Origin of the sequence: Limosilactobacillus gastricus DSM 16045 (genome assembly GCF_001434365.1) — a bacterium.
Lineage (GTDB): Bacteria > Bacillota > Bacilli > Lactobacillales > Lactobacillaceae > Limosilactobacillus > Limosilactobacillus gastricus.
This window is the reverse complement of record NZ_AZFN01000010.1, coordinates 1-57671: the sequence shown is the minus strand read 5'-3', so window position 1 is coordinate 57671 and position 57671 is coordinate 1. Positions and strand designations below refer to the sequence as shown.

Genomic DNA, 57671 nt, shown 5'->3' with positions numbered 1-57671 from the left:
AATGGCATCAATCAGGACCATGTTTGCTTCCCATTGTGGTTTTGGGCAAATGAATTGCAAACGTTTCGGCACTAATCTTGACGCTTCCATGGTGGATAAAATTTCGGTTAAACGATCCGGTCGGTGCACCATATAAGCATGACCATTCATTTTTAAAAGACCACTCATTCGATCTACGACGATCGCTAAATTAGTTCTTATTTCATGCCGCGCGATAGCTAAATACTGATTAGGATTTTTTTGACTGTGTTGATCATCCTTAAAGTACGGCGGATTACAGGTAACGATATCAACACTGTCTTTTGGTAGATAATCATAAACATTGGCTAAATCATCATTAATGACGTGGTAGCGGTCACCTAAATCATTAAGAGAGATACTCCGTTGGGCCATATCAGCTAAGCGGGCTTGCAGTTCAACTTCCCAGATCTGACCACCAAGATGTTGATTTAAAAATAAGCCAACTGCCCCATTTCCAGCACAAAGATCAACCGTTTTTAAATGTTGACGATGATTTTCAGGCACAAAATGGGCTAATAATACCGCATCGAGAGAAAAGGCAAAGACTTGGCTGCTCTGAATAATTTGAACTCCTTGACTACTTAATTGATCAATTCGTTCGTCAGCTTGTAATGGAACCTGCATTGATCTTCTCCTTTTGACTTGCAACTTTTTAGGTAATTGTTCATACTGATCATGATAACATTTTAAGTGAGGAAACAATATGCTTTATCGGCTGGTCTATTATATTTTTGCCCCTTTGCTTGCCTTAATCAACTTACGTCAAAAGGTTTATAACAAGGAAAACTTACCCCAAGGAAATTATGTATTAGTAGCCCCTCATCGAACCTGGATGGATCCACCTTTACTGGCTTTGGCGGCTTACCCTAAACAGTTTGGCTTCATGGCAAAACAAGAACTCTTTAAAAATCCTGTTGGATCTTGGATTATTCGCTCCTTACATGCCTATCCAGTCGATCGTAAAAATCCTGGAATGTCAGCCATTAAAGGTCCGGTTAAAATGTTAAAGGACACCGAATTATCGACAATTATTTTTCCAACCGGCTCCCGTTATTCCAAAAAGATGAAGGGGGGCGCCCTTCTAATCGCTAAGATGGCTAATGTCCCCGTCGTTCCGGCTGTGTATCAGGGACCAACAAATCTAAAAGAATTATTTTCATGGCGGAATCGTCGCCAGGTTGCTTTTGGTCAACCAATTTATATTGATCGTAAAACCAAGCTTACTGACGAGGTCCAGGCCGATCTTGAAGCCCAAATTCAAGCTCAATTTGATCAATTGGATCACCAGATTAATCCGAATTATCATTACCAAATCCCAAAAAAATAGAGTGACGTCAATCGCGTCACTCTATTTTTGGCTATTTACCGGATTTTTTAGCTTGTGCCTTCATCGTTTGCATCATTTGATGTAATTTTCGATCAGATGGCTTTTGACCCATTTGCATCATCATTGTTCGTAACATATCTTCTGAGATTGGCGGGTTGTTACGTAAGTAGTTTTCCATGTACTTACGTGCACCGTAAAAACCAGCGATGGCTCCAACCAACAACGCAATGATTGCTACTGTAATTGTAATTCCCACGGTTATTTCCTCCCTTCTCAATATACGTTGATCTATTATACACGATTTAGCCTAATTTTTGAATAAATTCTTAATCATCACGCAAACCACGTTTCCGTTGAATTTCTTTAATCTTTTCTGGGGTGACTTCTTTACCATTGTCATCATAAATTTGCATTAATTCAATATTACTCCGAAAAGCCTCCCGGAAATTTTTTAAGTATTGGTCACGTAACTTTTTTCGTTCGGCTTTTTCGGCCGGCGTTAAACCTTCCGCCTTATTTTTATGAGCAAGCTCATTAATTCGTTTTAAAAGTTCTGTTTGTTCCTTTGATTCTGGCATTTTTAATGTCCCCTATCTCTTTTGTTCTGCCATAAGTTTACTCAACCCCATCCGTGATTTCAAGTAATGTCACGTTTTTGCGAACGTACGTTTACAAACGTTTGTTCCTATGATAAACTAAATTTATTCTAACTAGAGGAGACAATGATCATGCCACGACAATCCATCGATAAACAAATGGCCGTCTTAAGTTATATCAACAAACAAGTTGACGCGCACGGATATCCGCCAACGGTTCGTGAAATTTGTGCGGCGGTTGGTTTATCTTCGACTTCAACTGTTCACGGTCACATTAATCGCCTCATTGAAAAAGGATATTTACATAAAGATCCTGCTAAGCCACGGGCCTTAGAAATTACCCAACAAGGTTTAAATGCTCTAGGAATTACTCCTGAAAAAACTGAAATTCCCCTTTTGGGCGAAGTTGCAGCTGGGGAACCTATTTTAGCGGAACAAGATGCGACAGATTTCTTTCCAATTCCCCCTTCAATTCAAGACCATAATGATCTCTTTATGCTAACTATCAAAGGAACCAGTATGATCAAGATGGGGATTTTGAACGGCGATAAGGTCATCGTTCGTCGGCAATCAACTGCTAACAATGGTGATGTCGTTATTGCCATGACTGCTGAAAATGAAGCCACTTGTAAACGATTCTATAAGGAAGACGGCTACTATCGACTACAACCAGAAAATGATGATTTGGAACCAATTATTCTTGATCAAGTAGTAATTCTTGGTAAAGTTGTTGGTCTTTTCCGCGATAATATTTTCTAAAGAACAACTAAGACCCTTGCGCCATTTTGGCGTCAAGGGTCCTTTTTTGCATCTAATTAATTGTCTTTCTTCTCCAAATCAGCGTAAAGATCGCTGAGATAATTAACCAAAGTAAACCAATTAAGCTCACATAAATTCCTACTTTAAGGCCTGGTACATGATACCGTAAAACAATATGATGGTGGCCTGTCCTTAACCGTAGACCGATAAAGGCATTATTAGTACGGACCAAGCGCACCGTTTTACCATTATCCGTGGCTGTCCACCCACTAGAATATGGAATTGATGAAGTTAAGATTCCCACCTGACTAGTAGTAAGATTCCCACTAATCTGATTCTGGGAGATCTTTAAATTCTTCAACCCGTGGGCTTGGATTTGACGAACTTCTTGACGATACTTAGTCCCCAGTTGTTCCGCCACTAACTGATAAGAAATCCGATATTTTCCTAATTTATTCGTAGTTAAGGTCACTTGAGATGGTAAATGTTTGCCGTAGGCGCCTAGATTTAAAACACCACTGGTGACCACCTTAAAGAAGGAAGTTTTACTTTGCGCTGGTTGCTCTAAAGTTTCATCACCGTATTTATTGCTTGCTGTTAAAAGATAGCTCATATCAGGATAACCTTTTAAAAACAGAGAACGCCAATTTTGATAATTAGTAAAGACTTGATTAATCATTGCCCCTGGTTCAAGGGTTGTTTCCCTTAGATGATCCGCCATTAACTGCAAGGTTTTCTTCATCGAAAATGGTTGGTAGTGTATTGATTTAATATCCAAATGCAATTCGTTCTGCTGCGCACTTGTTTGTTTTTGGAGTCGTAGGTAATACTTGGCATCGGGATCGGTAACCGTCACCGACTGACCATTCATTTTTTGTAACCGATTATTCCACAACTGGGTGGCAATTACTTGAACGTTTCCCGACAGGTTGGCTTTTTTCATGCCAGTGGTCCATTTTTTCGCTGCTGAACTATTAACGACCACCCCACTTGCCAAAGCCCGTTCTTTAGCAGTCGCCGACAAATGACGATACGTAGCTGGACTAATATAAGTATTTTGCCAGTACAAAAGCGGAAAGGCATTCTTGGTCGTATACCGAACTGTTTGGGTCGTTTTTAAATCCGATGTCTTAGTAGCGTCAGACGATTGGCCTTGATCATAATTAATCGTTGGCTCCGTGGTTTGATCTACAAAGTAACCACTTGGTACCTTCGTATCATCATCCGTGGTGGTCTGCGCAAAAATATACTTAACCCCTAAGAAATTGTTCAGTACCGTCCGATCATCAACTTGTTGTAATGGAATATTCGTTTCATATTGTGAATTTCCTAAGCGCTGGCTAAAAAGACCTAGATACTGATTCTGTAATGAAAAATAAGAACTAATCGAAGCTAAGCCGGAAGTAAGATCATTATAGGTCTTTTCCTGCCCTGTCGTTTGATTGTTGCTAATCGTACTAATTCGGTAAGTTAAGGACCGACTAAGGGATTTGTCGAGGCCCCCATAACGCTGCTTAGCGATTTGCTGGTATTCACCCTTGGTCAGCATTTGGTTTGCAAAACTCCCATTAAATGGTAAGGCTGCATAAATCGCATTAAAACCCACGTTTAATAAGATTAAACCAATCATCCAATTGAGGGGATGCGCTACCGCTTGATAATAGGCCGCCCCCGCAATTAACAAAGACAATAATAAAAAGATCACCGGGACAAAAAGATCATCATCATTTTTAAACATATAAGTGGCTACGACGGCCACTAAATATACAAGGCTGATGCCAATCATCCATTTAAGCGTCGCACGATCAATCTTCGTAAGATGCTCTAACAAGATCATAATACTAGTTGCTAAGGGCAAATAGATCAAAAGCGTCCATCGATTGGATGGTGACATTCCACCATTAAACAGAGCTCCAACCGCCGGGATTAACATCATCAATAAACTGGCGCCCAGACTAATGGTAATCAAAGGATACCGTTTCGCATGACGATAAACATACACAAGAGCAACTACAATCACACTAGCCATTCCAAGCGCTGACCAATACATAAAGTCCCAGTCATCACCATTTATTAATTGTTTGGCTAACAGGACATAATAATATTGAGGATAAGTGGTCAAACCATTCGCAAAGGCAGAGCCAATTCGCGTTGAAGAACGTACGGCAATAATTTCTGGAATTAGCATGACCGCTGATACAAGCAAGCTAGTAACGGTCGCGAAGGCCAGTTTCCAAAGTGTCCGCCCATAATCAAGCTGATGCCGATAAAAAGTGATCACCCGTAAGAAAAGATAAATAATCGCCCCAACGCCTAAGATGAAAGCTAAATAATAGTTATTAATCAGCATCCAGATAAAAACTAAGGTTAATGGCCAGGCTGAGCGCCCTTGTAAAACCCGTTCAATTTGAATGATAATTAAGGGAAAAATAATAAAAGTCGTCGTAAAAAAAGGTTGGGCAACGTTGGCATATAGCAAGTAGGAATTTACTAAATAAGTCGCCGCCCCACCCCAGATAACCAGTTTTCGAAAAGGTAAGTGTTGGGCAAAATAAACAAAAGCTAAGCCGACACAATACATCCGTAGAACGATCGTAAGTTGATAAGCTAGGGTAATTTTAGCCGCTGGAAACAGTAGGGCAATATATGCAAAGACGTCACCAATCGTGTAGTAAGAAAAAACCTGAAAAGTATCGGTTCCCAAGCCCCAACTAAAGGACCAAAAATTGGGTGAACTAAAAGGATGCAAAAGCCAGTGCCAAACCAATTGCCGATACTGAGCTAATAAGGGTAGATGCTGATTGAAGGCATCCGTATCCCAGATTAAAGTCTTTCCTGCAATTAGATATGGACAATATAAACAGGCCGCAATAAATACAAATAAAATCGTATAACCTAAATATAATTGTCGTTTATCAGTCCGTGGTGCAAACGAAAATTTCATTTTACTATTCTCCACCAATATTCTGCGTCCAAACCTTAAGGATCGTTTGCCAAAAAGCATTAATATATTCAAGCTCTTCTTGAGACTGACCGCTTAACTGAAAATCTGCTAAACGCTGCAGCATCAACTGCACCACTTTACCCGAGCTAATAAAAGCATTATCTTCATTCCTTTGAACCCAGGTTTCAACCGCTCGCATCGCTTGATTAATTAACCCCTGCGTATCATCAATCGCTTTATGCATTTGAGCCTGATCTTCAAAAGGAGTTAATTGACTAACCTTAGCCGGTGCTTTCTTAACTGACTGCCACCATTGTCCAGTCGCCTGCCAATACAAATTAGCCGCCTCAGAGCCGACAACCAATTGGCTACTAGTCATTTCTGTCCACTGATCAGCAAGATTTAATAAAAAATTTTCATCCAAAGTAAGATAAGCAAGACCCGACTGTTGAATAAGTTGCTCTAATTGAGCTTGCATTTTATTTGGTTGAATTGTCATCTAATCCCCCATGACTATAAAAGCGAACGGCTTGGATGGCTCGCTGCCACCCTTGATAGCGTTGGTTAGCATCGGTTGCCGACATTTTCGATTGGTATTGTTGCCCAGCATGACTCAAACTTACCAACTCTGCTTGATCTTCCCAAAAGTCAACCGCTAATCCAGCTAAAAAGGCCGCCCCGAGGGCCGTCGTTTCTTCAATTTGGGCGCGAACAATAGTCGTTTGTAAAAGATCGGCTTGGAATTGTAATAAGAAGTTGTTTCGGGATGCTCCACCATCCACTGCTAGACGTGATAAAGGTAATTGGGTTTCCTTAACCATCGTATCAACCACATCGCGAGTTTGAAAGGCAATGGCCTCCAAAGTCGCCCGAATGATCTGAGCGCGACTTGTTCCCCGGGTTAAGCCAAACATGGCGCCGCGGACTTCTTGATCCCAATATGGTGCCCCTAGTCCCGTAAATGACGGAACTACATACACTCCACCGGTGGATTCCGCCTTGGTAGCTAATTTCTCTGAATCACTGGCATGTTCAAAAAACGCTAGACCATCTCGTAGCCATTGAATGGCCGATCCCGCCACAAAGATACTACCTTCTAAGGCATAATTAATCTGTCCATTTAAACCGTAAGCGATTGTCGTTAAGAGCCCACTTTGGGAAAGCGTTGGCTTTATCCCCGTATTCATAACGGTAAAAGCTCCTGTTCCGTAGGTGTTCTTGACATCACCTTGTTGAAAAGCAGTTTGACCAAATAAGGCTGCTTGTTGATCCCCCGCAATTCCCGCAATCGGAATTTGAACGCCATAAAAATGGTAATCACCGGTATAACCAAAGATCGCCGATGATTCTTTCACGGTCGGCAACATGGCTCGCGGAATATCTAAGAGATCCAAAATATCTTGATCCCAGTCTAAATTATGGATATTAAAGAGCATTGTACGACTAGCATTCGTGACATCCGTAGCATGAACTTGCCCCCCTGTAAAGTTCCATAATAACCAAGAGTCAATCGTGCCAAATAACAATTCACCCCGTTGGGCCCGCTCCCGAGCGCCTTCAACATGATCAAGTAACCATTTAATTTTGGTGGCGGAGAAGTAGGAATCAATGACTAAGCCAGTTTTTTGATGAATTAATTCAGTATAGCCATCCGCGATCAATTTTTCGGCCAAGTCACTGGTTTGCTTCGATTGCCAAACAATGGCATGGGCAATTGGCTGCCCAGTTGCTTTATCCCAGATAACGGTAGTTTCCCGTTGGTTCGTGATCCCAATGGCTGCAATTCTATATGGTTTAATCTGGCTCTTGATCATCACTTCCGAAACTACTGATTGAACACTGTCCCAGATTTCAAGGGCATCATGTTCGACCCACCCTGGTTTGGGAAAGTATTGTGGGAATTCTTGTTGGGCAATGGCTACTTCTTGTCCTTGATGATCAAAAATAATAGCCCGCGAGCTAGTAGTCCCCTGGTCAATCGCTAGAATATATTGTTCGTTGTTCACTGGTCTGCTCCAAGTCATAAAAGAAAGGCTAGGAATAAATTCCCAGCCCCTACAACACTAAAATATTAATCATTACTTGCCGTCGGCCATTTTGCCAGCAACACTGTAACGATCTTTCCGCATTTCATTTAAAACAATATGAACCCGATCAGCAGGAACATTAGCGTTCTTTGAAATGGCTTCTGTAACATCCTTAACAAGGTTGCGTAATTGTTCGTCACTCCGACCTTCAATCAAATCAATATGTACTAATGGCATAGTTTGCGCCTCCTGGAATTTACTATCAATATACCATAAATCAGTTATCTATCGCAATTTGATTTCTTAATTTGGTTGGCTCAAAGCTTGACGAATTGCAACTACATCGCGATGATGTTTAGCCGTAAAGATCAGACGATCACCATATTCAATCACCGTCGTCCCATGAGGAGTAATCCATTCTTTGCCGCGGCGAATTCGACTAATCGTCATCTTATCAATGAATGGCAAGGTCATTAACTGTTGTCCAGAATACCGATGATCCCGAATCTCGACTTCAAAGATTCCGGCTTCATTGTCTTGCAACATTTGAATTAGAGATGGTGACTCAATCCATTCCCGCAAGAAAGTTGATTGAACTTGATAGAGATTAAAGACTTCAATTCCCGCTGCAGCTAATTTATCAAACACCTGATCAAGATATTCACGATTTTGGAAGCTGGTAATAACGCGGGCATTACTGTGCTCCTTTGTCGCTAATGACAACTTCGCATTCAGCTTATCATCACGAAAACCGTATACGATCACGTCAGCATCTAAAAATCCTTGATCCAATAGTTTATCAGCTGAAATCTCTTCAATTAAAGTTAGATTATCAAATTCACTATCATAAACCTGATAGTTTTCTAACTTGTTGGTGACCATCCGAACATCATACCAATTACTGGATAATTGCTGGGCAATTGGAACGGTCAAAATGTTGGTCCCAATAAAAACGACCCTCTGTTTGATCTTGTCGGCTTTCTCTAGCTTAAAAGTACTATTAAAGATAATGGGCGAAATAATACATACCACAATCGCAGCTAAAGTCACCGCATCAGATTGGGTGGCACTAATCATCTTGAGATTTCTTGCGACCTGAAGTGATGGTAAAACCAAGGTAATCGTTGTGACAGTTAAAAAGGCTGCCGCAAAAGAATTACGGTTAGAAAATTGGCGACGTAAAACCAAGAAACTAAATATCTTAGCCAGAATGAAACTCGCCACCATCACCGGAATCAAGGCGAGCGCATTGGGATTTGCAAATAAAGAACGTAAATCCAACTTCACCCCGGTCATGATAAAGAAAATTGGAATAAAGAAACCATAGCCAATTGATGTTAACTTATCCATCGTAGCTTCCGATGGTTCCAATAATTTCATGACCATCCCCGCTAGGAAGGCCCCGAGAATATTCTCTGCCCCAACCCGTTCTGCGACAATCACCAAAGTAAAAATCAAGAAGAAAGCGAGCCGAATATCCAATTGGGTGGTGGCTTTGGTCATTTTAGCAAACCATAGATAAGGTTGCTTAAACCGATTTAACAGAATAATTGCCACAATTAGTGGTAAGACAATCAACCAGATGCCACGGGCATTGCCGCCATTAACCGATCCATAAACCGTCAGCATAAACATGGGGAAAATTTCACCAAACACAGCTGTTAACAGAATCGTTTGCCCAACTGGACGACTTAAAATTTCTTTTTCTTTTAGGGTCGCAATGACCACACCTAATGCCACTGTGGTAAAGATAATCAGTGACAAGAATAAGTCATTAAAGAGTCCCGTGAACTTTAAAATAGTGGCAATGATTAAAGCCATAACCACATTCATCAAAAAAGCACCGGTCGCCAATTTAACCGGATTGGCCCCTGACTTTGGTTTTTCCGCTCGTTTAAATAAGGAAAAATCGATTTCCATCCCTGAGAGAAACATTAAAATAATCACACCGAGGGACGATAAAAGAGTTAAGCTACTGTTAGTCTGGACCCACCCAAATCCACTCTGCCCTATTAACATCCCAATTACAATTTCTGCAATGGCAGTGGGTACGGCGGTAACCTTAAACCGAGCCATTAAAATTGGGACCGCTAAAGCTACTGCCATGACTATGAAAATAGATAATTGCATCTTTTTGCTACCTTCTCTAAAATTAATATCAAATCTTATTATAACGTATATATCTGAGGAAACCTAAATGAATGAATTATCTGCTTGTACTAGTATTTTAATTGGGAAAAACGCCACGATTGACCATTCAATCATTATCGGGCGAAACGAAGATTCAAAAGCCTCCTGGCCAAAACACTTTATTGTTCACCCTCATGGTGATTTACCTGCCGAATTTATCTCAAAGGATACCGGAGTAAAGATCCCACTGCCACAACCATCTTATCGATATTCAGCCACTCCAGAGTGGACTGATCAAGCAGGACTGTTTGAAGAAGATGGCATTAACGAGTTTGATGTTGCTATGAGTGCCACCGAATCGGCCTATTCTAACGACTTAGTCTTGAGTGCCGATCCCTATGTTGAAAATGGCGTTAACGAAGAAGCCATGGTTACCCTAGTCCTCCCCTTTGTGAAATCAGCGCGAGAAGGAGTCCAGCGTTTGGGAGATTTAATCGCTCAATATGGGACGGGCGAAACGAATGGTATTTTGTTTGCAGACAACGCTGAAGCCTGGTATATGGAAATCGGGTCTGGTCATTACTGGGTCGCACAACGAATCCCTGACGATGCCTATGCCGTCGCAGGTAATCAATTAGCCATTCAAGAAATTGATTTTAATGACTCGACTAATTTCATGTACCATCCTGAGATTGTTCAGTTCGTTAACCAACATCAACTCAATCCCCACCCTGATTCTTTCAATTTTCGCCAAATTTTTGGAACGGCCACGCCTGCCGATGCTATTTATAGCACGCCACGAGTTTGGTATGGTCACCACTTATTTAGTCCTCAAGCAGCCACAGTTGAACATCCAGAAGATCAGAACCTGCCCTTCATCATGCGACCAGAAAAACGCTTATCTATCTTGGATGCACAAGAATATCTTAATTCTCATTTCCAAGGAACCATTTATGATCCACTCAATAGTGCGGATCAAGTCGCCAGTCGTCGCTATCGACCAATTAGTTTAGCCAAAACGCAAGAGTCTCATCTCTTACAAATGAATCGGCCGAGCGCAAATCTGCATTGGCTATCGATGGGCGTGGGGGCGCAAAGTAACTTTATTCCCTTTTATAATGGATTAACGCAAACCCTCCCTGCATATCAAAAAGGAAGCCTACCAGCTTCCTTGGATTCTGCTTATTGGGTCTATAAACATGTCGGGGTGCTCGTTGACCACAACCTCAAAATCGGCTGGCCCTTACTGAATGAAGTACAACAAACCGTAACTACACAAGCATTGACTTTTATTCATGAAATGGATCAATTGCTTAATACAACCCCAATGGAAGAACATTCATCATTGATCAACGAACGGAATAATCAATTTGCCGCTTGGGCCTTGGAACAATATCAAAAGCTAGCGATGCGCTTATTAACCGACTTAACTGATGACAGTCCTTTAAATTTCAATACCGATGCTAATCTTTAATTATCATCGTAACCAACTAATTTTTGGTAAATTGGTAAGTCGATAACATGATTAACCGTGCCACCACTAGTTAAGGTCCCGTTATTCGATTGAACAATCACTGCATTTTGCCCGTCAGCCGAAATTTCAACAGCAGTATCAACCCCAGATTGGCGCCCATGCATATGATAGGTGGCCTGATTTTTGATTAATTGTTGACCAACATGATAAAAGCCGGCCGTATAAGTAGTTCCTGACAAATATTTACTGGAGTACAAGTCTTGGGCATTGCTAGTACCAATTAATTTTCCAGATAACATGGCGGCTAACACTTTATATAAATCTTGACCGGACATTGCGATCGTTCCAGCACCAAAGGACATATACTGGCTGGGTTTTCCTGGCTTGCCGGCGGCTTGATAGCGACTTAAACCGCGGTTGTAATATCCCTGGGCAACCTTGGAACTGAACTTTGTGACAAAACTATAATTCTTAAGTCCTAACGGCTTAGCGATCACTTGTTCAAAATATTGCTGATAGCTTTTTCCAGAAACCTGTTCGACAATCCCCGCCAGTAAATTATAGTTAAAGGACGAATACTGCCACTGGCCAATCTTGTTTGTCTGAATGGTTGCATGAGAACCTAGATAGTTTAAATAGGCCTGTTGGCTCTTAAAAGAATGCAGTGAAATAGTTGATGAAACTTTCAAACCTGAAACCATGTTCAGTAACTGGCGCAGGGTGACTTGGTCTGCATTCTTTATCTTGGGATAGTATTTACTTAATTTGTCATTTAAGGATAACTTCTTTTGACTGGCGAGCTTGGCGATCATTTCGGCGGTCATCGACTTTTGAATTGAAGCAATTTGATACTGATTTTGACTGCGGTTAGGTTGCTTCTTTACATAATTGGCATAACCCCGACTAGTTTGAATAATTACTCGGCCATTTTTAACCACCGTAATCGTCCCCGAAAAGCCTTTTTGCTTAACCAATTGGTTAATAGTCTGTTTGATTGTCTTGGTTGAGGCAGCTTGCGCCTGTCCCCAGCATCCGAACCCGACCACTAAGAGTGTTAAAATAAATAAACCAATTTTCTTTTTCATATATCATATTCCTCTGCCCCCATCATAATGAAATCTGCATCGCAATTCATGAAGTCGATAAGTTTTTTTATTGAAGTTCATGAATCTTAATTTACAGCTTTAAAAGCAGCCGGAAGGTCATAACCCTCAGGCTGCTTTTTTTCGGTCATTTAACGGCTATTATTCGTGCCCCGATTAGTATCCATCAGATATTGTTCAATCATCTGGATGATCTGACGATTTTGTGGCAAACTTGAATGTTGCGCATTATCGCCGGAAACCGTCAAGGTCGTATATGACTTAGCCTGATTCTGGTAAACATACTTTCCGGCTTGAGCACTCGCTTCCGGCACTAAACCATCCGAGGTAAAGCTCTGCGTCCCGATAATGGCAAAGACATTTAAATCAGTGGGAATTTTACGCCGATTTTTGATGAAATCACTTAACATTTGCGTTGGCCGTGACGTAGATGTTTCATCAAAGTTATAAGGGGTCCCAACAGTCATCAAGGTCTTTAGCTCAATCTGATCGCTATAATCTGCATAATAGGTTTCAATCCACCGAGTCCAAATTAAGCCCCCATTGGAATGGCCAAAGGCCTTGAAGTTATTAAAATGATAACGCGTGGATAAGCTCTTAAAAGCCTGGTTCAACATGGTGGCCTGCTTTTTAATATTAGAATAGCCATCATGATTATTTTCGAACCCCACCACAATGATGGGCTCCCGATCATTTTTATTAATTTTCCCCGTATACTCCAGTTTCCCGTTATTTTCAACCTCAACCTTTAAAAGACTATGTTTCCGATTAGTGTCCTGATTTAGTAAGGAAACTAAGGAATTAAAACGGTTAATAGAGGCCGAACTTCCCGGAACCATGATAATCGGGGACATTCGAGAATTATAACGGTCATACATCACCTTATGATTCGTTTTCGTCCAAAAATAAGTCGGAATAAAGAGCATGATTAAAACTAAACTAACCATGGTGATTATTAACCGATTCTTTTTTCGACTAATATTTTGATCTGAAAAGAGTTGTCGCCATTTCATTGCTGGTCCTCCTTTAGATCAAGTTTGATAATCTCATTTTGCATTTCAATGTAGGTTCGGACGACTGGTAAGTACATAATGATATCTAAGCAGAATAATAGGATTGCAAAAATCACCGAAGCCCAATTCCCGTTAGTTCCAATAAAAGACACCAAAAAAGTCGGCGTTCCATTAGGATAATCAAACACTGGGGTTGGAATTAAATGAATCATAACAGCCCCCGCCGCAATCAGCATGTTGATGGTTGTAATGATAATCATCGCCAGCAAGAAGATGGGGTTTAAAATTACGGGCAAGCCAATGAAAAAGGCGCCGCTATTATTAAACAAGACGGGAATCATATTCCAACGGGCAACCCGTAAATTCTCTAATCGCCGACTCACCAATACAAAAGCAATCAATAAAGCTAAGGTACAACCGACCCCGCCAAAAACTGCGTATGAAGAATATAATTCAACACCAGATAAAGGATAAGGAACATGATACATGGAATGATGGGATAATACATAACTTAAATTAGCGTTCCATTCTGCTGAATCACCGGTTGTGAACCACGTACTAGTTGGGTCATAAAGTCCCAACCATTGTAAAAGACTGATCAGCATCATAACCAATAATTTTATAATGAAGTGCGAATCACCAGCTCCCCAATCACTCAAGGCTGTAATAACACTATCGCTAATGGCAAAATAATTAGCAAGATTCATCCCAACTCCTAATACGATCCCAATAATTAACGAAACGATAATCGGTTTTAGATTCCACTGGGCCCGACTTTGAATTTCAAGGGTATGCGGATTATGCGTTGCTGAAGTTGCTGGACTCAACCAGCGAAAGACTTGACCAATCAAATAGCCAATGGCTAGGGACAACAAGAGATTCTGTAAAGACAACATTCGCCAATTTAAAGAACTATAAAAATTCCCGGTCCGATTACTAGCTTGAAAACTGGCCATCAGCATCACAACAATCCCCGTAACTCCAGCAAGCTGTTTTGCACGCTGATATAGTTGAGCGGTATAATAAGCCGCCAAATAGACGACATAAATGCCAATAAAGCCTAAGAGAATATTTTGAATAAAAGTTGCCACGAGCCGAAGTGGTCGTAACCAAGTCGTACTCGTCCAGTTTGCCAGGTAAAGAACATTATATAAAAACCCATCTGGTTGTAATAAGTTCGTATTAATGATTTGAATCCAAATGCCAATCAAAACAAAGGGAAACAAGGTTGCAAAGGTCCGATAAGCAACGCGAATAAACGATTTACGTCGATAGGCAATTGCTAGATCTAAAATTCGTTTTTTCATTTATCCAAGTCCATATAATTAATGAAGCGATTTTTGAAATGCTTGATATTGTTCTCGATACCGATATTGCTGATTCATTTGATCAAGTAGTGGTTGATTATGGGTATCCACTCGACCGGTATCAATCATACGTCGGTATAACTCTATATATGGAAGTTTAGCCGCAACCGCCCGCTGATATTCAACTTCACGATCATAATAAACGTGGCGGTAATTCAGACTAGCTAACCCGTAATCATCGATTTCCATAATTAAGTAGTATGCTCGCAGATCCCTTTGTAATTTCTCATGATGATTAAATGGTTCCCCGACTGAGCCCGGATTTAAAATGATTCGTTCATCGCTTCCATAGCGCAAAAGTTGATGGTGAACATGGGCATAAATTGCAATATCAACCTGTGAATCAGTTAATAATTGATCAAAATTAGTCACGTCGTTTGTCGGAAATAAGGCCTGACCTAAATTTTTCTCCGGCAAATTATGACTTAAGGCAAAATTAAGTGGGCCAACCGTAATTGTTTGATGGAGGGGCCATTTTTCCATGATCTTAACCGCACTCGCGCCACCTTGTTCGGCTACATATTGGCCTAGTCGGGCAAAGAAAATTCGCGACGGCTTGGTTAAGTCCCCTTCACCGCGACTTGTATGAATAGCTAAATCATCCCAATTTCCACGCACACAAAGACTTGGTTGCATTTCTTGCAGTAACTGCCAAACTTCCATCACGCCAGGGCCTGGCATTAATAAATCACCTAAAAACCAATATTGATCCACGCCCTGTTTTTGGCTATCTTCGTACATCGCTTGGAGCGCAGTTAAATTTCCGTGAACATCCGCCAAAACGGCAATTTTTTGCTTCATCTAATCACCTCATTCTATCCTAATTTTATCAGTTTTCATCTAGTTTTCAATTTAAGAAAATTGCTCTTTTCTTCTAAATATATTCGGTGTAAAATTTGTGGTGATTGTGACTAAGGAGATTAGCATCATGGAAAATACACTAAACGAACAAACCCCTGAAGGTTGGCATCAAACTTTCATTACCCTTTGGATCGGCTGTTTTATCACCGGAATGGGCTATTCGATGACCATGCCCTTTCTTTCCTTATTTATTGCTGAATTAGGTAATTTTTCCCGTTTTCAACTCAATATCTATTCAGGGCTAGCCTTTGCGATCACTTTTCTATCCCAGGCGGTCATTTCACCCTATTGGGGATCATTAGCCGATCAAAAAGGACGGAAATTAATGTGTTTACGGGCCTCTTTTGTCATGTCGATTACCATCTTTCTAGTTGGTTTTGCGACTAACGTCTGGGTCATAATCTTACTCCGCTTTTTACAAGGCCTTTTTTCTGGATATATTTCAAATGCCACGGCACTGATGGCTAGCGAGACCCCCCACAGCCGCTCCGGTTGGGTCATGACCTCCATGATGACTTCTGGGGTGACGGGAAATCTAGTGGGCCCCCTGCTCGGTGGGACCCTTTCGGGCTGGTTTGGTTACCGAATTCCTTTCTTTATTACTGGGATCTTAATGTTTTTAACTTTTCTAATTACTTTCTTCTTAGTTCACGAACATTTTTCACCAATTAAAAAAGAAGAATTAAAACCGCTGAAGGGCATCATTGCTGAACTACCGAACGTCAAAATTATCGTAATCATGTTTTTTACCACCATGTTTGTTCAAGCATCCGTCATGTCCATTGATCCGATCGTCAGCTTATATGTAAAAGAATTAATGCATGGGCAAGGAAATATTTCTTTTGTCGCGGGAGTCGTGGCAGCTACGCCAGGACTCGGAACGCTCATTGCTTCTTCTAAAATTGGCCATACCATGGACCATATTGGACCGCAAAAAATCTTAATTATCGGTTTAGCAGTGGCTGCTGCACTATTTGTCCCGATGACTTTTGTTTCTTCTCCTTGGGCGTTAGCCTTTTGGCGTTTTATCCTCGGCCTTGCTAATGCCGCCCTGTTACCGGCGGTGCAGACTATTTTAACCCTAGATTCTCCTGCAGATGCTTTTGGTCGGATTTTCTCCTACAACCAATCTTTTCAAGCCGCTGGATCAGTTATGGGATCGCTTGCTGGTTCAACCATTTCAGGAGCCTTTTCATACCAAGCAGTTTTCATCGTTACGGGGATCATGTTGTTGTTCAATTTTATTCTCGTAATTTTCAATCGTACAAAATCATTATCATGATCTAATTAGGAAGCCTGGTCGTCAGGCTTTTTTTTGCGCATTAGTCTGCTATAATATAAATATCTTTAATTTTAAATATGAAAGGATGAACTTCATTTAAATGAACGTTGATATCACTAGTCCGATTGTCCTTGTGATAATTATTTTTATTTTAGCCATCGCTGCCTTATTCACCTTAACGGAGTATTCTCTAGTTAAGGTTCGTCCAACCGAATTAAAAGAACTACCCCAAACTCGGAAGGTCAAAAATGCCCTTAAAATGATGGATCATTTGACGGAATATCTCTCAACTGCCCAAGTTGGGATTACGATCACCTCCTTGGTTTTAGGGTGGATCGGTGAAGGTTACATCACCGCATGGTTAGAGAAATTAAACATTTTCCCTAAAAATGTCAGTGAAGGAGTTTCTTCGGTGATTGGGATTCTGATTTTCACCTTCTTACACGCTGTCTTTACTGATTTGGTACCAAAGAATATTGCCATTGACCAACCGGTTAAAGTGCTTTTATTCATCGTTAACATGACGCGCTTCTTCCACGTGATTTTCTACCCATTAATTTGGATTTTTGATCGGGTTGCCATCATGGTGACTAAATTACTCGGCTTTAATGCCCACCCTGATGAAGATATCTATTCTGAAAACGAAATCATTTCGCTTTCTAAGGAATCTGAAAAGGCGGGAGAATTAGATCGTGAAGATGTTGTTTTTATGCAACGTGCCTTTAAAATGAATGATAAGGTCGCCAGTGATATTATGGTTGACCGTACCCAGTTAACGGTCATTGATATTACCGATACGATTGCCGATGCAGCACAAATCTATTTTGAAAAGAAATTTACGCGGATGCCCGTAGTAGCAAATCATGATAAAGATCATATCTTAGGTTATATTTTCTCTTATGACATCATGCGGCAAAATCAAATCAATCCGCAACAAACGATTCGAGTGATTCTTCGACGGATGCCAATTGCTTATGAAAGTCAACCAATTACCGATGTTCTACAATTAATGATGCAACGTCAAGTGCCAATTGTCGTAGTTCAAGATGAATATGGTGGGACTTCAGGGATTATCACTGATAAAGACATTTATGAAGAACTTTTCGGGACAGTTGGTGAAGAAATTGATCATATTTCAGACAGTATGATTGAACAATCGGAAACCGACTCACAAGGAAATCCAACCTATTTAGTTTCGGGTAAGATGCCATTAGATGATTTTATGCGGTATTTTGAAGTCCAAATTCCTCAATTTGAAACCGTTCAAGTAACCACGCTAACTGGGTTCTTCCTGGAACAACAATATGACATGAAAGTTGGTCAACCTGTACGGGTTGAGGACTTCTCCTTTACCCCTACGGACATTGAGAACCAATATGTCAACGAGTTTAAGGTTACCCATATCAAACCTAAGAAACAAGAATCCGAAAATGATGGTGATGAGCATTCATCAGATAATGATGATGAAGTTAATGAATAGTCAAACCGGGAGTAGTGAAAACAATTTCACTACTCCCGGTTTTTCCTGTACTTTTTACTGAAACGCTGATTCTAATTGCAACCAAATTGCTTGACCCATTAATTGGCCTCCATATGGCGATAAATGTAAGTTATCCCCAAAGTCAACTTCTGGTTTACGATTACCTTCATCATCAGTTATAGAATCACAAGTATCAATGACCCAAGGATTAGATCGTAACCACGCATTTAACGATCGTCTTACCTGATCAATTTGTATATCATTCGTAGTCCACGGTCCCGTCTTCCGAGGAAGTCGAATCGGTGGCAATGTTAAGATCTTAACTTCACTCTGCCGACTTTCAATAATTGACTCCAAGGCACGGTAGCCGATTTTTAAACGATCTAGTGACGGTATTTGCTCCTGACCAAGCGGATTATCAAATGGTACTAGTAAATCATTAGCCCCAATTGAAACCAAAGTAAAGGAAGGTTCATATGGTCGGTGACCGAGTTGTCCATAGCGATGTAGCAAACTTAACCCATAGGTTCTTTCTGGATATTTATTCTGGGGAGCATCTGTTAATAAACGATTGCCTGAGATGCCAGTCACCAACCAAGTTATTTGTTCTGGCTTTTCAACAATTGTTTTTTTGAATAATTCAGCCGCAACCATTCCAGTTTCAACAAGTGAATCACCGGTAAACTCAATTACTTGTGGTTGCGCTTGAGTCCAAACTTCCATCATAGAAAGTGAGACCCAGCCATGACCATGTAGCCATCGATCATTCAATGGTGGTTGATGATTAGCATGACGACCCATACTAGCATTCACCCAAGTAGGATCATAGGTAACCGCAAAGTCACAATAGATTTGCGCTTGGTTTGCAATAACCTTAATATAGACTGATTGACCGGCTTGTACTGTAAATGTAACCGGATCCGTCACCTTCGCTTGACCCGCAGGAATCATCAATTCAGACTGATGATTTATAGTTACCTGGACCGCATGATCAAAATTGTCATTATCGGCAATTAGAATCTGATCAAACTTGAGGGTTTGCGAGCCATAAAAATTCGTAAAAGTTAAACGGAGCTTACTTCCTGATAAGAATGAGGTAAATTTTATAACCTGATTTAATTCGGGATATTGAAAAGCCATGGCCCTTAAATCATGTGTTAATTGATAATATCCGCTTTGCCACTGCATTAAAGTTCCCTCCTAACCTTCCCTAAAAACAAAACGGCTCCTGAACATCTTCCGATCTTCGAGGAGCCATTTTTAGATAGTAGATCCACTACTACACTATTCTTGAATTGTTAGTAACTGAATAACTTCATCAGTATCACTACCAGCAAAGTACTTTTGTAAGTCAAGCTGGTTGAGTACTTTAGTCATTGCTTCCGGACTATATTCAACTCCAGTCAAAGCTTCTTCGACTTCGTGAACATCTCCTGTTCCAAAGAAATCACCATAAATTTTCAGATTGGCAATTTTTCCATGCTCAATCAAGAACCGTGCATCAATGGTTCCACTAGTGAAGTGACGACGCTTCTTAACCGTAAACTCTGGTGACCGACCGTAAACCCAGTCCCAATTTTTGTACCACTTATTTTCAATTTCATCAATTGCAGATTCATCTGCAGCCGTTAATTGATATTCATTGACTTGGGCATCTTCAATTGAGTCAACTTTCCAAATTCGCTTGATTAATTCATCACGGAATTCTTCTGTCGTTAGATTTTGGAATTCTGGCCGTAAGTATGGTCGAATATTCGTAACCCGAGACCGAACGGATTTGATTCCTTTAGATTCAATCTTATCCTTCGGTACTTGCAGTGCATCCGCTACGGTATCGGTATTAACATTGTACATCAGGGTTCCGTGAGAGAAGGTTTTCCCGTGACGGCTGTACATTGCATTTCCCGAAAACTTTTTACCGTCGATCGTGATATCGTTACGACCATTAACTTCAGCACCAGTCGCTCCCATATCGTGAAGAGCATCAACTACTGGTTTAACCAGTTCGCCAAAATCACCAAATTTGACTTGATCAGCTGGTACTACGAAACTAAAGCACATGTTCCCCATGTCTTGATACATGGCACCACCACCAGACAAACGTCGGGTAATCGTAACATGATGTTCTTCGCAATACTTTTGATTGATTTCTTCCAAAGTATTTTGATTACGTCCCACAATAATACATGAGTCTTCAATGTAGAATAACATGAACGGTGGCTTAATCTGATCACTATTCATCAAATATTGTTCAGTTGCCAAATTCCGTCGAATATCATGAGACTTCATTGCTACGTATTGCATAAAATCACTTCACTTTTTTTATTAAATATTAGTTGGGTAACCTAACGCTACGTCAGCGGCATCCATAACTGCTTCAGAAAGAGTTGGGTGCGGGTGAATTGTCAAAGCAATATCTTCAACGGTGTTACCAGATTCAATTGCTAAGGTTAATTCAGAAATCATATCCGAAGCGTTGTTTCCGATAATTTGAGCACCAACAACTTGTTCGTTATCCTTAGTGAATACTAAGCGAACAAATCCTTCATCAGAATGCATTGAGACTGCCCGACCGTTAGCACTGAATGGGAACTTAGCAGTTTTAACATCCAATCCTTCAGACTTGGCTTGGTCAGCAGACAATCCCGTCGTTGCGATCTCAGGATCAACATAACATACAGCTGGCATTGCTCGGTAATCAACTACTGAGCTTTGTCCGGCAATCGCTTCAGCAGCAACCTTACCTTCATAAGAAGCCTTGTGAGCCAAAGCGGCACCCGCAACAATATCTCCGATGGCATAAATGTGTTCAACATTCGTCCGTCCTTGTGCGTCAACCTTAACAAGACCACGATCAGTAGTTTCTACCCCAGCAATATTTAATCCAAGATCATCAGTGTTTGGTTTCCGACCAACAGCTACAGCAACATAATCTGCCGTAACGGTCTTAACTTCACCATTTAATTCGTATGATACCTCAACACTATCACCATTATCCTTAGCTTCCTTAGCCATTGCACCAGTGATAATGTCAATGTCCTTCGCCTTAAAGCGCTTTTCAATGATCTTAACCATATCTTTTTCGTAAGCGCCCAAGATGGTATCAGTTCCTTCAAGAATTGTTACATGGCTACCGAAGTTAGCATAAGCAGCTGCCAATTCAGAGCCGATGTAACCACCACCGATAACAACTAATTCTTTTGGTAAAGCTGGGAGGGCTAATAAACCAGTAGAATCAATAACCCGACCACCAAACTTAAAACCTGGAATTTCAATTGGATGACTACCAGTAGCTAAAATTAAGTTTTTGAAAGTGTAAGTTTGGGCACTGTCGTCATTAATTACCCGTAAACTATGGTCAGACTTCATGAAAGCAGTCCCGTGAATCACATCAATCTTGTTCTTCTTGAACAAGTAGGCAACCCCGTTACTCATCCGATTAACGACTTGTTTCCGGTATTCTTGCACCTTGTCAAAGTCTAACTTAACATCGCCAGTTTCAATTCCCCGGTCAGCACCATCTTTTGCTGTTAAGTATTCATGTGATACTTGGATCATCGCCTTAGATGGAATACATCCAACGTTAAGACATACTCCACCAAGAGCATCATAACGTTCAACCACGGCAACCTTTTGACCGAGTTCAGCAGCATGAACAGCTGCAACGTATCCACCAGGACCTGAACCAACTACGATTGTATCTAAATCAATTGCGTAATCACCAACAACCATTTAAATCACCCTTCCATTAACAACAATTCTGGATCTGCCAACAATTCTTTCATCCGGTTCATGGCCCGTTGTGCCGTAGCACCATCGATAATCCGGTGGTCAACAGTTAATGATAACTTCAAGACCCGTGCCACTTCAACATGATCTTCAACCACAACTGGCTCAGATGAAATTTTACCCATTCCGATAATCGCTACTTCTGGCCAGTTAACAATTGGGGTAAAGTGACCACCACCGATTGAACCGATGTTAGTAATCGTCATCCCAGTGTTACTCATGTCAGCTGATCCTAATTTACCATCCTTAGCCTTTTCAGTGTTAGCTGAAATAGCCTTGGCAATGTCAAAGAGGCTTAAGCGATCAGCATGCTTAACGTTTGGAACATACAAACCATTATCGGTATCGGTAGCAATTCCAACATTGACGTAGTCACGATAGTTGATTTGCTTGTTTTCCATGTCAACCTTAGCATTGAATTCTGGGAATTCACGCATAATAACCGCTAAGGCCTTCGTCATATAAGCCATGAAAGTCAAGTGAACACCACGTTCGGAAGCCAATTCCTTGTACTTCTTCCGGTGATCCCAAAGCTTGTCAACAACCACTTCGTCAAAGACCGTAATCATAGGAATTTCATGACTAGCAGTGGTCATTGCCTTAGCAGTAGCCTTCCGAACTGGAGACATCTTTTCAGCGTGTTCTGGCCAACCTTCTGGTGCTGTAGGAACCGCCATTGGAGCTGGTTCAGCGGCTGGAGTTGGAGCACTCACTTCAGCTGCTGGAGCTGCAACCGGAGCACCGCCAGCTAAGAAGGCTTCGACATCACTCTTTAGAACTTGGCCATGACGACCAGTTCCAGCAACTTGGTTTACATCAACTCCGTTGTCACGAGCGAATTTCCGAACTGCAGGCATTGCTAAGACTGGTAAGCTATGATCAGCAGCCGCTGGTGCAGGAGCAGCAGGACTTGCTGCTGGAGCAGGTGCAGGAGCACTTGTTTCAGCGGTAGCTGGGGCAGCTTCTTCAACCGGAGCAGCTTCTTCTGCTGATTCATCAACGTTCCCTTCACCATCAGCAACTTCTAGTTCGATTAATGGGTCACCAACATTAGCTAATTCACCTTCAGGAACAATAATCTTGGTAACAGTCCCAGCAACTGGTGATGGTAATTCTTCTACCGACTTATCGTTTTCGATTTGGACAAAGTCTTGATCTTTTTCAACTTGATCACCAACGGCCACATGCCATTCGCCGACCGTTCCTTCGGCCATCCCTTCACCAACGTCTGGTAACTTAAATTGATATTTACTACTCATTACTCGTTCACCTCACTAGAAATTAACTGTCTTTTTAACTTCATCAATGATGTCTTGCTTGTTAGGTAACCAAACACCTTCGGCATCACTAACTGGGTATGGAGTATCTGGTGCAGCCACCCGACCAATTGGTGCGTCTAATGAGAGAACTCCTTGTTGGGCAATTAAGGCCGCCACTTGACCACTAACCCCACCTTGGAGTGGTGCTTCTTGAACTAATACTACGTGCCCCGTCTTCTTAACGGTTTCTAAGATGGCATCTTCATCTAATGGTGAAATTGTCCGTAAGTCCAGCACTTCCACATCAATGCCTTCTTTAGCAAGATCTTCAGCTGCAGCTAAACTTTCCCGAACCATGTATCCATAAGTAATGATTGAAACATCCTTACCTTCACGTTTAACCGCTGCCTTGTCCAATGGAACAGTGTAAGCTTCATCAGGTACTTCTTGACGGAAGGAACGGTAAAGCTTCAAGTGTTCAAGGAAGAAGACTGGATCATCTGAACGAATTGATGAGATCAGCAATCCCTTTGCATCATATGGATCAGATGGAACAACTACCCGTAAACCAGGAATTTGAGCTAACAAACCAGAGAAGTCATCCGAGTGCAATTCAATTGCGTTAACCCCACCACCATAAGGTGAACGAATGGTAACTGGGTATGTCCGTGACCCAGAGTGACGGAAGCGTTGCCGTGCCATTTGACCAGCAATTTCATCAAAGGCTTCGAAAATAAATCCACTAAATTGAATTTCAGGAACAGGACGAAGACCTTGTGTTGCTAAACCATTAGCTAAAGCAATGATTCCTGATTCAGCTAAAGGCGTGTCGTATACTCGATCTTCACCAAATTTTGCTTGGAGACCATCAGTGGCCCGGAAGACACCACCGTTTTTACCAACGTCTTCACCAAAGACTTCGACATTTTCATCGCGGGCTAATTCTTCATCTAGAGCATCAGTAACCGCTTTAACCATTGTAATTTTAGCCATGATTACTTGGCCTCCTTTTCTTCATACTTCTTGATTTGCTTTTGGATGGTAGCTGGAGCATCAACGAATTCAAACTTCAACATTTCTGATACAGTTTGAGCTGGTTGTGATTCAAGTTCCTTAACAGCTGCATCTACTTCAGCATTCACTTCATCAACGTATGCATTTTCTTGTTCTTCAGTCCAAAGGCCTTTCTTGGTTAAGAAGTTACGCATCCGTTCAATTGGATCTTTTGCATGCCATTCAGCTTCTTCATCGCTTGAACGGTAACGTGAAGGATCATCACCAGAAAGGGTGTGAGCTCCATAACGGTAAGTTAAGGTTTCAATTAAGACTGGACCATTGCCTTCAGCAGCGTAATCACGAGCTTGCTTTACAGTTGCATAAACAGCTAAGGCATCCATCCCATCTACTTGGAAGCAAGGTAATCCAGCGGCAACCCCTTTTTGAGCCAAGGTAGGAGCAGCGGTTTGCTTTGCCCGTGGAACTGAAATACCGTATCCGTTATTTTGAACAATGAAAACTGCTGGAGCATGGAAGGCACCTGCGAAGTTAATCCCTTCATAGAAGTCACCTTGAGAAGTACCACCATCACCAGTGTATGAATAAGCTACGTTCTTAGTCCCCTTCTTCTTCAACCCCAGGGCAATCCCAGCGGTTTGAGCATATTGAGCACCAATAATAATTTGTGGTGGAAGAGCCTTTAATTCTTCTGGGAACTTAGTCCCGTTGTAGTGACCTTTTGACCACATAAAGGCTTGTGCTAATGGAAGCCCATGTTTAACTAATTGTGGAATATCACGATAAGCACCAGCTAAGAAGTCATCCTTTTCCATGGCATAATTTGATGCCATTTCACTAGCTTCTTGGCCTTGAGTAGGGGCAATAAAACCTAACCGACCTTGACGATTCAACTTGGTTGACCGGTCACCAACAACCCGTGACCAAATCATTTCTTTAAACAAATCAACCAATTGTTCATCAGTCAAATCTGGCATTAAGTCCTTATCTACTACTTCACCATCTTGACTTAAAACTTGAAATGGTTTTTCGTCGCCAGTGTAGTACTTAAGACTTTCAAAGTCTAACTTTTTCATTATCATAACCTCCTATAAATCCCTGTATTACAATAATGTTATCGCTTACAAGGATATTGTAGCACATCAAATCTATTTGTAAATTTTGAGAATAATTTCACATAAAATTGGATGGTATCTAGTGGCCGTAAGTGTTACTCACATTTTTTAGTAAGCCCTTACAAAAAATTTACTAAAATTTTTGAAAAAATTGCAAAATAAAACGAGAGTAAGTCCCCTAAACATACTCTCGTTACTAATTTAAATTTTTACTTAAAGACAAAGTTAATCAGCACAATATAAGCTACAGTCCCTAAAATCAATGAGGTAAACAAACTGCGCCATATTAAATGAACGATCACCGTTACGATCCCAGCAATTAGATCCGGTAAACCATGACTGGCCCCTAACCAATTAACACTGCGATAACAATAAACTACCAACATTGCCATAATGGCGGGCGGTAAAAACTTTCCTAAGCCATCAATATATGGTGACACATGCCCATTTTGATCCCGAAAAATTTTAAAGGGAACAATTCGGGTCGTCATATTGGCAACGGCCGCAATTAAAATTGTTGCAAGTTGCTGAATTAAAGTCATTTGTTACCCCCTGCTCGTCTTTGTAAACGTCGATAGAGCCAAGTATATTCGATCACCATTAACAACAAGGCTAGTAATAGAAAATAGGTTTGTCCAATTGCTAAAAGACAAATCGCCGTAATAATAAACCCACTGATGGAACTAATGTGATTACTTTCTTTTAAGATCTGTTCGAGGGCCAAAACAATAAATAAAGCGGTCATAATGAAATCCAACCCATTAATTTGAATAGCCAATTGTTGACCTAACACACCGCCGAGTCCGGCCCCAAATACCCAGGCCAAATAATCGTAAATACTAATATATGAATAGACTAATTGCTGGTCTAAATGTTCCGGCACTTCCACTTCAAGGTTAACGGCAAAGGTCTCATCCGATAAACCTAAAATTTGGACCCATTTTTGCCAACCTTGGCCATGATAGCGATCTAACATGGCAATCCCATAAAAAAATTGTCGAAAACCAACGACCAAGGTAATTAGCAAGACGGTGACCGGGGCAAACTTCAACAAAAGCATATTAGCAATCAAGAATTCGACCGATCCCCCATATATCGTCGCGGCCATCAATAAAGGAAACCACCAATCAAAATGTAAGTTATGCATATACAATCCATAACTAACCGCCAAAATGACATAACCAATCATGACTGGAAATGATTTCTTAAAAGCATATTTCCATTCCAATTCAATTCCCTCTCTCATCATATCTTTACCGAATGTTAATGTTTAAGATTGTAACATATCCCGATAATCGTTGATATAGCAAAATGGTAGTTTCTTACAAATAAAAAGGTTTAGCAAAATCGATCAAAATTTGCTAAACCAGATTTATTATTGATTTTCACGAATGTTCTCGTAGACATAGGAAATTTCATTGGGCCGGTAAACCCCGTGGAGGGTCCCCACCCGATGGAAACCATACTTTTCAATTAAATGTTGCATTGGTGCATTATCTTCATGCGTATCAATGCGGATTGATAAAATTTCGGGGCGTTGCTCTTTAATATAATCAATTAAAGCTACAAACAAACCAGAAGCATAACCATGACCTGCATGCTCTGAATGGATAGCTACTCGATGAATGACCACATATTGATCCGTTTCAATTTTCCATTGACCATCTAAGGCATCATAGGTTTGGTCTGGAGCTGGAACCATCGCAAAGGCCCCAACTGTTTCATGATCATCTGAATGAACTAAATAAGCATAGCCATTTTCGATATCTTCCTTAATATGATCTCGATTAGGGTAATCACCTTGCCATTGGTCGATCCCCCGTTCAGCCAGTTGGTTCCGTCCATCTTTTAAAATTTCAATTACTCGTTCTAGATCATTTAATTGTGCTTGTTCTAAATGCATCATTTTTCTCCTCTCTCATTAGACAGTTTTTCCAATTTAGCACACTGAATTACAAATGAGCAAGTTTTAATGATGATTAAAGATTGCTTACAAATTAGCCTAAGGAACAAGAAATGATTTAGCATGATGAAAAATCACTTTTCACCATTATGAATAAACTTAAAAACAGTTGAAGATGAAAGGCCCGCATCAAATTGATATCCCGCTACTGAAAAATCCTTCACCGCTTCGATTGTAGTCACATCACGTTCTACTAAATCACGCACAAAAAAGCCTCGCGCCTGTTTAACGGCGGTTGATGGTTGGGTTAACTTACCTTGTTTATTCGTTAATAACTCAATCGTAATTAACTGATCGTCGGTTTGTAAGTATGGACTTATCGCCCGACTATATTCTTTAGAGGCTAGATTGAGCACGACATCATGCTCTTCAAAGAGTTTTTTATATAGTCGTTGTCCCCAAAAATGATACAGATCTGGTTGCGCTGCAACTGCTAAACTGGCCTTCATTTCTAAACGATAGGGTTGAATTTCGGTAAAAGGGGCGACTAGTCCATACAATCCCGACACGATCCTTAATCGGTCCGCTAATCGCTTTAATTGCTCCTCAGTCATTAAATCAGGTGCCATCGCTTGATATTGTATTCCTTGGTAGGTTAAAATTGCGGGGCTCCCTGGTGCATCTAGGGATAATTTGTGGACCCACTCATTTGCATCATGAGCTACTCGATCGCTACAGGCCCATAAATCCTGACGTTGCTGATCGGTCAATGCTTGTAAGCTATTGATAACTTCACTAGTAGCCTTTGGAAATAATAATTCTTGTTGTAAACTCGTGAAATTTTCCCCTGGTTTCATTTTCATGGAAGGCGAAATAAAATATTTCATCATAGATTCCTCTAATTATAAAAAGGTAGGACTACTTCCTACCCTTCTGATCTTTCTTTGGTTTTGATAAATTAATCTCGACTGATCCTGATGGTGGTACAGGCGGTCTTAAATCTTCAGTATAGGTTCTCAGCCATCCCGTCAATAACGGCAAGCCAATCACGACCAAAATGGCAATGATCAAAGCTGGACCCGTCATCCGTGTTAAATAGATCATCCATAGACTAGTCCGATAACCAGCTAGATACCAACTCATCCCACCGGCCAGTAGGATCGACCAAATAAATTGTAAACTACCACTAAAGAGACCTAGTGAAATCAATTGGTTACGGTTTAAATGAACATTTAGTGGAATGTGACGTCCCATGATTAACCACATCACTAAGGCTACTAGAATCATCACTAATCCCATTAACCAGCTCCCGGGATTGATGATCAAACTAATAACCAGGCCGATAAAGGCCACTATACTCCCAGCCTGCTCACCAAGTGCAAAAAAAGCTGATAAACCAATTAAACCTATTAGCTGAAAATTGATGACTAGACCGTTAGCAAAAGCAAAATGCCATTGGAATTGGCTTAAAATTATCATTAACAGTACTAAGGTAATTGCAATTAAAGTGTGTTTTTGAAGTATTTTTAACATTATTGTAGTGCTTGTTTATCGGTATCTTGCATCCAAACAATGGCTAAGGCTCCTGATCCTAAGTGGGTACCAATTACTGGGCCAAAATAAGTTAAATCCCAGCGAATATCAGGATACTTACCCTTTAAGTCAGCTAACCATTCCTCACCAGCGGCTTGCGCATTGGCATGAACCACCATTGCACGAACTGGATAATCTAATTGCTTCAAATCAGCCGCGAAAATCTCTTCACACCGTAACTTGGCTTTTTTCATGGAACGGACTTTTTCAAAGGCTTCAATGGCATAATTTTCCGTATGTATCGTCAATAGCGGTTTTATCTTTAAAAGCGAACCTACAAAGGCGCTCGCATTTGATAAACGGCCTCCCCGAACCAAGTTTTGTAAATCATCCACGACAAAGACATTGTTGAAGGTATCGCGATATTCGGATAATTTTTTGATAATATCGTCTAAATCATCATGTTGCTCGGCTAATCGAGCCCCCTCGATCGCTAATTCCCCCATCATCCGAATCGTCAAATGTGAATCAAAAGGAATGATTTTGATAGTATCAGCAAGTTGCTCAGCTAACTGGGTAACGGTTGCCATTAACCCAGAAATTGCACTGGTTAGGTGAATGCTGATAACGGCATCGTAACCAGCTTGCGCTAAACGCTCATAAGTTTCCATGAGAACCCCAATTGATGGCTGGGAAGTACTAGGAAAAACATCCCCCGTTTTTAATTTAGCATAGAATTCATCATTGGTGAGGTTAACGCCTTCTTCATAAACTTGATCACCAAAAATAACCGGAATTGGAACGACCGTAATCTGATATTTTTCAATTTCGTCGGGTTCCAAATAAGCCGTACTATCGGTTACGATAGCAATTTTCATAAATCTGCTCCTCCGTCGGCATGTCAAAGTTGTTACTATCATACCTTAATTAAATTCATAACTCAAACTAGTTAATTTTGATGCACTATTACAGTATAATTGTACTGACGTACATTTGTTTGGAGGATGATGAAATGGCTTTTGATGGATTATTTACGCATGCCATGGTGCATGAATTAAACGCAACTCTTGCTGGAGGGCGAATTGCGAAAATCAACCAGCCTTACCCACTGGAACTATTAATGGTAATTCGTGCTAACCGTCACAACTACCCTTTATTACTCTCCGCCAATCCTGCTTATCCGCGGGTTCAAATCACCCAAATTCCTTACCAAAATCCTGCTAGCCCATCTAATTTCACGATGACCATGCGTAAATATCTGGATGGCGCAATTATTGATGAAATCAAACAGATCGATAATGATCGAATTATCCAAATATCTTTTCAGCATCGTGATGAATTAGGTGACTTACAAACTTTAATCTTACAAATTGAGATTATGGCACGGCATAGCAATATCATTTTATTTCAGGCTGCCGATCACAAAATCATCGACACCATTAAACACGTTGGGAGTGATCAGAACCGGGTGCGAACCTTATTACCCGGTGCAACTTTCATCATGCCTCCCAAACAAGCTCGGACAAATCCTTTTTTACCAAATCAACACTACAGTGATCTGATTCGCCAATTCAAAGATGATCCTAGGGAATTAGCCAAGGCACTTCAAAATCAATATCAAGGCTTTGGCCCTGATAGTGCCCTGGAATTAGCTCACCGACTCTTAACAAGTGATCATTTACCTAGTACTTATGAAAGATTTTTAGCGACCTTTAACCAAACTCATGCCACTTTATATGAAAATGAGCGGGGGAAACTGAATTTTGCTGCATTCACGCCAACGATAAATTTTAGACATCCGCGATCATTCGAATCCCTATCAGACCTTTTAGATGCTTTTTATGCTGACAAAGCTGAGCGTGATCGATCCAAGGAACTGGCCGGTCAAGTCATTAAAGTAATTAATAATATCTTGAAAAAAGATCGCCGCAAAGTAAAGAAACTACATCAAGAATTAGACGATGCTAAAACTGCCGATCAATATCGGATTAACGGTCAAATTTTAACCACCTATTTACATCAACTCCAACCTGGGATGACCGAAATTGAATTACCTAATTTCTACGCCAATAACGAACCAATCACAATTAGCTTAGCACCGGAACTATCTCCTTCACGAAATGCTCAACGTTATTTTACGAAGTATAACAAACTTAAAACTTCGGTCGATTTCGTCAATGAACAATTAGCGCTTACTAATCAAGAAATTGATTACTTAACTGCTGTTCTTAGTCAGATCGACCTAGCTGCACCAGCCGATATCCAAGATATTCGGCTGGAGTTGCAAGAACAAGGGTATATCAAACAAAAAGGTTCCAACAAAAAGCAACGCAAGACCAAACCGAGTCAACCAAGCGAATACCAGACTTCGAGTGGGGTTCCGGTTTTAGTTGGCAAGAACAATCGCCAAAACGACCAATTGACTTTTAAAATTGCTAATAAAAACGAATTATGGTTTCATGTTAAGGATCTCCCTGGTTCCCACGTGGTCTTGAGATCGACTTCACCGTCAGATGAAGAAATTCAAGAGGCTGCGGAGATCGCTGCCTACTTCTCCAAGGGACGCGATTCTAGTCATGTCCAGGTCGACTACTTACCTATTAAATCGATCCATAAACCAAGTGGCGCTCGTCCCGGCTTTGTTACTTTCCGCGGTCAAACCACCTTAACAGTAACCCCCAAATTACCATGAAAATACGTAAAAAAGAACAAAAACGACTCATCATTACTTACCAAATTACGATGGCCCTCCTGGCGATTGTTTCCATCTTATTGATCGTAATGGATCTTTCCCGGACCATAACAATTACCGCTTATCCGTATTCTCTGGTTGATAACCTAATCTGGGGAATTTTCACTCTTGATTACTTGATTCGACTTGGGCGGGCGAAAAATAAGAAAGAATTTTTTGTCCATAATATTTTTGATCTTTTATCAATTATTCCTGTCAACCTAGCTTTCTCGATCTTCCGAATTAACCGTTTGGGACGATTATTTGTTGTTATTCGTCTCCTAAGGCTGACACGTTTAGTTGGACTGATCGGGCGGTTGCGCTATTTTTTAAAATTTAACGGATTAATCTACTATTTATATATTTCCATTTCTGTCTTAGCAATTACCTCAATCATGTTCTCAATTGCAGAAAATCGTTCTATTTGGGCATCACTATGGCTTGCAATTACCACTAGTACGACTGTCGGTTATGGCGATATTGCTCCCCATACCGTTCTGGGAAAGATTTCCGCGGTTTTTGACATGCTGGTTGGAATTGGTTTAGTCGGGGTAATCACAGGAAATATTACTGCTCTGTTCTCCCGGCGGTCCCCACGCAATGAGCATTCTCTCAAAAAGTTACATCATGAAAATCAAGCCATCTTAAAACAAAATGCTGATTTGATTAAACAAAATCAAGCCATCCTAAGCGAATTAAAAACATTAAAAGATCAACTCCAAAACAAACAAGATGACAACTAAAAAGATCCGTTTGTAGGACTCACTTTCCTGCGAACGGATCTTTTATGTTAACTAATTTTCGACCTCAACACCTGCTTCGGCAATTGGTAGTACCATCACGGGATCAACTAAACCATTAGCTTTTAAAGCTTGTACGAATTCATCCACAGATGCATCTTCAGGTAATAAGGTCATTACCGTTGGCCCCGCTCCACTTAAATAGGTAGCTAGCGCCTGATGTTGGTGCGCGATTGCTCTCACTTGAGCTAATTCTGGTACCAACTTGCTTCGGTAGGGTTCATGAAACATATCGGCTTCCATCAATTCCCCTACGGCTTGATAATCTTGGGCAAACAAGGCGGCTGCCAGGGTATTAGCAATGGCGCTAGCTTGCGTTGCCTCATGAAAACCAATCATGTTTGGTAAAGCATTGCGACTATCACTGGTCTTTAAATTATAGGCCGGCACGTAAGCCACAAACTGATAAGGCATGGCGGGAGCTTTTACGGCAATAAAGTGATCATGTAGACTAGTTCCAATCACCGTTCCCCCTAAAATGGTTGGGGCCACATTATCGGGATGACCCTCAATTTGACTGGCGATTTCGACCTTTTCTTCCGCCGATAAATGTAGCTTCGCGATCTGATTAGCTAGTTCGATCCCACCAACATTACAACTTGAGGAACTACCTAAACCATGTGCTAAAGGAATCGGAGAATTGACTACAATATGGTGAGGCGCCAAGTCCGCCTTTACTTTTAAGGCGGCCCGAACAACCATATTTCGTTCATCATGTGGAATTTGCTCCAAATCATGATCAACTACCCAATGATCCGTTGGTTCTAAGACATCAATCGTTAAATATAGGCCTAGCGCCATCCCCATTGAATCAAAGCCAGGTCCTAAATTGGCACTTGATGCTGGTACCTTAATTCGCATTATTTCTCCTCGCTTACGATGGTAATACTTTATATGCAGCGTCAAGTTTTAAGGTTTCACTTTCGGCTACTAATTGTTTTAATTCAGCCAATTGTTGGTTCGTCATCGCATGGGTAATAACTGCCACATCCGCTAACTTATCTTCCCGGTTAGTTTGCTCAATCCGTTCAAAACTAGCCCCAACCTTCGTCATCAAGGTGGTGAAGGCTAACATTTGCCCCGAAACATCTGGCATCGTCATCGCTAAATAATAACTGTACTTAACATCCGCCGGATCAGCTAATTGCCGCTCATGTTGATAAGAATTAAAAGACTTCCCCGTTGTCTGCAAAGTAATATTTTTAGCTTCCGATGTGATATCACTCAAAACACTATTGGCAGTCGGCAAACCACCAGCCCCAGGCCCGTAGAATAAGGTATCACCAACCGCCGCTCCGGTAACCATGACGGCATTGTTTTCGTTATCAACCACCGCCATCGGGTGACTCTTTGCTACTAAGGTTGGCGCAACTTCAACAAAAAGCTTTTCGTTAACCAACTTGGCGACCCCCATTAATTTGATAACATAGCCCCATTGACCGGCTTGTTTGACATCTTGATCTGTAATATTTTCGATCCCGGAAACATTAAACTCGGATAACTTAATCTGGGTTCCAAAGGCAAATAAACTTAAAATAATCATCTTGTAGGCGGCATCAATCCCTGCTACATCATTGGTCGGGTCAGCTTCCGCAAAACCTAATTCTTGAGCCCGCTTCAAAGCATGGTCATAGGACCATTGTTTTTCCCGCATTTGCGTCAAGATATAGTTGGTGGTTCCGTTAACAATCCCCTTAACTTCCAGGATTTGGTCCGCCGTAAATGAATTGGTAATCGTCCGTAAGATCGGAATCCCACCAGCCACACTTGCTTCATACATTAGATCGCAACCATTCGCGTTGGCGAGAGCTGATAATTTTGGTCCATTAGAAGCAATTAAATCCTTATTTGCCGTAACCACGTTTTTACCAGCTTGCAATAACTCTTCAATGATTTCATTGGCGGGATGAATGGCTCCCATCACTTCAACAACGATGGAAATTTCAGGGTCTTTAACGATCTCATCCACATCCGTCGTCACATTGATGCCGGTTGTATCAACGGGCCGCGGTTTATTTGGATTATGAACGACAATGGTCTTAACTGCCAATTTACGTCCAATCGTATTTTCAATTTTAGCTTGATTCTCGGGGTCCGAAATAATTTCTAAAACTCCAGCACCTACTGTTCCTAGACCGATAAGGCCAATTTTAATTGTTTCCATGCTGATCTCCTCAAGTTAATTTTTTATTAGTTTATCATAAACCACTTTTGATATCAGTACAATTAGGATATAATACTTAAAAATAGTTCGTATTAATTCGCATTTTTGGAGGAATATTATGCAATACCGAAGTACCCGTGGCACAACTGACCAGACCTTATCTTCTTCCCAAGCGGTGATTCAAGGCCTTGCTAATGATGGTGGTTTGTTTGTCCCGGTCGACTTTCCAAAACCGAACATTAATTTATCAGAATTTGTTAAGTTAACCTACCAGGAACAAGCTCGTCAAGTACTTGGTTGGTTTTTTGATGATTATTCAGCCGAACAATTAGATCAAATTGTCGCCGCAGCTTACGGTGATCACTGGGATGACCAAACGATTACCCCAGTGAGCGACGACCATGCTGGTCAATACTATTTGGAACTATTCCATGGCCCTACGCTCGCCTTTAAGGACGTCGCTTTACAAACATTGCCTCACTTAATGACGAATGCTATTAAACTAGAAAAGGTTGATCGCAAAATCGTCATTCTAACTGCTACTTCTGGGGATACTGGAACAGCTTCCATGTGTGGTTTTCAAGATGTTGACGGAACGCAAGTAATTGTCTTTTATCCACACAACGGGGTGGCCCCAATTCAATTAAAACAAATGTTTACTCAACCTGGCGATAATCTTAATATTGTCGCCGTTGAGGGTAACTTTGACGATGCCCAAACCTACGTTAAACAGATCTTTAACGATCCGGATTTCCGGGAACAATTATTGATTCATCATGATCAGTTCTCATCTGCTAACTCGATGAACATTGGTCGCTTAATCCCGCAAATTACCTACTATTTCAACGCTTATACTCAACTAGTGCAGCGTGAAGTAATTCAAGTAGGCGATAAGGTCAATTTCAGTGTCCCAACTGGGAACTTTGGAGATATTTTAGCTGGTTACTATGCGAAAAAACTTGGCCTGCCAATCAATAAGCTAATCTGTGCTTCCGATTCCAACAATGTATTAACTGACTTCTTTAAAACTGGTGAGTATGATAAACGGCGTGATTTTAACGTTACAATCTCACCTTCTATGGATATTTTGGTCTCAAGTAATTTGGAGCGTTTATTATTCGACGCCGCTGATCAAGATTACGAATTAATTAGCCAATTAATGGATCAATTAACGACGGAAAGTCATTATCAACTACCTGCAAAAGTTTATGATCGACTTAGCGATTTTGCGGCTGGCTTTGCTAGTGAAGATGAGATCCGTGCAGAAATTAAACGAGTCTTTACAGCCGATCACTATGCGCTTGACCCCCACACCGCTGTTGGATCATATGTGGCCCATCAATATCAAAAGGAAACCGGTGATTCGACCCCAATGATCGTAGTGGCAACAGCTAGTCCTTACAAATTCCCAGAAACAGTTTACCAAGCTTTAAATGATCATGAAGTTGAAGAAGCCGGCTTGCCTGCCATTAAACAACTTGAGAAATACTTACAAACGACTCCTCCAGCCGGGATTCAAACCGTCTTTGGCCCTGATCACCGGACGGAAACGGTTGTTAAACCAGCAGAAATGAAAGCCAAAATTAGCGATATTTTAGATCTAAACTAATAAAAGCGCCCGTTGGGCGCTTTTATTATGCCTTTAAAAACTCTTTAGTAATGGCCATCATCTGATCATTGTCAGCCGACAAGCCAATGGTATTTCTTAACCAATGTGTCTGGAAGCCACGTCGAATTTGATACCCTTGGGATAATAAGGCCTCGGCTAAGCCTTGCTCATCATCCACCCGATAATAAATAAAATTGGTTTGACTTGGGAAATACTTTACACCCATTTGATCAAAAAAGTCCATCCAACGTTGCCGTTCAACCCGGTTTTTAGCAACCACTTGATCGACAAAGACTTGGTCAGCAAAGGCTGCTTGCGCAGCAATTTGCGAGACTGTCGGGATATTATATGGCAACCGAATCATTTGCATATATTGTGCTAACTGCGGAGCCATGGCGATAAAACCAACCCGAAAACCGGCCAGACCATATGCCTTTGAAAAAGTCCGTAAAACAGCTAAATTTGGATACTGACTCAACAATGGAAAACAGGTCATATCCTGAGCCCCATCAGCGAAATCCATATAAGCTTCATCAACTAAAACTAAAGTGTCAGACGGAACTTGATCAAGGAAAGCTTGGATATCTGCCCGACTTTCGATGACTCCAGTCGGGTTATTAGGATTACAAAGCCAGACTAATTTAGTTTGTTGAGTAACGGCCTTGGTCATGGCAGACCAATCATTATGGCCCGTCTCTGCATTAATTGGAACTTTAACCACCTTGGCCCCTTCAATTTCTGCATGTAGAGCATATTCAGAAAAAGTTGGATCGGGAACCACTACTTCATCGCCTGGCGTTAAAAAAGTCCGCGAAATCAATTCTAAAATTTCATCTAAACCAACGCCAAAAATAAGTTGATCCGGTGATAAGGACCAATAATTAGCAATTTGATTCCGTAAAACCTTTGATTCCGAATCAGGATAGTAATTACCATCAAAGCCCCAATTTAAAATGGCTTCCTTAACCTTTGGTGAGGTCCCATATGGATTTTCATTTGCTGATAAGCGCACGATCCGATCCAAATGATATTCTGCTTTGACCTCTTCTACCGACGTTTCTGGTTCATAGCTCTTGAGATGTTTAATACTTTCTTTCATTAATCACGCCTCCCATTTTCTAGTATTCTTTAATTTCTCGCCGTTCTTGAGTTTTGGACATTAAACCTTCTCGTGATGCTAGTTCACGCTTAATATCGTCATATGAAACGCCTTGTTCTACTAACAACACCATCAGATGATACAGTAGGTCCGCAGTTTCATATTGCAATTCACTCTTGTCAGGATTTTTGGCGGCCACAATGACTTCGGTCGCCTCTTCACCAATCTTTTTAAGGATCTTATCTAGTCCTTTCGTAAATAAATAGTCAGTATAGGAACCGACTTGGGGATTATTTTTCCGGTTTAAAACTAATTCATATAATTGTGCTAAATCTTGCATCTCTTAAGCCTCCACTTGATTAAAAAAACAGGAACGAGCTCCCGTATGACAGGCTGGGCCTGCCGGATTCACCCGAACTAATAAGGTATCACCATCACAATCGAGCGTCATCGAAACAACGGTCTGAGTATTGCCGCTAGTCGCCCCCTTATGCCATAGTTCTTGGCGAGACAGCGACCAAAACCAGGTTTCATGGCTCGACAGAGTCAACTGATAACTTTCTTCATTCATCCAAGCCACCATTAAGACATCACCAGTGGCATCATCAACAACCACGGTAGTTAATAAGCCATCCGTAAATTTAGGCTTCATCTCATCACCACCCCTTGGGAACGAACATAATCTTTGACCTCTTTAATATTTAATTCGCCAAAATGAAAAACAGATGCCGCTAGCGCTCCGGTAACCTTTGACTGTAGGAAAACTTGGGCAAAATCTTCTACTTTACCGGCACCCCCAGAAGCAATCACGGGTACCTCAACGGCCGCCGTCAGTTGCCGATAGAAATCAACATCAAAGCCCTGTTTAGTGCCATCATGATCCATACTGGTCACTAATAATTCACCAGCACCACGTTGCACCACCTCTTTTGCCCAAGCAATAGCTTCTAAATTGGTTGCTTGTTGACCACCATGTGTATAAACCAGTTTTTGGCCACTTTGGGGATCGGTCTTTACATCAATGGCGACCACAACACACTGATTCCCAAAGCGTTGAGCCGCTTGAGAAATTAAGTCTGGATTCTTGACTGAGGCAGAATTAATCGATACTTTATCTGCTCCGGCCCGTAACAAGGCTTGGATATCATCCAAGGTATTTATTCCTCCACCAACAGTAAGGGGCATGAAAACCTGTCGAGAAACCGCTTCAACGGTTTCGGTAATTGGATGACGATGTTGATTGGTCGCAGTGATATCCAAAAAGACTAGCTCGTCAGCTCCCTGTTGTTCATAGGCGCGCGCAATTTCGACTGGATCCCCAACATCGGTCAAATTAACAAAATTAACGCCCTTTTTGACTCGACCATTATCTACATCAAGACAAGGAATAATTCGTTTAGCTAACATGACGGTTCACCTCTGCAATCTCCGCGAGACTAATCGTCCCTTCATATAGGGATCGACCAACCACACTATCATGAATCCCTTGCTTTTGTAATTCCTTAATATCATTTAAATCCCGAATTCCTCCAGAAGCAATAATGTTTGCCCCCGTAAAACGAGCTTGCAAGTCAGCTAATAATTTCACATTGGGTCCTTGCATTGCCCCATCGCGACTAACGTCAGTCACAATAAAGTGCTTGGCACCCGCTGCCACCATTTGACCAATTAAATCCCCCATGGCAACTTGTGATTGATCTAACCAACCTTCCGTCGCCACTTGACCATTTTGACCATCAACACCGATCACAATTTTTTCTCCACCGTATTGAGCTAAGAGATTTTTGGTTAAATCCGGATCTTTTAAAGCAATCGAACCTAAAATAACTCGGTCAACCCCTATCTCGAAGTAGCTTTGAACATCCTTAACCGTCCGAATTCCGCCTCCAATTTCAACTTGACCGGAAAATTGATGAGTAATCGTTTCAACAATTGCTTGATTAACCGGATGACCGACTTTGGCTCCATCAAGATCAACCAGATGAATGACGCGAATGCCGGCCGCCTGATATTGATGAGCTTGTTGTAAAGGCGACTCATTAATTAAGGTTTCCGCCGCAAAATCACCTTGGTAGAGACGAACGCTTCTCCCATTTTGCATATCAATGGCTGGAATAATCATTTTGTCACCACCTTTTCCACAAAATCTTTCAGTAACTGTAAGCCAACTTGACCACTTTTTTCAGGGTGAAATTGCATCCCAATTACTTGATCATGTTCCACAATCGCTGGCACTTGAACGCCATACTCAACCGTTGAGGTAATATATTGGGGATCAGTTTGGGCATAATAAGAATGAACAAAATAAGTATACTGATTCGCCACTTCTTTGAAGACACTCGATGAATTATGGAGAATTTGTTGGTTCCATCCCATTTGCGGAACCAATAAATCGCCATCGGGAATCGCTACAACCTTGCCGGGAATCAAACCAAGGCCAGCAGTCTGACCATACTCTTCTGAATAATTAAACAGCATCTGCATGCCCAAACAAATTCCTAGCAAAGGTTTGCCATTAGCCACTGTAGTTTTAATAATTTCGACTAGGCCAGCCGCTTGTAAGTTATCCATTGCCGCTTTAAAAGCCCCCACTCCAGGTAAAATTAAAGCCGAAGATTGATCAATTACCTTGGGGTCACTAGTTAGTATGGTTTCAACCCCTAAAAAATCAAAAGCTTTTTGAACATTAAAAGTGTTCCCTGCGCCGTAATCTATAATGGCAATCATCAGATCACCCCTTTCGTGGAATTAACACCCACGATTTCGGGATTAATAGTAACGGCCTTGCGCATTGCCCGCGCAAACGCTTTAAAGAGCGCTTCAATTTTATGGTGCGTATTTCGGCCATATAAAATACGCGCATGTAGATTCATTTCGGCCGCAAAGGCGACGGCTTGGAAAAAGTCTTCCGTTACTTCGGTTTCATAATCACCTAACCGCGGATTTTCAAACTCGCTATCAAAAACTAGGTAGGATCGCCCACTTAAGTCCACCACTACTTGGGCCAATACTTCATCCATCGGGACCCATGCGTCACCATAACGTTCTATCTGGGATTTGACGCCTAAAGCCTGCTTAAAACATTCTCCAAGTACAATTCCCGTATCTTCGACCGTATGGTGAGCATCAACTTCTAAATCTCCCTGAGCCGTGACCCTCAGGCCAAAGCGGCCATGCTTAGCAAATAAATTTAACATGTGATCGAAATAACCGATCCCGGTTTGGATGGCTACTCCGGTTTGCTGATCTAAATTTAGTTCAACCGTAATTTTGGTTTCACCAGTTTGACGAGTAATCGTGGCTGTCCGCATTGCCGTGTCCTCCTAATCCTTAAACCTTGCTTCAATTGCCCGCGCGTGTGCTTCAAGTCCTTCCGTACGTGCAAATTTTGTGACTTTATCAGCAACATTTGCCAATTGTTCGGCTGAATATTGTAAGAACTGCGTCCGCTTCACAAAATCGTAGACGCCCAAGGGCGAAGAAAAACGAGCCGTCCCGCCGGTTGGTAACACATGATTGGGTCCTGCTAAGTAATCCCCAAGCGGTTCTGTCGAAAATCGCCCTAAGAAAACCGAACCGGCATTTTCAACCAAACCTAAATATTGACTCGGGTTATCAAAGGCGATTTCTAAATGTTCTGGTGCAATGGCATTCATTAAATCAAACATTTCCGTCACTTTTGGCATAACAGCAATAAAGCTGCGATCATTGATGGCGGCTTGGGCAATTTCCTGACGGGGTAGGGTTGTCAACTGCTGATCAACCTCTTTTGAAACTGCTTGTGCTAAGTCAAGGCTATCCGTTACCAACATGGCTCGTGCCCGGCGGTCATGTTCTGCTTGGGATAATAAATCCGCTGCCAGTTCACTTGGTCTAGCATTGGCGTCAGCCAAAATACCGATTTCTGAAGGGCCAGCTACCATGTCAATTGCGACTTGGCCAAAGACCTGTTTTTTCGCGGTCGCAACAAAAATATTTCCTGGCCCCACAATTTTATCGACCGCCGGAATCGTTTCGGTTCCATATGCTAAGGCCGCAATTCCTTGTGCTCCACCAACCTGATAAACGGCATCGACTCCCCCAATCTTAGCTGCCGCTAAAACTGCCGGATTAATACCATCCTTTTGTGGAGGCGTAATCATCACTAATTCTTGAACTCCCGCAATTTTAGCTGGAATTGCATTCATCAAAATCGTGGAAGGGTAAGCAGCTGTCCCACCTGGCACATATAAGCCCACTCGTTTAAGAGCGGTTAGTTTTTGACCACGTACAATTCCGGGAGTTGAGACATCCACAAAGCCCGTTTCCTTTTCTAATTCATGAAAGGCCGTAATATTATCCTTAGCCGTTAAGAGCGATGCCTTTAGATCGTCATCAATGGTGCCGTAAGCCGCTTCTAATTCGCTGGGCTCAACCAATAACTTATCTAAATCAACTTGATCAAATTTTTTACTGTAATCTTTCAGCGCTTGATCACCATTTTTAATTACATTTTGGATGATAGTTTGGACAGTCTGTTCAATTTCAAAGTCGACCGTCTCTTGTGTGTAGTCATCAACGATGCGTTTCATGGTGGCTAAATCTTCTTGATAAATTTTCATTCGGTTATCCTCAACTTTCTGGAATGACGCTAGATAATTCGTGCATAAAATTTAAAATAGCGGTTTTCTTATGTCGCAGGGCCATCGTATTAGCCACTAATCTGGTTGACACCTTAGTTAAGCGATCATAGACCACTAAATTATTTTCCCGGAGGGTCGTCCCGGTTTCCGTAATATCAATAATGGCATCCGTTAATTGAATTAACGGCGCTAATTCAACTGAACCTTCAATCTTAATTATTTCGACATCTTGGCCCAATCGATCAAAATAGCGGGCCGCCACTCGGGGGTACTTAGTGCCGATGGTCTTTCGACCTGGCGCATTAACATCAAACCCAGCTACCGAAGCTAAAATGAATTGGCATTGACCTATTTTTAGATCCATCAGTTCGTTTTTTTCATTTCCCTGCTCCATTAACAGGTCAGATCCGACAATACCTAAATCAACCACTCCTCGATTAACGAAGGTCATCACGTCCGGTCCTTTGGCCAGGATAAATTGATAACCAGGGAGATCGATAATTAATTTCCGTTGTTTATTTCGAAAGGGGGTGATATCAATCTGCAATTTTTCGAGCAATTCCATAAATTGTTCTTCGACCCGTCCTTTAGTTAGTGCGATTTTCAAGATCATTTATTAATTCTCCCTTTTCATTTAAAATCATCAGTTGACGCTGGTGTTGATGGGCTAATGATCGGGCCTCTCTTAAGCTATCGGCTAACGACAATTCATAATTGACATGTTGATTAACTAATTGTTGAGCTGCAAATAATTGATCTTGCTGACAATAGATCTCTACCCGCGATGCTGGAGTGGTCGGGCTGATTAGCTCCGCCATCATTTGAATATTAATTCCCATCCCGACAGCAGGAATATTTTTAGAATTAACATTGGCTAATAACTGATCATATCGACCACCACTGATCACATATTGATTACTTTGGGCGGTATAAGCTTTAAAAATCAATCCGGTATAGTATTTTTGCGGTGCCTTACTGGCTAAATCAATCATGACCGATTGCCCCGGTAAGTTAGTTATGAATTGGGCAAAGGTAATGATCTGCTGAATGATTTTCTTGACTGGAGCTGGTAATCCTGAATCTTTGAATAGTTCTTCAATTTCGGCACTTGAGCCAAATAACCACGTCCATTCTTTCAAAAAAGTACCAATTGGGCCAGATGAATAGGGCTCAATCAATTTTTCGTAAACCGGTAAGTTTTTTTGAAAAAGGGCTTGTTTAATGACACGGCGCTGATCGTGGTCCTTCGTCACCTGATCTAACACTACCTCAGCTAGGTCAACACTCCCTAACTCAATTACCAACGAATTATCAAACCAATCCTGATTAATCTGATTAATAATTGTCAGACATTCGAACTCCGCTTTCGTGGAAGGATAACCAACTAATTCAATTCCGGCTTGGGTCTGTTCACGTTCGAAACCTTGGTATTCACGATGACGCTGCATAAATTCGCCCACATAAGAGAATTTATTAGGCAATGCTACATTAGTCGTTGATAAGAAACGAGCAATTGGTAAGGTCAAATCAGGCCGGATAGTCAAGACATTGCCATCTGCTTCCAACACCCGATAAAGATCTCGTGACTCGGTTTCGTATTCAGCAAAAACCGGTTCGTATTCCAGTAAGGGTGTCTGAATCTTATGATAACCAAGCTGGTCAAAACGTTGGAAAAGATAATGTCGTAATTGCTCCTTGGTGTCGAGACGACTGCCATAATAGTCTTTCAGGCCAACTGGTAAACGATATTGATTCATAAGGCCCTCCTTTCTTGATAAAAAAATACGCCCCCTGCCATATGGCAAGAGGACGTATGATCGTGGTTCCACCTCAAGTTCATCCATTCCTCACAGAATGGACCTCAGTTTGAACAAATAGTTCAAGGGGGATAACGAGCCGTTCGAATTAGTCTTAATCAACTAATCAGTCTTCATAGGTGTGGTTCGGTTGAAATGTTCACCCCGTTTTCAGCTACTCGGGAACTCTCTGGACAACTTAGATCAACTTACTCGTCTACTCATCACTTTTTTCTAATCGATATTTAATTTATGTCAATATCATATTAGTTAACTATTCAAATGTCAACAAATATTTCGGACTATTTAAAAGCCTCATAAAGATGATAACCATGCCCAACTTCTTTAATACTGTGCGCATCGGATCCATAGACCATTGACACGCCTAGTTCCTTCGCTAATTTTGCAATTCGAGCCCCGGGGTAAAAGTCATTACAATATTCTTTATACATACCAGCTAAATTAAAATCTAGTTGCCGCCCCTGATCTTTTAGCAAAATTAAAATATTCTTAATTAACCGCCATTCTTGTTCATTATAGTCTTGCGGCAATGCAAAGTAATCTTGATATTTCCGCATTAAAGTCAAATGACCCAAACGTTGCGGCTGATAGTCCCCTAAATCAGTTGAGATGGCCTGTTTAATCACCCTTAAATAACGCTGATAAAAAGCGTGCGGCTGATCTTCTAGATTCGTAAAACCCATTTTTAACTCTTCAGGAGAATAATCAACTCCATAAATCAAACCATCCGCCCCACGTAGGTAGTGTACTGACAGGATATTTTGATCCGTTCGTGGACCATAGGTATCTAGGAATTGTCGAATTTCAGCTTCAAAACCTTCTACATAATCAACTTCAAAACCAACATGCAGCTTAATTTGATCTTGATACTTAGCCTGAACTTGATCGACTAAGTTAAAATAACTTTCGACTTGTTCATACGCTAATGAAGCTGTCTGCCAATCATCTTCAACTCCCCCAAATTTCGCTACAAAGCCATGCGGTAAGGGGGCGTGCTCAGTCACACAATAATCTGTAAAGCCCATTTGAATGGCTTTTTTCACCATGTCTTCAAGACTATCACCTGAACCGTGCGGACATAGTTCCGTATGTGAGTGTCCCTCTATTTTCAACTTAATCACCACCATTTTTATTTTTATCCTACAAAAAAATCAGCCATCTCACAATGACTGATTTTCCATATCATTTCAAATATTCGATTTTAGCTCCCATACTAGTCAGCTTTGACGGCTGTTGTCCATGTAAATGAAGTGATTTAAATGGAAAAACATCTTGATAATGTAATGATCGAGTATCATTACTTGGTTGCCATTGATCAAATTCGGCTTCTTCAAATTTTCCTAAGCTTAATTTGGTAGCTAGGCCAACAATATCTAGTTTTAAGGCCTTTGCGAGCATCGCAATGTCGGCCGCGGGAATTGGTTGGACCTTAATCAATTGGAACTGATCATGATCCTTCGTAAAGATTAATTGATAAACTCCTGGTCGATGATTGCGACCCATTTCTTGATCACAAAGCTGGTTCAGCTTTAAATGCTGATCGGCAGTTAAATCGCTCGGATAAATTTTGTCGATGCCTAAATACTCACTTCCATCAGCTGTTGGTAATTCTTGATTGACGCCTAAATGGTAGGTAACCTGACCATCAAATAAAACTTGGGCTTCATAAGTTGGTTGGCTTAATAAAATCCGAACCGGACGATCAATCATCCGAATTGGTAATAAGGTGAAATTAAGATCTAATTGTTTCAGATGGTCAATTATTTCGTGAGCTAATTGAGGAACAAATACCACTTCCGGTTGTTCCAAATAGGCCACTTCATTCACTAACTCACTGGTCCGCGGTTCTAAATAAACCTTATCAGCAATTTTAGATGAAAGGGTGACCGAACTAGGATTGTCGTTAATAACAATGACCTCATATCCTGCTTCTTTAAGCGTTTTTAACATCTTCGCAGTTACGTAATCATCAGCCGTCCCATTTCCAAGACCGCGGGGTCCAGGACCAATAACTAAAGCCCGCGGTGCTCCCCCCGCCACACTCTCATTTTCCATCTCAAAAGTAGCATAAAAAGTCCGAGAATGTTGTTCAAACTCACCTGCTGCCGGATCAATCTCTTTAAAGGTTCGATTAATCTGAGCTTGTGAACGGAATTGACTAATTTCATCCAAATTTTTTTGGCTCAAACGCGCAATCGTCACATCTGGCAATCCCCAATACTTAGCCTGACGAAATAAATCAGCTGTCAATTCTTGGGTCTTCAATTGATGTTCTAAACGAACAATTAATTTAAATTGATTAAAGTAATAAGGATCAATTTGGGTTAATTCGGCTAATTCGTCACTCGTATACCCTCGTCGTAGGGCCTCAACTAGGGTATAGAAACGATTATTTTGAGGATGAATCAGTAACTGATCTAACTGGTCATCGGTTAATTGTTGAACCATAGCTAATCGTTGGTTACCCATATCCGTTTCTTGATAGGTTAAGGCCTTTAAAACTGCTTCGACCAAACTCCGTCCAATCCCAATCGCCGAACCAATCGATCGTTTTTGTGTCCCTAACCGCCAATCAGCGGTTGGTAATTGCGAGTTGGGAAAGACGGGAATTCGTACTGCCGTTGCATCCATCAAGGGCTCCGTTAAAGCCGTTAATGGGACATAGTGTTCGCCAAGATTAATCTCACGTAAGCGTTCGCCAGTGTATAACAACCCTACTACTTCACATAAAGGATAACCCGTTGCCAATTCCACAAAAGATGAAATTCGGTCAAAATAGGGACTCACCTTCGTTACATAAATGCGGTTATGAGCCCGATCAACCGCAAATTGGAGATGGTTAACCCCCACAATTCGTAACCGCCGCGTAATCTTAAAGGCCAGCTTTCGAATAGTTTGAATTTCCCGATCAAGCAAGGTTTGGGCCGGCGTCACTGCAAAGGAATCCCCGGCATGAATGCCAATCGGGTCCATATTTTCTACTGTCGCGATCTGCATTAACGTCCCTGATTGGTCGCGCACCACGACGGTTTCAATTTCCTTGAGGCCTTGCAAACTTTGTTGAATGGATACACGGCGGATTCGGGATGCTTTTAAAGCTTCAGCAAAGGTTTCTTGGAATGATTGATCATCATGGACAATATGACGAAAACTATGCTCCCGCGGTGATAAAGACCGGACAATTAATGGAAAGCCATACTGTTCCGCCATCAGATAAGCATCTTGATAATTATCGACCACCTGGACGTTTTTCATCGGTACGTCAATTTGTTTGAGCGTCCGCTCTAATTTTGAAGGATTATTGGTCTGCTGAACGGCTGACCAGTTAACTCCCGCCAATTTCGTATTAACCTCTTCAAAAATCCCCGTTTCTGACAGAGATTCCATTAAGTCAAAAATCCAGCGTCCCCCAATAGTCGGCACAATCAGATCTGGTTGATACTGATGAATTAACGCCACCAAATTACCTACTGTTAAGGGACGGATCTCTGGATAATCAATGTATTCTTGTGCATCCAGACTATAGGAAAATGGATTGTTATTAACGAAGATGGTTTCCCATTGCCGAGCTTTGAAAGCCGACGCAATATTAAGCACGGTTAGATCCAGCTCATCTCCGCTGTACATATTATCTGGTCCTGAACCAACTAATAGCGCACTTGGCATCCTAAAGCTCCTTTCGTTTCGTTAACAATTCAACAAATTCATCAAATAACGGGTTAGCGTCATCTGGCCCGGGAGCCCCATCAGGAAAGAATTGGACCGAAAAGGCCGGATAATACTTATGGCGTAGGCCGATGACACTATCCGTTAATAGATCAACATAGGTAATAAATAGGCGTTGCCGGTTAACTGCTGAACGTTTAATTCGGTAACCCATGGTTTGTTGCGCATAGATAATATGATCCGTCACAATTTCTTGAATTGGGTGATTATTACCGTGGTATTCAATTGGCAAACGTTCACTATCCGTTTCATTGGCTAAAGCAAACAACTCATGCCCTAAACCAATTGCAAATAATGGCACCGTTGCTTGAATTTTTTGAATCATTTCAATCACACTGGACTTAATTGCATGCGGATCTCCAGGGCCTGAACTTAAAACCACCCCGGCAGGATCTAGTTGCATGATTTGTTCAGCAGTCACATCAAAGGGCAAGACGGTTACGTTACACTTTCGCCGACTTAGCTCCCGTAAAATCCCATTTTTTAAGCCAAAATCAATCACAACCACACTGGGACCCACATCGGGATTAGGATATGGTTTGGGCGTTGAAACCTGTGCTACTTGTTGGTTGGTTAACACTGTGGCATTTAATTGATCAAAAGCGTGCTCATCAGCGACCGGGACTAAACTCCCGCGAACTGGACGCCCTAAAGATCGCAAATGATGAACCAGAGCGCGCGTATCAATATCCGTAATTCCAGGGATATTATGACGTTTTAAATAATAATCTAAACTACGTCGATCATCAGGATCAATCATCCCCGCATTCCGGACCACCACTCCTTTAATGGTTGGTTCAATTGATTCATAAATATTCGACTGAATTGGTAAATTACCAACATTTGGCTGGGTGAAAACAACAATTTGATTATGATAAACCTGATTGGTAATCAATTCTTGATAGCCAGTCATACTCGTATTAAAAACCACTTCTCCAAAAGAAACGGCCGGTGAACCAAATTCGCGACCATTAAAAATAGTACCATCCTCTAAAATCAGTGCTTTCTCTGGCATGTTTTCGCCCCCTTTCGTTTATTGAACGGCGTCCGTCCGGTCTAAATACTGAATTATTTTTTCAAACCAATCTGGTAATGGCGCGGAAAATCGCATTAATTTACCCGTAGTTGGATGAACAAAGCCCAACGTCCTGGCATGCAAGTATTGCCCATTTCCCGGTAAGGTTTTACGGGGTCCATAGAGTGGGTCACCAGCTAAAGGATGGTTAATATATTTCATATGAACCCGGATTTGATGTGTTCGCCCGGTTTCAAGGTGACATGAAATCAAAGTATAATGTTGATAACGTTTCAAAACTTTGAAATGCGTCACCGCTGATTTCCCATTAGCAACAACCGCTTGTTGCTTCCAATCTTTTAAGGACCGACCAATTGGCGCGTCGATTTTTCCTTCATCTTCTTTGATTACCCCGTGCACTAAGGCTAGATACTCGCGCTCATTCGTTTTAGCTTTTAATTGTGCTGCTAACGACTGATGAGCATGATCATTTTTCGCTACCATCAAAAGACCTGAGGTATCCTTATCAATTCGATGGACAATTCCAGGACGAAACTCGCCATTAATCGTCGATAAAGGAGAATGGTATAAAAGTCCATTTACCAAGGTGTGGTTAGGATGTCCTGCCGACGGATGGACCACCATTCCTTGGGGTTTATTAACAACGATGACATCATCATCTTCATAAACAATATCTAAATCCATTGCTTCTGGCGTTAGATCAATCGTTTTGGGTTGAGGTGGCGTGATCTCAATTTGATCGCCTACAAGTAAATTATATTTAGCTTTAACCTGCTGATGATTGACTGTTATCAGTCCTTGATCAATCCAGTTTTTGATTTGTGATCGGGATATATCTGTTAAATGTTGAGCTAAAACTTTATCCAATCGCCCCTGCATCGTCGAATTGGCAACGATATGTTGTGGTGCCATCTTAATCCTCCCGTAAGATAATCACTATATAAATCAAGACCCCAAGCGTCAAACAACAATCTGCGATATTGAAGATTGGGAAATTAATGAAGGTTAGCTCGAACATATCAACAACGTAACCTTGCGCAAAACGATCAATAAAATTACCAAGAGTGCCCGCTAATAATAAAGACAGGGCCACCATCTTGGCTTTTTGATGCCAGTTACGTTTCATTAACCATAAAATCACCCCAATCGCGATTAAGGCAATCACAACAAAAAAGGTGTGTTGGCCTTCTAACATGCTCCAAGCCGCCCCATTATTATGAACATTGGTTAAAGCTAACCAACCTGGGATAAGGGTAATCGTATCACCTAATTGTAAGTTGCTTGCTGCCCACCATTTGATCGTTTGGTCGGCTAATACAAGCAAAATTACTAATCCCCCGTAATACATCGTCTAAGCCTCCTTTGACTTAGCCATCAGATTATTCAATAATGTTTCTAACGAACGGATTGAGCGCCGCGACATACTAAAAGTCATAACCTCACCATGAGCCGTAAAAACAACTGTATTTTTACGAAAGTATAAATGCTTAATCGCCGATAATGGAATTTCAGCATAATCTTGTTGTAAGACCCGATTTAAAATTAATCGATCTTCAGTTACAATCATTGTTCGACGGAAAATTGCTAATGCACTAATCACCACAAAGACAAGCAGAAAAACAGCAGTAATCCAATTAAATGTAGTTACTTCTAGCCAAATCACGACGCCAATAATTAAAATTAAGAAAGTCCAACACCAGGCAATAATTGCCGTTGTAATATCTGGTTGATAAAAGTATTTCTTTTTTTCGGTCATTTTGAAACCCTCACTTTGAAAGGATACGTATGATAAAAATTTATTCAGATGCTGCTGTTAATGGTAATCCCGGTCCCGCTGGCGCCGGTTGCCTCATCATCATTAATGGACAACAGCATCAATTTAGTCACTCACTTCCAGCTACCGATAATCATCATGCGGAATTTATAGCTGCTAGCTGGGCCTTTGAACAACTGGCTCAATTCAAGCCCAATGATCAGATCATTTTCTTTTATACCGATAGTCGATTAGTCAGCGATGCCATTGGTAAAGGTTATGCTAAAAAATATGCTGCCGAATTAAGTCAGTTATTAGAGCTTATCGACCAATACCCAACCGTCGTCACCGAATGGATCCCCGAAAAACTAAATCACGGCGCTCATCAATTAGCTTTGCAAGCCTTGCATCAATCACACACGTGAATATTATAACAAAAATACGGACTCGCGATTTAAAATCTTATCGAGTCCGTTTAATTTTAGCAAAAATTTAAAGTCAACTTATCGTTGCTTCTTTCCCCAATATTGGAACAAGTCCGTGCGCAAGGCACCGTTATATAATTTTCGTTTTTTCGTAGCGGGAGCCCCATAAAATTTCTCAAACTCAAGATCAGCCGTCAAAATATATTTACTCCAAGTAGTCATTGGTCGATAGAGCTGGCCCATTTGCCGGTATAATTCTCGAACGTTAGCCTGATCACTCAACCGTTCCCCGTATGGTGGATTCGCCACAATCACCCCGTTCAGTTTATCAGTCCGCCAGTCCTTTAAGGCCAATTGTTTAAAGGTGATATCCTGACTTAAACCAGCCGCGCGCGCATTTTGTTGCGCAATTGCCACCATTAATTGGTCAATATCATAACCCGTGATGTCTAACTCAATATCATAATCAGCTTGGGCATCGGCTTCATCGCGGACCTCATCTAATAATTCAGCCGGGGTCAGGTTTAACCATTGCTCCATCATAAAATGCCGGTTAATTCCTGGGGCAATATTATGACCAATTAACGCTGCTTCAATCGGAATCGTTCCGGAACCACAGACCGGATCTACAAATGGGTTATCAGGAAACCAATGTGCTAACATCACTAAAGCGGCCGCTAAGTTCTCCTTCATCGGTGCAGCCCCTTTAGCCTGACGATAGCCACGTTTAAAAAGACTATCTCCCGTTGTATCTAAAGTTAATAAAACACGATCTTTGTCGATAGCCACTTCGATCGGATATTTGCTCCCAGTCTCCGTTAATCGAGTCCGCCGATGATAGACCATACTTAACCGTTCTACAATCGCTTTTTTGGTGATTGCTTGGATGCTAGGCACTTTATGTAATTGGGAATGATGACTACTCCGGCCTGAAACCGGAAAGTTAGCATCAATCGGTAGTAATTCTTCCCATGCTAAAGCTTTAGTCTGTTCAAATAAGTCATCAAATGTTTTGGCATCAAATTCGCCCACAATAATTTTGACCCGATCAGCCGTCCGCAACCACAAATTAGTTTGGGCGATCGCTTTGATATCACCTTGAAACCGAACGCGACCGTTTTCAGTTTGCGTTTGATAGCCAAGGTCCTTTAATTCACGATTAACTAGGGCTTCAATTCCCGCAGCAGCCGTAGCTAGTAGTTTAAATTCTGTCACTTATTCATCCTCTTTTTCCCACCAAGTCGGCAGTTGTACTTGGCATTTTTCGATTTGTCCGGTTAGCCCATGAATGATTGCTTGACCCGTTGGTAATGTTTGATAAGGAGTGTTTGCCAATAAACTGTGCCACTCTTCTACACTTCCTAAATGGTGGATCAGCTGATGGGCAAATTGCGATCGTAATACAGCAGGTAAATCTAATGGTGATTGGGTCGTTAAAATCAATCCGACTTGTACCTTCCGACCCTCACGTGCTAATTGAAAAATTCCATTATTAGGCAAGTCCTTAACGTCTGTTGGTAAGTAGCGATGAGCTTCATCTAACACCACTTGCACAGGGAAACTAGCCCCTTGACTCAACCGATATTGCAAAATTTGTTTAAATAGCACTGATAAAACCACCTGTTGGCTCACTGGTAGATATTTTAATAACGATAAATCAATCACTAAGGTCCGATGATGACTGGGGTGTTTTAGAAACATCTGCAAAACAAAATTTAACTCATATTGAAGCTGTTTTCCGGATTGCGTGGCGAACAATTCTTGAAAGATGGTTTCGCCTAATTGAGTCCGTAAAGTTGTAATCAAGGGCCACAGTTTTTGCAACTCTTCTCGGGCATACACTTGCCCCATCAAGTGATAGTTCGGTTTTCCATTCAAAGCCGGTATAACTAAACATTCAATGATTTGATCAGCCAACAGGTTAATTTCGTAGTGCCCACTCCAATGGCCTAATTGTTGCATTGCCCTTTGCCATTCTTTTACTGGTCGATTCATAAATCGATAAGGTTGTGCCTTATTAGCAATATTGGATTGGTATCGTAAGGCAGTAATAGCCTCTTGCAACAAGTGTTTCGTGGATGCAGGCAGGTCTGTTAATTCTAATAAGGCCGCCAGTTCTTCAATTGACAATTGACCGACATCAAGATAAGCATTGTCACCAAAACGATAAGTAATCGTATTCGGCAGTTTGCTATATTCTCCCGTCGGGTCAAAAACAATCGTTGTTTGGCTACCTTGCTGTAAATCACTTAATAAAGATAAAGTGGAGGTTGTTTTACCACTACCAGTTTGTCCTACAATTAATAGGTGACGTTGAACTAACTGTTCAGCAGTTATCGAACGCACATTAGCTGATGTTTGAAACATCTGTACTCCTCCTCTCACTGATTCATCCCGATTTTATCATATGACCAATCACGAATGAATTAAAAAAGACCGGTGAAGAAAATAATTTCTTCCCAGTCCCACCTGAATGTAAGCTTCTGTAGGCCATGTTTTGTCAAAGTATCATTGCAGGTTCAATCATACCGTGGTAATCATCTATCTCAGTATCAAAGATACTCCCCTGGAATCACTTCAATTCGTTATCCAAAGCTCCCCTACCAATGTTTGGGTTTACCGCTTGAGGGGTTTACCGCGTTCCACTAGTAAGGTTTCCCTTACTACATCGTCACTGTGGCACTTTTCAGGAATACTAGGGCATAGCCAAAGCCTTAGCCGGTTTTCCCGCCGTCACCCAAATGGGTGCCCCGCCTTATTTTTTCAGCGAGCACAAACACTACAGGCATCGCAGCCTGTGCGAGCATGGACCTTCCTAACGTAACAGTTGCTACGCTCGATTACCCAAAGCTTACAAAGAAAGATTATAATACGAAATTAAAGCAAATGCGAGTCTTCATCGCCATTGTTTAATTGGGAACCAAATACGCGCCGTTCCAAATTCGACAAACGCTTCAAAATATCAACGTTCGTGGCCCCAGAAAGCGGTTGGGTATCACCCGATGCTACACCACTTCCACCAGCTTCAACCTGACGAGTCAATTCGTCGACCTTGGTTTTTAAGCGAGCATTCTCGTCTTGAAGACGATTGATTTCCTTTTCAAAGGTATTGTAGTCCTTAATAATGTCATCAAGGTAAGAGTCTACGTCTTCTCGATCGTAACCTTTTCCAATACTCTTTTCTTGGAATTGTTTTTGTAAAATATCTTGTGGAGTAAAGTTAATGTTATCCAAAATTAACACCTCGCTTAAATTTTAACTCTTTGTTAGTTTACCAAAGTTTTTATTAAATACCAATGATATTAACATAAATCTCTAAAACTTACCTTTTAAAATTCATCGTGATCCTCTGCTTGACGCTGCGCCCATTCTTCCGCAGCATCTTGCAATTGATCCATGGTCACCAAAGTAATTTGATAAGTAGGTTGTGTCTCTTGATATTTCTGGGCCGCTTGATAATCCCAAAACGGTTTACTGTGTCGATCTGGATTTAATTCTTGTTCTGGATCAAAGACCAGAATTAATTCATCAGAGTGTTCGAACATAAATCGTTGATAATTACGAAGTTGCTGCGGTCCCTGATAAGGTTGATTAGAAACTACTCCTTGATAATCCATTTGCTCGCGAATCGCACTTAACCGCAGTTGATTATCCTCATTCCAATTCGACCCAAAGTCAGCAAACGGTAATAACATACTAACGCGAAGTTGTTCGTAATCATTTTTTAAAGCAATAGCAGTTTTTAATCCCCATCGTTCGGTTCCCATTTGCGGACCGCTAATAACCCAAGTCTCCTCATCAGACTGATTTAATCGGTCCTGGATCAATTGGCTTAAAACCGTTTGAATTACCAATTGCTTCGGATCGTCTTCTTGAAAGGCCCCTAATTCATACGCGCGATATCCCGTAATCCACACTCTTTTCACATGCTAACCCCCTTTAAATCGGCGTTTTTCGCAAATTAAATGATTCTTTGGTATAATATATCACATAGTTAATGGAGGAACTAGAATGGCGATTAAATATCCACAGGGTCAACAACCACTGCGACCAGCTCAAGAGCAACCTCAGCAAGCCTTAGGTTCGTCTGCTGCAAAGCGGGGCATGACCCTGGAGCATGAATTAAATCTAAGTAATCAATATTATTTAAGCGTTGATCGCGCTGTCATTCATAAGAAGCCGACGCCCATCCAACTTGTTAAGGTTGATTACCCCCGGCGAAGTGCTGCGGTTGTCCGAGAAGCCTATTTCCGGCGACCATCTACTACTGATTATAATGGCATTTATCAAGGTCATTACATTGACTTCGATGCTAAAGAGACTCGTAATAAGAGTTCTTTCCCATTAAAGAATTTTCATGCTCATCAAATTGAACACTTACGCCATTGCCTAAAGCAAGGCGGTATCTGTTTTGCGATCATTCGCTTTACCAATCTAGGCCAGAACTATCTTTATCCGGCGTCCAAGTTAATTCAGGCTTGGGACCAGCAAGACACTGGCGGACGCAAGTCCATTCTATTAACCACTATTCAAACTGATGGTTTCCCAATCGCACTTGGTTTGCAGCCACGGTTAGATTATTTAGCAGCTGTTGATCAGCTCTTAGAAACTATCAAACATAAAGGAGTCGATTATGAATAATAATCCCAATACCTCTGGCCCATCGTTTTGGCGACGGTTAGGCTACTTCCTAGTCGATCATAAAGCATTGTGGAAACGCATCTTTTTATGGCTAGTTGGTATTTTTGTTTTGCTGGTAATTGCAGGTGCAGCCCTCTTCTTCTACTATGCTTCGAGTGCTCCAACAATTACCAAGAGTGATTTACAAAGCCAAACTGGAACCACCATCTATGACGCTAATGGGAAAGTTGTTTCTCGTTTGGGAGCGCAAAAGCGTCAGTATGCTTCTAGTAGTGAACTTCCTAAAACCCTTAAAAATGCGGTCGTCGCGGTTGAAGATAAGAACTTCTACCATGAAAAGCTTGGGATCTCGCCTACTCGGATTGTGAAAGCCGCCTTCTCTAATGTTTTCCACGGCACATCTGATGGGGTTCAAGGGGGGAGTACGATTACCCAACAATTGATCAAACTATCGGTTTTCTCAACTGCTAAGTCTGATCAAACCTTTAAACGAAAGGCTCAAGAAGCTTGGCTAGCCTATAACATCACCAAAAAATTCTCTAAAGATCAAATCTTAACTTACTACTTAAATAAGGTTTATATGGGGAACGGTGTTTATGGGATGAAGACCGCCGCTCAATACTACTATGGTAAAGACTTGGACGAATTGTCATTAGCCCAAACCGCCATGCTAGCTGGGATTCCCCAATCACCTTCTGTATACAATCCTTTAGCTAACACCACCTATGCAAAGGAACGTCGGGACGTGGTCCTAGACGCCATGCAAACCAATGGTTACATTACCGCTAGTCAAGCGGCCGCTGCCAAAAAAGAGAGTGTGACTAAGGGACTGGATTCATCTCACGGGAATGTTGAATCATCAAGTTCTCAAGTTGATGAACCAGTGGTCGATGCCTATATCAAACAAGTTATTGAAGAACTGGAAGATAAAGGTTATAACCCCACTACCGATAGTCTTAAAGTTCATACCAGTCTGGATACAGATGCGCAACAAGAACTTTACGATGATGCTAACGAAAATGTTTCCTTCCCGAGCGATAATGTTCAGGTCGGGGTTGCCGTCGTCGATCCTCATAATGGACAAGTGATTGCCATGTTGGGTGGTCGGAAGCTTGATAGTAATACGGTTTATGGTTATAACCGGGCCGTTCAACAAACCCGCTCTTCTGGTTCGACGGCTAAACCACTCATGGATTATGGTCCCGCCATTGAATATCTTCACTGGCCAACCTTCCATGTTTTGTCAGACACTGCCATGACTTGGCCTGATGCAACGGGTACTATTAAAGACTTTGATAACAAGTACCAAGGGAACATCACTATGCGGCAGGCCCTAGTCCAATCACGAAACGTTCCTGCGATCCGGGCCCTACAAGCTGTTGGGATTAGCAAGGCCACTAAGTTCTTAAAGGGACTGGGTATCTCCCAAAAGAAGGCTTATACCTACTCAAGCGGGATTGCCCTTTATATCTCTCCACTCCAAGAAGCTGCAGCCTATGCTGCATTTGCTAATGGCGGAACATACTACGAACCTTACTATGTTACTTCAGTTACTACTCAAGAAGGAACAACTACCAACTTCAAGAAACAGGGTAGTCGGGCAATGACCAAGGGAACTGCCTTTATGATTACTAACATGCTTGAAGGAGTCTTTACAGGTAATGGTAGTGGGACTTTGGCTTACCTCAGTGGCGTTAACCAAGCTGGGAAGACTGGGACAACCAACGCTTCTGATAATAACAACAACAGTGGAATCCTGGATTCCTGGATGACCGGTTACACTAAGAACTACTCAATTTCGGTATGGACCGGATATGATGACAACAAGAACACCTTAACGGATTCTGGTGCCTACTCAGCTCAATACTTGTACAAGGCCCTGATGTCATATCTTGATGGTGAAAACCATGCAAGTAATTGGACCATGCCAAGTTCACTTGAATCAGTTAGTGTTCAAGGGGTGACCCAATACATGTTCAAGGCCTATCCATTCAGCATCGAGTATGCATCTGGAAGTTCAACATCATCTACTAGCTCTTCATCAAGCAGTAGTGATTCTTCAAGTTCTTCATCAGAATCAACGTCCAGCGCTTCAAGCTCGATGTTATCAGAATCGGTTCAAACGATTACACAAAATTCGCAATCAACCACCGATTCTAACACTAATAATGCTGCTTCTAATAGCCAATAATTGATAAAAAGGCTACCGAGGAAATTTTTCAGGGTCTAGAATTTCTGGTATTGATTTACA

Annotated in this window: 57 protein-coding genes and 1 other RNA gene (1 of these 58 running past the window's edge); 11 read left to right on the top strand and 47 right to left on the bottom strand. The window is 41.4% G+C overall.

Annotated features, from left to right (window positions below):
• Positions 1-645 carry the 5' portion of a tRNA1(Val) (adenine(37)-N6)-methyltransferase gene (locus FC60_RS04510; RefSeq protein WP_056937276.1) on the bottom strand. Its footprint begins 111 nt before the window's first position, so the window shows 645 of its 756 coding nt (coding positions 1-645); it begins with the start codon at positions 643-645; its stop codon lies off the left edge, out of view.
• 79 nt (positions 646-724) lie between these two features.
• Between FC60_RS04510 and FC60_RS04505 the strand changes: the two genes are divergently transcribed.
• The gene (locus tag FC60_RS04505; protein WP_056937275.1) at positions 725-1348 is read left to right on the top strand and encodes a lysophospholipid acyltransferase family protein; all 624 of its coding nucleotides are present in this window, start codon (positions 725-727) and stop codon (positions 1346-1348) included.
• Positions 1349-1379: 31 nt separating this feature from the next.
• Here the strand turns inward: FC60_RS04505 and FC60_RS04500 are convergent, their stop codons facing one another.
• Entirely contained in the window at positions 1380-1604 is a 225-nt protein-coding gene (locus FC60_RS04500; protein ID WP_040468745.1) for a YneF family protein, read from the bottom strand.
• A 70-nt stretch (positions 1605-1674) separates the two neighbouring features.
• On the bottom strand, positions 1675-1926 hold the full coding sequence (locus FC60_RS04495; RefSeq protein ID WP_007122655.1) for a DUF896 domain-containing protein: 252 nt from the start codon (positions 1924-1926) through the stop codon (positions 1675-1677).
• Between the two features lie 150 nt (positions 1927-2076).
• Here FC60_RS04495 and lexA point away from each other — a divergent pair, with 150 nt between their 5' ends.
• On the top strand, positions 2077-2703 hold the full coding sequence (gene lexA, locus FC60_RS04490; protein ID WP_056937274.1) for a transcriptional repressor LexA: 627 nt from the start codon (positions 2077-2079) through the stop codon (positions 2701-2703).
• Between the two features lie 52 nt (positions 2704-2755).
• Here the strand turns inward: lexA and FC60_RS04485 are convergent, their stop codons facing one another.
• The 5 genes from FC60_RS04485 to FC60_RS04465 form a co-directional block, all read right to left on the bottom strand.
• Entirely contained in the window at positions 2756-5647 is a 2892-nt protein-coding gene (locus FC60_RS04485) for a YfhO family protein (protein ID WP_056937273.1), read from the bottom strand.
• Between the two features lie 4 nt (positions 5648-5651).
• Positions 5652-6146, bottom strand: coding sequence for a hypothetical protein (locus tag FC60_RS04480; protein WP_056937272.1), 495 nt, complete (start codon positions 6144-6146; stop codon positions 5652-5654).
• Complete coding sequence (gene glpK / locus FC60_RS04475; RefSeq protein ID WP_056937271.1) at positions 6127-7653, bottom strand: glycerol kinase GlpK; 1527 nt, start codon at positions 7651-7653, stop codon at positions 6127-6129. Before glpK ends, FC60_RS04480 begins: the two co-directional genes overlap by 20 nt.
• A 72-nt stretch (positions 7654-7725) precedes the next feature.
• Positions 7726-7941 carry a 2-hydroxymuconate tautomerase gene (locus tag FC60_RS04470; protein WP_268871577.1) on the bottom strand — a complete coding sequence of 72 codons (216 nt, stop codon included), beginning with the start codon at positions 7939-7941 and terminating at the stop codon, positions 7726-7728.
• 36 nt (positions 7942-7977) lie between these two features.
• On the bottom strand, positions 7978-9804 hold the full coding sequence (locus tag FC60_RS04465; protein WP_056937269.1) for a cation:proton antiporter family protein: 1827 nt from the start codon (positions 9802-9804) through the stop codon (positions 7978-7980).
• Between the two features lie 67 nt (positions 9805-9871).
• Here FC60_RS04465 and FC60_RS04460 point away from each other — a divergent pair, with 67 nt between their 5' ends.
• Positions 9872-11278, top strand: a complete 1407-nt coding sequence (locus tag FC60_RS04460; protein WP_056937268.1) for a C69 family dipeptidase — start codon at positions 9872-9874, stop codon at positions 11276-11278.
• Here the strand turns inward: FC60_RS04460 and FC60_RS04455 are convergent.
• From FC60_RS04455 to FC60_RS04440, 4 genes are all read right to left on the bottom strand, one after another.
• A complete protein-coding gene (locus FC60_RS04455; RefSeq protein ID WP_056937267.1) occupies positions 11275-12363 on the bottom strand; it encodes a serine hydrolase domain-containing protein in 1089 nt (362 codons plus the stop codon). The genes FC60_RS04460 and FC60_RS04455 overlap by 4 nt on opposite strands.
• Before the next feature lie 149 nt (positions 12364-12512).
• Positions 12513-13394 carry an alpha/beta hydrolase gene (locus FC60_RS04450; protein WP_056937266.1) on the bottom strand — a complete coding sequence of 294 codons (882 nt, stop codon included), beginning with the start codon at positions 13392-13394 and terminating at the stop codon, positions 12513-12515.
• Positions 13391-14701: a PTS transporter subunit EIIC gene (locus tag FC60_RS04445; RefSeq protein ID WP_056937265.1), complete on the bottom strand. Its 1311-nt coding sequence runs from the start codon at positions 14699-14701 to the stop codon at positions 13391-13393. The genes FC60_RS04450 and FC60_RS04445 overlap by 4 nt, the downstream gene beginning before the upstream one ends.
• A gap of 18 nt (positions 14702-14719) precedes the next feature.
• Complete coding sequence (locus FC60_RS04440; RefSeq protein WP_056937264.1) at positions 14720-15562, bottom strand: metallophosphoesterase family protein; 843 nt, start codon at positions 15560-15562, stop codon at positions 14720-14722.
• Between the two features lie 127 nt (positions 15563-15689).
• Between FC60_RS04440 and FC60_RS04435 the strand changes: the two genes are divergently transcribed.
• Positions 15690-16904: an MFS transporter gene (locus tag FC60_RS04435; RefSeq protein WP_056937263.1), complete on the top strand. Its 1215-nt coding sequence runs from the start codon at positions 15690-15692 to the stop codon at positions 16902-16904.
• 100 nt (positions 16905-17004) lie between these two features.
• On the top strand, positions 17005-18384 hold the full coding sequence (locus tag FC60_RS04430) for a hemolysin family protein (protein ID WP_056937262.1): 1380 nt from the start codon (positions 17005-17007) through the stop codon (positions 18382-18384).
• Between the two features lie 54 nt (positions 18385-18438).
• Here the strand turns inward: FC60_RS04430 and FC60_RS04425 are convergent, their stop codons facing one another.
• The 12 genes from FC60_RS04425 to FC60_RS04370 all read right to left on the bottom strand — a co-directional run bounded on the left by FC60_RS04425 (position 18439) and on the right by FC60_RS04370 (position 29875).
• Positions 18439-19572, bottom strand: coding sequence for a GDSL-type esterase/lipase family protein (locus FC60_RS04425; RefSeq protein WP_056937261.1), 1134 nt, complete (start codon positions 19570-19572; stop codon positions 18439-18441).
• A gap of 96 nt (positions 19573-19668) precedes the next feature.
• Positions 19669-20688: a lipoate--protein ligase gene (locus tag FC60_RS04420; protein ID WP_007122668.1), complete on the bottom strand. Its 1020-nt coding sequence runs from the start codon at positions 20686-20688 to the stop codon at positions 19669-19671.
• A gap of 21 nt (positions 20689-20709) precedes the next feature.
• Positions 20710-22116, bottom strand: a complete 1407-nt coding sequence (gene lpdA, locus FC60_RS04415) for a dihydrolipoyl dehydrogenase (protein ID WP_056937260.1) — start codon at positions 22114-22116, stop codon at positions 20710-20712.
• A gap of 5 nt (positions 22117-22121) precedes the next feature.
• Positions 22122-23432, bottom strand: coding sequence for a 2-oxo acid dehydrogenase subunit E2 (locus FC60_RS04410; RefSeq protein WP_056937259.1), 1311 nt, complete (start codon positions 23430-23432; stop codon positions 22122-22124).
• Between the two features lie 15 nt (positions 23433-23447).
• Positions 23448-24425 (bottom strand): alpha-ketoacid dehydrogenase subunit beta, encoded by a 978-nt coding sequence (locus FC60_RS04405; protein WP_007122671.1) that lies wholly within the window; start codon positions 24423-24425, stop codon positions 23448-23450.
• Positions 24426-24427: 2 nt separating this feature from the next.
• On the bottom strand, positions 24428-25522 hold the full coding sequence (gene pdhA, locus FC60_RS04400) for a pyruvate dehydrogenase (acetyl-transferring) E1 component subunit alpha (protein WP_056937258.1): 1095 nt from the start codon (positions 25520-25522) through the stop codon (positions 24428-24430).
• 248 nt (positions 25523-25770) lie between these two features.
• Positions 25771-26103, bottom strand: coding sequence for a branched-chain amino acid transporter permease (locus tag FC60_RS04395; RefSeq protein ID WP_056937257.1), 333 nt, complete (start codon positions 26101-26103; stop codon positions 25771-25773).
• On the bottom strand, positions 26100-26789 hold the full coding sequence (locus FC60_RS04390; RefSeq protein ID WP_235806074.1) for an AzlC family ABC transporter permease: 690 nt from the start codon (positions 26787-26789) through the stop codon (positions 26100-26102). Before FC60_RS04390 ends, FC60_RS04395 begins: the two co-directional genes overlap by 4 nt.
• Before the next feature lie 147 nt (positions 26790-26936).
• Positions 26937-27464 carry a GNAT family N-acetyltransferase gene (locus FC60_RS04385; RefSeq protein WP_056937255.1) on the bottom strand — a complete coding sequence of 176 codons (528 nt, stop codon included), beginning with the start codon at positions 27462-27464 and terminating at the stop codon, positions 26937-26939.
• Between the two features lie 134 nt (positions 27465-27598).
• Entirely contained in the window at positions 27599-28351 is a 753-nt protein-coding gene (yaaA, locus tag FC60_RS04380) for a peroxide stress protein YaaA (RefSeq protein ID WP_056937254.1), read from the bottom strand.
• 31 nt (positions 28352-28382) lie between these two features.
• Positions 28383-28997 carry a hypothetical protein gene (locus FC60_RS04375; protein ID WP_056937253.1) on the bottom strand — a complete coding sequence of 205 codons (615 nt, stop codon included), beginning with the start codon at positions 28995-28997 and terminating at the stop codon, positions 28383-28385.
• Positions 28997-29875 carry a DegV family protein gene (locus FC60_RS04370; protein WP_056937252.1) on the bottom strand — a complete coding sequence of 293 codons (879 nt, stop codon included), beginning with the start codon at positions 29873-29875 and terminating at the stop codon, positions 28997-28999. Before FC60_RS04370 ends, FC60_RS04375 begins: the two co-directional genes overlap by 1 nt.
• A 134-nt stretch (positions 29876-30009) precedes the next feature.
• Between FC60_RS04370 and FC60_RS04365 the strand changes: the two genes are divergently transcribed.
• Both FC60_RS04365 and FC60_RS04360 read left to right on the top strand, forming a co-directional pair.
• Positions 30010-31689 carry an Rqc2 family fibronectin-binding protein gene (locus FC60_RS04365; protein WP_056937251.1) on the top strand — a complete coding sequence of 560 codons (1680 nt, stop codon included), beginning with the start codon at positions 30010-30012 and terminating at the stop codon, positions 31687-31689.
• On the top strand, positions 31686-32471 hold the full coding sequence (locus FC60_RS04360; protein ID WP_056937250.1) for an ion transporter: 786 nt from the start codon (positions 31686-31688) through the stop codon (positions 32469-32471). Before FC60_RS04365 ends, FC60_RS04360 begins: the two co-directional genes overlap by 4 nt.
• 51 nt (positions 32472-32522) lie before the next feature.
• On the opposite strand, the gene thrB is transcribed toward FC60_RS04360, so the two are convergent.
• Positions 32523-33389 (bottom strand): homoserine kinase, encoded by an 867-nt coding sequence (thrB, locus tag FC60_RS04355; protein WP_056937249.1) that lies wholly within the window; start codon positions 33387-33389, stop codon positions 32523-32525.
• A 13-nt stretch (positions 33390-33402) separates the two neighbouring features.
• Positions 33403-34692: a homoserine dehydrogenase gene (locus FC60_RS04350; RefSeq protein ID WP_056937248.1), complete on the bottom strand. Its 1290-nt coding sequence runs from the start codon at positions 34690-34692 to the stop codon at positions 33403-33405.
• A gap of 118 nt (positions 34693-34810) precedes the next feature.
• Between FC60_RS04350 and thrC the strand changes: the two genes are divergently transcribed.
• Complete coding sequence (thrC, locus tag FC60_RS04345; RefSeq protein WP_056937247.1) at positions 34811-36301, top strand: threonine synthase; 1491 nt, start codon at positions 34811-34813, stop codon at positions 36299-36301.
• A gap of 25 nt (positions 36302-36326) precedes the next feature.
• On the opposite strand, the gene hisC is transcribed toward thrC, so the two are convergent.
• The 16 genes from hisC to FC60_RS04265 form a co-directional block, all read right to left on the bottom strand.
• Entirely contained in the window at positions 36327-37400 is a 1074-nt protein-coding gene (hisC, locus tag FC60_RS04340) for a histidinol-phosphate transaminase (RefSeq protein ID WP_056937246.1), read from the bottom strand.
• Between the two features lie 19 nt (positions 37401-37419).
• Positions 37420-37740 (bottom strand): phosphoribosyl-ATP diphosphatase, encoded by a 321-nt coding sequence (gene hisE / locus FC60_RS04335; protein WP_056937245.1) that lies wholly within the window; start codon positions 37738-37740, stop codon positions 37420-37422.
• A gap of 3 nt (positions 37741-37743) precedes the next feature.
• Entirely contained in the window at positions 37744-38052 is a 309-nt protein-coding gene (gene hisI / locus FC60_RS04330; protein ID WP_056937244.1) for a phosphoribosyl-AMP cyclohydrolase, read from the bottom strand.
• On the bottom strand, positions 38049-38807 hold the full coding sequence (hisF, locus tag FC60_RS04325) for an imidazole glycerol phosphate synthase subunit HisF (protein ID WP_056937243.1): 759 nt from the start codon (positions 38805-38807) through the stop codon (positions 38049-38051). Before hisF ends, hisI begins: the two co-directional genes overlap by 4 nt.
• Positions 38797-39522, bottom strand: coding sequence for a 1-(5-phosphoribosyl)-5-[(5-phosphoribosylamino)methylideneamino]imidazole-4-carboxamide isomerase (hisA, locus tag FC60_RS04320; RefSeq protein WP_056937242.1), 726 nt, complete (start codon positions 39520-39522; stop codon positions 38797-38799). Before hisA ends, hisF begins: the two co-directional genes overlap by 11 nt.
• Positions 39519-40127, bottom strand: coding sequence for an imidazole glycerol phosphate synthase subunit HisH (hisH, locus tag FC60_RS04315; protein WP_056937241.1), 609 nt, complete (start codon positions 40125-40127; stop codon positions 39519-39521). The genes hisA and hisH overlap by 4 nt, the downstream gene beginning before the upstream one ends.
• Complete coding sequence (gene hisB, locus FC60_RS04310; protein ID WP_056937240.1) at positions 40127-40711, bottom strand: imidazoleglycerol-phosphate dehydratase HisB; 585 nt, start codon at positions 40709-40711, stop codon at positions 40127-40129. Before hisB ends, hisH begins: the two co-directional genes overlap by 1 nt.
• A gap of 12 nt (positions 40712-40723) precedes the next feature.
• Positions 40724-42001 (bottom strand): histidinol dehydrogenase, encoded by a 1278-nt coding sequence (hisD, locus tag FC60_RS04305; protein WP_056937239.1) that lies wholly within the window; start codon positions 41999-42001, stop codon positions 40724-40726.
• 10 nt (positions 42002-42011) lie between these two features.
• Positions 42012-42635 (bottom strand): ATP phosphoribosyltransferase, encoded by a 624-nt coding sequence (gene hisG, locus FC60_RS04300; RefSeq protein ID WP_056937238.1) that lies wholly within the window; start codon positions 42633-42635, stop codon positions 42012-42014.
• Positions 42610-43779 carry an ATP phosphoribosyltransferase regulatory subunit gene (locus tag FC60_RS04295; RefSeq protein WP_056937237.1) on the bottom strand — a complete coding sequence of 390 codons (1170 nt, stop codon included), beginning with the start codon at positions 43777-43779 and terminating at the stop codon, positions 42610-42612. The genes hisG and FC60_RS04295 overlap by 26 nt, the downstream gene beginning before the upstream one ends.
• 341 nt (positions 43780-44120) lie before the next feature.
• On the bottom strand, positions 44121-44951 hold the full coding sequence (gene hisJ / locus FC60_RS04290) for a histidinol-phosphatase HisJ (protein ID WP_056937294.1): 831 nt from the start codon (positions 44949-44951) through the stop codon (positions 44121-44123).
• 70 nt (positions 44952-45021) lie between these two features.
• Positions 45022-47505 carry a carbamoyl phosphate synthase preATP-grasp domain-containing protein gene (locus FC60_RS04285; protein WP_056937236.1) on the bottom strand — a complete coding sequence of 828 codons (2484 nt, stop codon included), beginning with the start codon at positions 47503-47505 and terminating at the stop codon, positions 45022-45024.
• Between the two features lies 1 nt (position 47506).
• Positions 47507-48580, bottom strand: coding sequence for a carbamoyl phosphate synthase small subunit (locus FC60_RS04280; RefSeq protein ID WP_056937235.1), 1074 nt, complete (start codon positions 48578-48580; stop codon positions 47507-47509).
• 18 nt (positions 48581-48598) lie between these two features.
• Entirely contained in the window at positions 48599-49513 is a 915-nt protein-coding gene (locus FC60_RS04275) for an RluA family pseudouridine synthase (RefSeq protein WP_056937234.1), read from the bottom strand.
• 1 nt (position 49514) lies between these two features.
• The gene (lspA, locus tag FC60_RS04270) at positions 49515-49949 is read right to left on the bottom strand and encodes a signal peptidase II (RefSeq protein WP_056937233.1); all 435 of its coding nucleotides are present in this window, start codon (positions 49947-49949) and stop codon (positions 49515-49517) included.
• Positions 49950-49952: 3 nt separating this feature from the next.
• The gene (locus tag FC60_RS04265; protein WP_056937232.1) at positions 49953-50357 is read right to left on the bottom strand and encodes an EbsA family protein; all 405 of its coding nucleotides are present in this window, start codon (positions 50355-50357) and stop codon (positions 49953-49955) included.
• Between the two features lie 29 nt (positions 50358-50386).
• Between FC60_RS04265 and FC60_RS04260 the strand changes: the two genes are divergently transcribed.
• Positions 50387-50779, top strand: coding sequence for a ribonuclease HI family protein (locus FC60_RS04260; protein WP_056937231.1), 393 nt, complete (start codon positions 50387-50389; stop codon positions 50777-50779).
• A gap of 78 nt (positions 50780-50857) precedes the next feature.
• On the opposite strand, the gene FC60_RS04255 is transcribed toward FC60_RS04260, so the two are convergent.
• The 5 genes from FC60_RS04255 to FC60_RS04240 form a co-directional block, all read right to left on the bottom strand.
• Entirely contained in the window at positions 50858-51994 is a 1137-nt protein-coding gene (locus FC60_RS04255; RefSeq protein ID WP_056937230.1) for a THUMP domain-containing class I SAM-dependent RNA methyltransferase, read from the bottom strand.
• The gene (locus tag FC60_RS04250) at positions 51995-53146 is read right to left on the bottom strand and encodes an ATP-binding protein (RefSeq protein WP_056937229.1); all 1152 of its coding nucleotides are present in this window, start codon (positions 53144-53146) and stop codon (positions 51995-51997) included.
• Positions 53147-53260: 114 nt separating this feature from the next.
• An RNA gene (gene rnpB / locus FC60_RS09285) (RNase P RNA component class B) lies at positions 53261-53631 on the bottom strand.
• A gap of 25 nt (positions 53632-53656) precedes the next feature.
• On the bottom strand, positions 53657-54013 hold the full coding sequence (gpsB, locus tag FC60_RS04245) for a cell division regulator GpsB (RefSeq protein ID WP_056937228.1): 357 nt from the start codon (positions 54011-54013) through the stop codon (positions 53657-53659).
• A gap of 95 nt (positions 54014-54108) precedes the next feature.
• Entirely contained in the window at positions 54109-54705 is a 597-nt protein-coding gene (locus FC60_RS04240; RefSeq protein WP_056937227.1) for an SLOG family protein, read from the bottom strand.
• Between the two features lie 85 nt (positions 54706-54790).
• Between FC60_RS04240 and recU the strand changes: the two genes are divergently transcribed.
• Positions 54791-55420 (top strand): Holliday junction resolvase RecU, encoded by a 630-nt coding sequence (recU, locus tag FC60_RS04235; protein WP_056937226.1) that lies wholly within the window; start codon positions 54791-54793, stop codon positions 55418-55420.
• Positions 55413-57611, top strand: a complete 2199-nt coding sequence (locus FC60_RS04230; RefSeq protein WP_056937225.1) for a PBP1A family penicillin-binding protein — start codon at positions 55413-55415, stop codon at positions 57609-57611. The genes recU and FC60_RS04230 overlap by 8 nt, the downstream gene beginning before the upstream one ends.
• The last annotated feature ends 60 nt before the right edge of the window (positions 57612-57671 follow it).

Bases quoted from the DNA above. Each gene is read 5' to 3' on its own strand.
- FC60_RS04465 (WP_056937269.1), bottom strand. From the start codon at position 9,804: ATGCAATTATCTATTTTCATAGTCATGGCAGTAGCTTTAGCGGTCCCA.
- pdhA (WP_056937258.1), bottom strand. From the start codon at position 25,522: ATGAAAAAGTTAGACTTTGAAAGTCTTAAGTACTACACTGGCGACGAA.
- FC60_RS04285 (WP_056937236.1), bottom strand. From the start codon at position 47,505: ATGCCAAGTGCGCTATTAGTTGGTTCAGGACCAGATAATATGTACAGC.
- hisE (WP_056937245.1), bottom strand. From the start codon at position 37,740: ATGCAAGATTTAGCACAATTATATGAATTAGTTTTAAACCGGAAAAAT.
- FC60_RS04505 (WP_056937275.1), top strand. From the start codon at position 725: ATGCTTTATCGGCTGGTCTATTATATTTTTGCCCCTTTGCTTGCCTTA.
- lexA (WP_056937274.1), top strand. From the start codon at position 2,077: ATGCCACGACAATCCATCGATAAACAAATGGCCGTCTTAAGTTATATC.
- FC60_RS04460 (WP_056937268.1), top strand. From the start codon at position 9,872: ATGAATGAATTATCTGCTTGTACTAGTATTTTAATTGGGAAAAACGCC.
- FC60_RS04280 (WP_056937235.1), bottom strand. From the start codon at position 48,580: ATGCCAGAGAAAGCACTGATTTTAGAGGATGGTACTATTTTTAATGGT.
- FC60_RS04295 (WP_056937237.1), bottom strand. From the start codon at position 43,779: ATGAATCAATATCGTTTACCAGTTGGCCTGAAAGACTATTATGGCAGT.
- FC60_RS04445 (WP_056937265.1), bottom strand. From the start codon at position 14,701: ATGAAAAAACGAATTTTAGATCTAGCAATTGCCTATCGACGTAAATCG.
- FC60_RS04385 (WP_056937255.1), bottom strand. From the start codon at position 27,464: ATGCATTTAGAACAAGCACAATTAAATGATCTAGAACGAGTAATTGAA.
- FC60_RS04420 (WP_007122668.1), bottom strand. From the start codon at position 20,688: ATGCAATACGTAGCAATGAAGTCTCATGATATTCGACGGAATTTGGCA.
- FC60_RS04455 (WP_056937267.1), bottom strand. From the start codon at position 12,363: ATGAAAAAGAAAATTGGTTTATTTATTTTAACACTCTTAGTGGTCGGG.
- FC60_RS04260 (WP_056937231.1), top strand. From the start codon at position 50,387: ATGATAAAAATTTATTCAGATGCTGCTGTTAATGGTAATCCCGGTCCC.
- FC60_RS04440 (WP_056937264.1), bottom strand. From the start codon at position 15,562: ATGAAGCAAAAAATTGCCGTTTTGGCGGATGTTCACGGAAATTTAACT.
- FC60_RS04250 (WP_056937229.1), bottom strand. From the start codon at position 53,146: ATGTTTCAAACATCAGCTAATGTGCGTTCGATAACTGCTGAACAGTTA.
- FC60_RS04360 (WP_056937250.1), top strand. From the start codon at position 31,686: ATGAAAATACGTAAAAAAGAACAAAAACGACTCATCATTACTTACCAA.
- FC60_RS04395 (WP_056937257.1), bottom strand. From the start codon at position 26,103: ATGACTTTAATTCAGCAACTTGCAACAATTTTAATTGCGGCCGTTGCC.
- thrC (WP_056937247.1), top strand. From the start codon at position 34,811: ATGCAATACCGAAGTACCCGTGGCACAACTGACCAGACCTTATCTTCT.
- lspA (WP_056937233.1), bottom strand. From the start codon at position 49,949: ATGTATTACGGGGGATTAGTAATTTTGCTTGTATTAGCCGACCAAACG.
- yaaA (WP_056937254.1), bottom strand. From the start codon at position 28,351: ATGAAATATTTTATTTCGCCTTCCATGAAAATGAAACCAGGGGAAAAT.
- hisG (WP_056937238.1), bottom strand. From the start codon at position 42,635: ATGATCTTGAAAATCGCACTAACTAAAGGACGGGTCGAAGAACAATTT.
- lpdA (WP_056937260.1), bottom strand. From the start codon at position 22,116: ATGGTTGTTGGTGATTACGCAATTGATTTAGATACAATCGTAGTTGGT.
- FC60_RS04425 (WP_056937261.1), bottom strand. From the start codon at position 19,572: ATGCAGTGGCAAAGCGGATATTATCAATTAACACATGATTTAAGGGCC.
- FC60_RS04450 (WP_056937266.1), bottom strand. From the start codon at position 13,394: ATGAAATGGCGACAACTCTTTTCAGATCAAAATATTAGTCGAAAAAAG.
- hisB (WP_056937240.1), bottom strand. From the start codon at position 40,711: ATGCGGACAGCCACGATTACTCGTCAAACTGGTGAAACCAAAATTACG.
- FC60_RS04375 (WP_056937253.1), bottom strand. From the start codon at position 28,997: ATGTTAAAAATACTTCAAAAACACACTTTAATTGCAATTACCTTAGTA.
- FC60_RS04265 (WP_056937232.1), bottom strand. From the start codon at position 50,357: ATGACCGAAAAAAAGAAATACTTTTATCAACCAGATATTACAACGGCA.
- FC60_RS04480 (WP_056937272.1), bottom strand. From the start codon at position 6,146: ATGACAATTCAACCAAATAAAATGCAAGCTCAATTAGAGCAACTTATT.
- FC60_RS04495 (WP_007122655.1), bottom strand. From the start codon at position 1,926: ATGCCAGAATCAAAGGAACAAACAGAACTTTTAAAACGAATTAATGAG.
- FC60_RS04410 (WP_056937259.1), bottom strand. From the start codon at position 23,432: ATGAGTAGTAAATATCAATTTAAGTTACCAGACGTTGGTGAAGGGATG.
- hisD (WP_056937239.1), bottom strand. From the start codon at position 42,001: ATGAAAATTTATCAAGAAGATTTAGCCACCATGAAACGCATCGTTGAT.
- FC60_RS04370 (WP_056937252.1), bottom strand. From the start codon at position 29,875: ATGAAAATTGCTATCGTAACCGATAGTACGGCTTATTTGGAACCCGAC.
- FC60_RS04350 (WP_056937248.1), bottom strand. From the start codon at position 34,692: ATGGAAACAATTAAAATTGGCCTTATCGGTCTAGGAACAGTAGGTGCT.
- hisI (WP_056937244.1), bottom strand. From the start codon at position 38,052: ATGAAGCCTAAATTTACGGATGGCTTATTAACTACCGTGGTTGTTGAT.
- recU (WP_056937226.1), top strand. From the start codon at position 54,791: ATGGCGATTAAATATCCACAGGGTCAACAACCACTGCGACCAGCTCAA.
- FC60_RS04485 (WP_056937273.1), bottom strand. From the start codon at position 5,647: ATGAAATTTTCGTTTGCACCACGGACTGATAAACGACAATTATATTTA.
- FC60_RS04230 (WP_056937225.1), top strand. From the start codon at position 55,413: ATGAATAATAATCCCAATACCTCTGGCCCATCGTTTTGGCGACGGTTA.
- hisA (WP_056937242.1), bottom strand. From the start codon at position 39,522: ATGATTATTCCAGCCATTGATATGCAAAATGGGAGAAGCGTTCGTCTC.
- FC60_RS04430 (WP_056937262.1), top strand. From the start codon at position 17,005: ATGAACGTTGATATCACTAGTCCGATTGTCCTTGTGATAATTATTTTT.
- hisH (WP_056937241.1), bottom strand. From the start codon at position 40,127: ATGATTGCCATTATAGATTACGGCGCAGGGAACACTTTTAATGTTCAA.
- hisC (WP_056937246.1), bottom strand. From the start codon at position 37,400: ATGAAAGAAAGTATTAAACATCTCAAGAGCTATGAACCAGAAACGTCG.
- thrB (WP_056937249.1), bottom strand. From the start codon at position 33,389: ATGCGAATTAAGGTACCAGCATCAAGTGCCAATTTAGGACCTGGCTTT.
- FC60_RS04435 (WP_056937263.1), top strand. From the start codon at position 15,690: ATGGAAAATACACTAAACGAACAAACCCCTGAAGGTTGGCATCAAACT.
- hisF (WP_056937243.1), bottom strand. From the start codon at position 38,807: ATGTTAGCTAAACGAATTATTCCTTGTCTTGATGTAGATAATGGTCGA.
- FC60_RS04405 (WP_007122671.1), bottom strand. From the start codon at position 24,425: ATGGCTAAAATTACAATGGTTAAAGCGGTTACTGATGCTCTAGATGAA.
- FC60_RS04275 (WP_056937234.1), bottom strand. From the start codon at position 49,513: ATGGCACCACAACATATCGTTGCCAATTCGACGATGCAGGGGCGATTG.
- FC60_RS04365 (WP_056937251.1), top strand. From the start codon at position 30,010: ATGGCTTTTGATGGATTATTTACGCATGCCATGGTGCATGAATTAAAC.